Source organism: Caulobacter sp. GW821-FHT10C03, assembly GCF_059415485.1.
In genome coordinates this window covers 1-53,718 of the sequence record NZ_JBWKNI010000025.1, presented here as the reverse complement: position 1 = coordinate 53,718, position 53,718 = coordinate 1, and the positions used below count along the sequence as shown (strand labels likewise).

The 53,718-nt window shown below is 68.9% G+C and carries 57 protein-coding genes (1 of these 57 only partly in view); 37 read left to right on the top strand and 20 right to left on the bottom strand.

The annotated features are described in order from the left end of the window. Positions 1 to 242, top strand: the 3' portion of a protein-coding gene (gene moaC / locus AC07NG_RS22975) for a cyclic pyranopterin monophosphate synthase MoaC (RefSeq protein WP_494596565.1). Its footprint begins 226 nt before the window's first position; 242 of the gene's 468 nt are visible here — the last part of the coding sequence; its start codon lies beyond the left edge, outside the window; its stop codon occupies positions 240 to 242. Positions 243 to 332: 90 nt separating this feature from the next. Here the strand turns inward: moaC and AC07NG_RS22970 are convergent, their stop codons facing one another. Beyond that, a complete protein-coding gene (locus AC07NG_RS22970; protein WP_494596564.1) occupies positions 333 to 1,430 on the bottom strand; it encodes an XdhC family protein in 1,098 nt (365 codons plus the stop codon). Positions 1,431 to 1,529: 99 nt separating this feature from the next. On the opposite strand from AC07NG_RS22970, the gene AC07NG_RS22965 reads away from it, so the two are divergent. Next, positions 1,530 to 2,405, top strand: a complete 876-nt coding sequence (locus AC07NG_RS22965; RefSeq protein WP_110120936.1) for a bifunctional regulator KidO — start codon at positions 1,530 to 1,532, stop codon at positions 2,403 to 2,405. Between the two features lie 70 nt (positions 2,406 to 2,475). Beyond that, a complete protein-coding gene (locus AC07NG_RS22960) occupies positions 2,476 to 3,180 on the top strand; it encodes a glycosyltransferase family protein (protein ID WP_487290070.1) in 705 nt (234 codons plus the stop codon). A gap of 167 nt (positions 3,181 to 3,347) precedes the next feature. On the opposite strand, the gene AC07NG_RS22955 is transcribed toward AC07NG_RS22960, so the two are convergent. Both AC07NG_RS22955 and AC07NG_RS22950 read right to left on the bottom strand, forming a co-directional pair. Further along, on the bottom strand, positions 3,348 to 4,250 hold the full coding sequence (locus AC07NG_RS22955; protein WP_494596562.1) for a hydroxymethylglutaryl-CoA lyase: 903 nt from the start codon (positions 4,248 to 4,250) through the stop codon (positions 3,348 to 3,350). Beyond that, the gene (locus tag AC07NG_RS22950; protein ID WP_494596560.1) at positions 4,247 to 5,962 is read right to left on the bottom strand and encodes an ArnT family glycosyltransferase; all 1,716 of its coding nucleotides are present in this window, start codon (positions 5,960 to 5,962) and stop codon (positions 4,247 to 4,249) included. Before AC07NG_RS22950 ends, AC07NG_RS22955 begins: the two co-directional genes overlap by 4 nt. A 91-nt stretch (positions 5,963 to 6,053) precedes the next feature. On the opposite strand from AC07NG_RS22950, the gene AC07NG_RS22945 reads away from it, so the two are divergent. The 7 genes from AC07NG_RS22945 (at position 6,054) to AC07NG_RS22915 (ending at position 12,328) form a co-directional block, all read left to right on the top strand. Next, positions 6,054 to 6,794: a glycosyltransferase family 2 protein gene (locus tag AC07NG_RS22945; RefSeq protein WP_492854303.1), complete on the top strand. Its 741-nt coding sequence runs from the start codon at positions 6,054 to 6,056 to the stop codon at positions 6,792 to 6,794. Positions 6,795 to 7,115: 321 nt separating this feature from the next. Next, complete coding sequence (locus AC07NG_RS22940) at positions 7,116 to 8,204, top strand: hypothetical protein (RefSeq protein WP_494596559.1); 1,089 nt, start codon at positions 7,116 to 7,118, stop codon at positions 8,202 to 8,204. A 3-nt stretch (positions 8,205 to 8,207) separates the two neighbouring features. Next, positions 8,208 to 8,999, top strand: coding sequence for a D-alanyl-D-alanine carboxypeptidase family protein (locus AC07NG_RS22935; RefSeq protein ID WP_494596557.1), 792 nt, complete (start codon positions 8,208 to 8,210; stop codon positions 8,997 to 8,999). Between the two features lie 142 nt (positions 9,000 to 9,141). Continuing rightward, a complete protein-coding gene (locus AC07NG_RS22930) occupies positions 9,142 to 9,564 on the top strand; it encodes a hypothetical protein (RefSeq protein ID WP_110120940.1) in 423 nt (140 codons plus the stop codon). 59 nt (positions 9,565 to 9,623) lie between these two features. After that, a complete protein-coding gene (locus AC07NG_RS22925) occupies positions 9,624 to 10,280 on the top strand; it encodes a sulfite oxidase-like oxidoreductase (RefSeq protein WP_494596555.1) in 657 nt (218 codons plus the stop codon). A gap of 77 nt (positions 10,281 to 10,357) precedes the next feature. Beyond that, complete coding sequence (locus AC07NG_RS22920) at positions 10,358 to 11,626, top strand: acetyl-CoA C-acyltransferase (RefSeq protein ID WP_492854307.1); 1,269 nt, start codon at positions 10,358 to 10,360, stop codon at positions 11,624 to 11,626. Positions 11,627 to 12,016: 390 nt separating this feature from the next. After that, positions 12,017 to 12,328: a DNA-binding protein gene (locus AC07NG_RS22915; RefSeq protein WP_494596553.1), complete on the top strand. Its 312-nt coding sequence runs from the start codon at positions 12,017 to 12,019 to the stop codon at positions 12,326 to 12,328. On the opposite strand, the gene AC07NG_RS22910 is transcribed toward AC07NG_RS22915, so the two are convergent. Together AC07NG_RS22910 and phaR are read right to left on the bottom strand one after the other, a co-directional pair. Next, positions 12,325 to 12,654, bottom strand: a complete 330-nt coding sequence (locus tag AC07NG_RS22910; RefSeq protein WP_492854309.1) for a hypothetical protein — start codon at positions 12,652 to 12,654, stop codon at positions 12,325 to 12,327. The two genes, AC07NG_RS22915 and AC07NG_RS22910, sit on opposite strands and share 4 nt — an antisense overlap. Positions 12,655 to 12,722: 68 nt before the next feature. Further along, entirely contained in the window at positions 12,723 to 13,397 is a 675-nt protein-coding gene (gene phaR / locus AC07NG_RS22905) for a polyhydroxyalkanoate synthesis repressor PhaR (RefSeq protein WP_110120945.1), read from the bottom strand. A 221-nt stretch (positions 13,398 to 13,618) separates the two neighbouring features. Between phaR and AC07NG_RS22900 the strand changes: the two genes are divergently transcribed. From AC07NG_RS22900 to AC07NG_RS22880, 5 genes are all read left to right on the top strand, one after another. Next, the gene (locus AC07NG_RS22900) at positions 13,619 to 14,794 is read left to right on the top strand and encodes an acetyl-CoA C-acetyltransferase (protein WP_494596551.1); all 1,176 of its coding nucleotides are present in this window, start codon (positions 13,619 to 13,621) and stop codon (positions 14,792 to 14,794) included. Between the two features lie 96 nt (positions 14,795 to 14,890). Then, positions 14,891 to 15,613, top strand: coding sequence for an acetoacetyl-CoA reductase (phbB, locus tag AC07NG_RS22895; RefSeq protein WP_487290058.1), 723 nt, complete (start codon positions 14,891 to 14,893; stop codon positions 15,611 to 15,613). Between the two features lie 230 nt (positions 15,614 to 15,843). Further along, positions 15,844 to 16,608, top strand: coding sequence for a DUF4908 domain-containing protein (locus AC07NG_RS22890; protein ID WP_487290057.1), 765 nt, complete (start codon positions 15,844 to 15,846; stop codon positions 16,606 to 16,608). A gap of 78 nt (positions 16,609 to 16,686) precedes the next feature. After that, a complete protein-coding gene (locus AC07NG_RS22885) occupies positions 16,687 to 16,770 on the top strand; it encodes a hypothetical protein (RefSeq protein ID WP_101711352.1) in 84 nt (27 codons plus the stop codon). A gap of 110 nt (positions 16,771 to 16,880) precedes the next feature. Continuing rightward, entirely contained in the window at positions 16,881 to 17,981 is a 1,101-nt protein-coding gene (locus AC07NG_RS22880; protein WP_494596548.1) for a 3-deoxy-7-phosphoheptulonate synthase, read from the top strand. A 425-nt stretch (positions 17,982 to 18,406) separates the two neighbouring features. Here the strand turns inward: AC07NG_RS22880 and tldD are convergent, their stop codons facing one another. From tldD to AC07NG_RS22860, 4 genes are all read right to left on the bottom strand, one after another. Next, positions 18,407 to 19,837: a metalloprotease TldD gene (gene tldD / locus AC07NG_RS22875; RefSeq protein ID WP_494596546.1), complete on the bottom strand. Its 1,431-nt coding sequence runs from the start codon at positions 19,835 to 19,837 to the stop codon at positions 18,407 to 18,409. Between the two features lie 79 nt (positions 19,838 to 19,916). Continuing rightward, entirely contained in the window at positions 19,917 to 20,720 is an 804-nt protein-coding gene (locus tag AC07NG_RS22870) for a GIN domain-containing protein (protein WP_494596544.1), read from the bottom strand. Between the two features lie 9 nt (positions 20,721 to 20,729). Continuing rightward, the gene (locus tag AC07NG_RS22865) at positions 20,730 to 21,296 is read right to left on the bottom strand and encodes a DUF1700 domain-containing protein (RefSeq protein WP_492854316.1); all 567 of its coding nucleotides are present in this window, start codon (positions 21,294 to 21,296) and stop codon (positions 20,730 to 20,732) included. Further along, positions 21,293 to 21,619, bottom strand: a complete 327-nt coding sequence (locus AC07NG_RS22860; protein ID WP_110121359.1) for a PadR family transcriptional regulator — start codon at positions 21,617 to 21,619, stop codon at positions 21,293 to 21,295. Before AC07NG_RS22860 ends, AC07NG_RS22865 begins: the two co-directional genes overlap by 4 nt. 374 nt (positions 21,620 to 21,993) lie before the next feature. On the opposite strand from AC07NG_RS22860, the gene coxB reads away from it, so the two are divergent. From coxB to AC07NG_RS22800, 12 genes are all read left to right on the top strand, one after another. Continuing rightward, complete coding sequence (coxB, locus tag AC07NG_RS22855; protein ID WP_492854317.1) at positions 21,994 to 22,956, top strand: cytochrome c oxidase subunit II; 963 nt, start codon at positions 21,994 to 21,996, stop codon at positions 22,954 to 22,956. Positions 22,957 to 22,979: 23 nt separating this feature from the next. Then, positions 22,980 to 24,644 (top strand): cytochrome c oxidase subunit I, encoded by a 1,665-nt coding sequence (gene ctaD / locus AC07NG_RS22850; RefSeq protein WP_494596542.1) that lies wholly within the window; start codon positions 22,980 to 22,982, stop codon positions 24,642 to 24,644. 120 nt (positions 24,645 to 24,764) lie between these two features. Further along, positions 24,765 to 25,814, top strand: coding sequence for a heme o synthase (gene cyoE, locus AC07NG_RS22845; RefSeq protein WP_494596541.1), 1,050 nt, complete (start codon positions 24,765 to 24,767; stop codon positions 25,812 to 25,814). Between the two features lie 47 nt (positions 25,815 to 25,861). After that, complete coding sequence (locus tag AC07NG_RS22840; RefSeq protein ID WP_233245330.1) at positions 25,862 to 25,978, top strand: cytochrome c oxidase system small membrane protein; 117 nt, start codon at positions 25,862 to 25,864, stop codon at positions 25,976 to 25,978. Further along, the gene (locus AC07NG_RS22835; RefSeq protein ID WP_494596539.1) at positions 25,959 to 26,609 is read left to right on the top strand and encodes a cytochrome c oxidase assembly protein; all 651 of its coding nucleotides are present in this window, start codon (positions 25,959 to 25,961) and stop codon (positions 26,607 to 26,609) included. Before AC07NG_RS22840 ends, AC07NG_RS22835 begins: the two co-directional genes overlap by 20 nt. Positions 26,610 to 26,687: 78 nt before the next feature. Next, positions 26,688 to 27,563, top strand: a complete 876-nt coding sequence (locus AC07NG_RS22830) for a cytochrome c oxidase subunit 3 (protein WP_110121354.1) — start codon at positions 26,688 to 26,690, stop codon at positions 27,561 to 27,563. A 79-nt stretch (positions 27,564 to 27,642) separates the two neighbouring features. Beyond that, positions 27,643 to 28,005 carry a DUF983 domain-containing protein gene (locus AC07NG_RS22825; RefSeq protein ID WP_110121353.1) on the top strand — a complete coding sequence of 121 codons (363 nt, stop codon included), beginning with the start codon at positions 27,643 to 27,645 and terminating at the stop codon, positions 28,003 to 28,005. Next, positions 27,998 to 28,705, top strand: coding sequence for an SURF1 family protein (locus tag AC07NG_RS22820; RefSeq protein ID WP_494596536.1), 708 nt, complete (start codon positions 27,998 to 28,000; stop codon positions 28,703 to 28,705). Before AC07NG_RS22825 ends, AC07NG_RS22820 begins: the two co-directional genes overlap by 8 nt. After that, positions 28,705 to 30,102, top strand: coding sequence for a threonine synthase (thrC, locus tag AC07NG_RS22815; RefSeq protein ID WP_494596534.1), 1,398 nt, complete (start codon positions 28,705 to 28,707; stop codon positions 30,100 to 30,102). Before AC07NG_RS22820 ends, thrC begins: the two co-directional genes overlap by 1 nt. Before the next feature lie 185 nt (positions 30,103 to 30,287). Continuing rightward, positions 30,288 to 31,562 (top strand): M16 family metallopeptidase, encoded by a 1,275-nt coding sequence (locus tag AC07NG_RS22810; protein WP_494596533.1) that lies wholly within the window; start codon positions 30,288 to 30,290, stop codon positions 31,560 to 31,562. Positions 31,563 to 31,599: 37 nt separating this feature from the next. Continuing rightward, positions 31,600 to 32,178 carry a GNAT family N-acetyltransferase gene (locus AC07NG_RS22805; RefSeq protein ID WP_494596531.1) on the top strand — a complete coding sequence of 193 codons (579 nt, stop codon included), beginning with the start codon at positions 31,600 to 31,602 and terminating at the stop codon, positions 32,176 to 32,178. 59 nt (positions 32,179 to 32,237) lie between these two features. Then, positions 32,238 to 33,905, top strand: coding sequence for a putative bifunctional diguanylate cyclase/phosphodiesterase (locus AC07NG_RS22800; protein WP_487292558.1), 1,668 nt, complete (start codon positions 32,238 to 32,240; stop codon positions 33,903 to 33,905). 203 nt (positions 33,906 to 34,108) lie between these two features. On the opposite strand, the gene AC07NG_RS22795 is transcribed toward AC07NG_RS22800, so the two are convergent. The 5 genes from AC07NG_RS22795 to AC07NG_RS22775 all read right to left on the bottom strand — a co-directional run bounded on the left by AC07NG_RS22795 (position 34,109) and on the right by AC07NG_RS22775 (position 38,433). Continuing rightward, positions 34,109 to 34,948: an SDR family oxidoreductase gene (locus AC07NG_RS22795; RefSeq protein ID WP_494596529.1), complete on the bottom strand. Its 840-nt coding sequence runs from the start codon at positions 34,946 to 34,948 to the stop codon at positions 34,109 to 34,111. Positions 34,949 to 35,054: 106 nt separating this feature from the next. Further along, entirely contained in the window at positions 35,055 to 35,597 is a 543-nt protein-coding gene (locus tag AC07NG_RS22790) for a YkgJ family cysteine cluster protein (RefSeq protein ID WP_494596527.1), read from the bottom strand. A gap of 685 nt (positions 35,598 to 36,282) precedes the next feature. Next, positions 36,283 to 36,636 carry a VOC family protein gene (locus AC07NG_RS22785; protein ID WP_110121343.1) on the bottom strand — a complete coding sequence of 118 codons (354 nt, stop codon included), beginning with the start codon at positions 36,634 to 36,636 and terminating at the stop codon, positions 36,283 to 36,285. Positions 36,637 to 36,679: 43 nt separating this feature from the next. Further along, a complete protein-coding gene (locus tag AC07NG_RS22780; RefSeq protein ID WP_494596525.1) occupies positions 36,680 to 37,339 on the bottom strand; it encodes a class I SAM-dependent methyltransferase in 660 nt (219 codons plus the stop codon). Positions 37,340 to 37,482: 143 nt separating this feature from the next. After that, positions 37,483 to 38,433 carry a fatty acid desaturase family protein gene (locus AC07NG_RS22775; protein WP_494596598.1) on the bottom strand — a complete coding sequence of 317 codons (951 nt, stop codon included), beginning with the start codon at positions 38,431 to 38,433 and terminating at the stop codon, positions 37,483 to 37,485. Between the two features lie 74 nt (positions 38,434 to 38,507). Here AC07NG_RS22775 and AC07NG_RS22770 point away from each other — a divergent pair, with 74 nt between their 5' ends. Next, positions 38,508 to 38,849, top strand: a complete 342-nt coding sequence (locus AC07NG_RS22770; RefSeq protein WP_494596523.1) for a lysozyme inhibitor LprI family protein — start codon at positions 38,508 to 38,510, stop codon at positions 38,847 to 38,849. A gap of 127 nt (positions 38,850 to 38,976) precedes the next feature. On the opposite strand, the gene ubiA is transcribed toward AC07NG_RS22770, so the two are convergent. Continuing rightward, complete coding sequence (ubiA, locus tag AC07NG_RS22765; RefSeq protein WP_494596522.1) at positions 38,977 to 39,903, bottom strand: 4-hydroxybenzoate octaprenyltransferase; 927 nt, start codon at positions 39,901 to 39,903, stop codon at positions 38,977 to 38,979. A 172-nt stretch (positions 39,904 to 40,075) separates the two neighbouring features. Between ubiA and AC07NG_RS22760 the strand changes: the two genes are divergently transcribed. From AC07NG_RS22760 to AC07NG_RS22745, 4 genes are all read left to right on the top strand, one after another. Next, entirely contained in the window at positions 40,076 to 41,536 is a 1,461-nt protein-coding gene (locus tag AC07NG_RS22760; RefSeq protein ID WP_494596520.1) for a catalase, read from the top strand. A gap of 92 nt (positions 41,537 to 41,628) precedes the next feature. Next, a complete protein-coding gene (locus AC07NG_RS22755; protein ID WP_492854330.1) occupies positions 41,629 to 41,886 on the top strand; it encodes a hypothetical protein in 258 nt (85 codons plus the stop codon). Positions 41,887 to 42,081: 195 nt separating this feature from the next. After that, complete coding sequence (locus tag AC07NG_RS22750) at positions 42,082 to 42,891, top strand: Fic family protein (RefSeq protein WP_494596518.1); 810 nt, start codon at positions 42,082 to 42,084, stop codon at positions 42,889 to 42,891. Then, complete coding sequence (locus AC07NG_RS22745; protein WP_494596517.1) at positions 42,888 to 43,418, top strand: DUF6932 family protein; 531 nt, start codon at positions 42,888 to 42,890, stop codon at positions 43,416 to 43,418. The genes AC07NG_RS22750 and AC07NG_RS22745 overlap by 4 nt, the downstream gene beginning before the upstream one ends. An 8-nt stretch (positions 43,419 to 43,426) precedes the next feature. Here the strand turns inward: AC07NG_RS22745 and AC07NG_RS22740 are convergent, their stop codons facing one another. From AC07NG_RS22740 to AC07NG_RS22725, 4 genes are all read right to left on the bottom strand, one after another. Beyond that, entirely contained in the window at positions 43,427 to 45,550 is a 2,124-nt protein-coding gene (locus AC07NG_RS22740; RefSeq protein ID WP_494596515.1) for a peptidase domain-containing ABC transporter, read from the bottom strand. Continuing rightward, on the bottom strand, positions 45,547 to 47,376 hold the full coding sequence (locus tag AC07NG_RS22735; protein WP_494596514.1) for an alpha/beta fold hydrolase: 1,830 nt from the start codon (positions 47,374 to 47,376) through the stop codon (positions 45,547 to 45,549). Before AC07NG_RS22735 ends, AC07NG_RS22740 begins: the two co-directional genes overlap by 4 nt. A 67-nt stretch (positions 47,377 to 47,443) precedes the next feature. Then, entirely contained in the window at positions 47,444 to 47,878 is a 435-nt protein-coding gene (locus AC07NG_RS22730) for a hypothetical protein (protein ID WP_492854335.1), read from the bottom strand. Between the two features lie 194 nt (positions 47,879 to 48,072). Then, positions 48,073 to 49,275 (bottom strand): HlyD family secretion protein, encoded by a 1,203-nt coding sequence (locus AC07NG_RS22725; protein ID WP_492854336.1) that lies wholly within the window; start codon positions 49,273 to 49,275, stop codon positions 48,073 to 48,075. 206 nt (positions 49,276 to 49,481) lie between these two features. On the opposite strand from AC07NG_RS22725, the gene AC07NG_RS22720 reads away from it, so the two are divergent. Then, the gene (locus AC07NG_RS22720; protein WP_494596512.1) at positions 49,482 to 50,354 is read left to right on the top strand and encodes a Stf0 family sulfotransferase; all 873 of its coding nucleotides are present in this window, start codon (positions 49,482 to 49,484) and stop codon (positions 50,352 to 50,354) included. Then, positions 50,338 to 50,799, top strand: a complete 462-nt coding sequence (locus AC07NG_RS22715) for a hypothetical protein (protein ID WP_492854338.1) — start codon at positions 50,338 to 50,340, stop codon at positions 50,797 to 50,799. Before AC07NG_RS22720 ends, AC07NG_RS22715 begins: the two co-directional genes overlap by 17 nt. 78 nt (positions 50,800 to 50,877) lie before the next feature. Here the strand turns inward: AC07NG_RS22715 and AC07NG_RS22710 are convergent, their stop codons facing one another. Next, positions 50,878 to 51,738, bottom strand: coding sequence for an NAD-dependent epimerase/dehydratase family protein (locus AC07NG_RS22710; protein WP_494596510.1), 861 nt, complete (start codon positions 51,736 to 51,738; stop codon positions 50,878 to 50,880). A 35-nt stretch (positions 51,739 to 51,773) separates the two neighbouring features. Between AC07NG_RS22710 and AC07NG_RS22705 the strand changes: the two genes are divergently transcribed. From AC07NG_RS22705 to AC07NG_RS22695, 3 genes are read left to right on the top strand one after another with little or no spacing between them, the layout of a single operon-like run. Beyond that, positions 51,774 to 52,127, top strand: coding sequence for an MmcQ/YjbR family DNA-binding protein (locus AC07NG_RS22705; protein WP_494596508.1), 354 nt, complete (start codon positions 51,774 to 51,776; stop codon positions 52,125 to 52,127). Continuing rightward, the gene (locus tag AC07NG_RS22700) at positions 52,117 to 52,767 is read left to right on the top strand and encodes a Pr6Pr family membrane protein (protein ID WP_494596506.1); all 651 of its coding nucleotides are present in this window, start codon (positions 52,117 to 52,119) and stop codon (positions 52,765 to 52,767) included. The genes AC07NG_RS22705 and AC07NG_RS22700 overlap by 11 nt, the downstream gene beginning before the upstream one ends. A 22-nt stretch (positions 52,768 to 52,789) precedes the next feature. Then, positions 52,790 to 53,623, top strand: a complete 834-nt coding sequence (locus AC07NG_RS22695; protein WP_494596504.1) for an aldo/keto reductase — start codon at positions 52,790 to 52,792, stop codon at positions 53,621 to 53,623. Positions 53,624 to 53,718: the final 95 nt, after the last annotated feature.

The window sequence follows — 53,718 nt, the reverse complement described above, 5'->3', positions numbered from 1 at the left end:
GCCATCCGCTGGCGCTGTCGAAGGTGGCGGTCGAGGTCGAGCCGGGCGAGGGCGGGCTTTCCGTCACCGCTCGCGTCAAGACCACCGGTCCGACCGGGGTCGAGATGGAGGCCCTGACGGCGGTGTCGGTGGCCTGCCTGACGATCTACGACATGCTCAAGGCCGCCGAGAAGGGCATGGTCATCGAAGCCGTGCGGCTGGTCGAGAAGACGGGGGGCAAGTCCGGGGATTGGAAAATCTGATCCTTCTCCCCTTGCGGGAGAAGGTGGCGGCCCCCCGGGTCCGGCGAAGCCGGCCCGAGGATAAACTCCAGCCGACGGATGAGGGGTCTCTCAGACGTCTAACGCGCCGCCCTGTCGATCCGTCGTCGCGGCGGACAGGGCTTTCGACCCCTCACCCGACCCGCTGCGCGGGCCACCCTCTCCCACAAGGGGAGAGGGATCCGAATGCGCCCTTCTCTCCAGCGCCGGCTGTCCATGGCGCGCCGCGATGATCTCGCCGATGACCGCGATCGCCACCTCGAACGGGGCCTTGCCGCCGAGATCCAGGCCGATCGGCGCGCGCAGTTTGGCCAGGTCGCGCTCCGTCAAACCCTCCGCCCGCAACGCCGCGATCCGTTCGGCCAGCCGCCGCCTGGCGCCCAGCAGGCCGACATAGGAGGCGGGCGAGGGCAGGGCGGTCAGCAGGGCCTCGTGGTCCAGGGCCAGGTCGTGGCCGCACACCGCCACCGCCGTCCAGGGATCCAGGCCGATCGCGGCCAGAGCCTCGCTCGGCGCGGCGCGGCTGTACGCGACGCCGGCCAGGGGCGGCGGCTCCAGCGGTCCCTTGGGGCGGACCAGGGTGGTCTCGAACCCGGCCTGGGCGCCGAGGCTCGCCAGGGCCAGGGCGGTCGGATCGCCGCCGATCACCACCAGGCGTGGAACGGGATCGAACCCCCGGCCGAAGGCGCCGGGCCAAGGGGCCGGCGCGGCCTCTTTCGTCGCGCAGAGGCGCCGGACGCCGTCGCTGAACCAGACCGCCGGCCGCCTTTCGGTTGCGTGAGTCAAAAGGTCGCGCACGGCGACATCGTCGGCGTCGAGACGCTCGACAAGGATTTCGATGCGCGCGCCGCACAGCAGGCGGATGTCCGGCCAGGGGCTTCCCTCGCCATAGACCAGGCGCCGGGGCGCGCCGGTTTCCAGCACCGCGCGGGCGTGGATCTCGACGTCGCTCTCGATGCAGCCGCCCGACAGGAAGCCGCTCGTGAAACCTTGCGCGAAAAGCATCTGCGTGCCGACCGGGCGCGGTCCGCCGCCCTCCAGGGCGATGATGGTGGCCAGGACCGCCGGCCCTTCCGCCAGGGCCTTTTCCAGGGCCGGCCGGATGTCGTCGGCCAGGCCGTGCATGGGCCATTCGGAGCCGGAAAGGACGGCGGGATCGGTAAGGTCCATCGGCCCGATCTTAACCCCTCGGCAAGTTTCCAGAAACGCCTTCTTCAAACCTTGGCGCGTACGCTGCCCGGCATTGGTGCTCACCCGACGCGGATTTTCATGTCGCTCACCGTCTCCAAGCTCGGTCTCGCCGCCGCCCAGTTCGGACTGGACGGCATGAACGCGTCGCCGCGTTCGCGTTCCCCCGAGATCGAGGCGCGTGACATCCTGAACATCGCCGCGCGCGCCCGCCTGTCGGTGCTGGACGTCTCGGGCGTCTATGGCCGTTCGGAGTCCGTGCTCGGCGACCTGATCCCGCGTCCGGTCTCGTGCCGCGTCACCATGGCGGCCGCCCGCGCCGACCGCGGTCCCGACTTCGTCGAGGCCGAGGCCCGCGCCTCGCTGCGCCGCATGGGCCTGGAACGCGCCGACGCCATCATCGTCCAGTCGCCGTCGGAACTGTTCGGCGCCCATGGCCCGGCCATGTGGGACCGCCTGCACCGCCTGCGCGAGCAGGGCCTGTTCCGCAACATCGGCATCTCCGCCCACGCCACCGACGATCCCGTCGGCGTGGCCCGCCGCTTCAAGCCCGACATCATCCAGGCGCCGGCCAGCCTGCTCGACCAGCGCCTGCTGGCCGACGGCTCGCTGCAACGCATCGCCGGCATGGGCATCGAGGTGCAGCTGCGCTCGATCTTCCTCAACGGCCTGCTGTTCCTGCCGCCCGACCGCGTTCCGGCCCAGCTGAAGGGGGCCTCGGGCCGCCTGTCGCGCGTGCGCCGCATGATCGCCGAAGGCCGTTCCGACCCGCTTCAGGCCGCCCTGGGCTTTGCTTTGTCGCGCCCCGAGGCTTCCGCCGTGATCGTGGGCGTGACCTCGGCCGCCGAACTGTCGGCCGTCGTCGCCGCCGCTTCCAGCCCGCCGCCGGACCTCGACTGGGACGAGATGGCCATCGACGACCCGGTGGCCCTCGACCCGCGACGTTGGGTCGCCTAGCGGCGGACCCGACTCGAAGCTCAAGGTTCAAGAAAGAACCGAGAAGACGCCTCGAAGGGAGGCAAAGCCGATGATCCTCGCTGTCCTGCAGGCCCGCATGGGCTCCAGCCGTCTGCCCGGCAAGGCGATGGCCACCCTCCAGGGACAGCCGATGATCCTGCGCCAGCTGGAGCGGATCCGCGAGGCGCGCACCCTTTCCAAGATCATCGTCGCCACCAGCGACCAGGCCGCCGACGACGCGCTGGCCGGTTTCCTGGTGTCGCGCGGCGTCACCGTTTATCGCGGCGCGGGCGCCGACATTCTGGATCGCATCGCCCGCTGCGCCGAGGCCGCCGGCCCGGTCAGCCACATCGTCCGGCTGAAGGGCGACGCGCCCTTCGTCGATCCGGGCCTTATCGACCAGACGGTCCGCCTGGCCCTGAGCACCGGCGCCGACTACGCCTCCAACCGCGTGCATCGCACCTATCCGGCCGGGCTGGAGGTCGAGGTCATCGCCGCCCAGACCCTGCGCACCGCCGCCGCCGAGGAGCGCGACCCGCTGGCCCGCATCTCGCCGACCGCCGCCATCCGCAGCCAGCCGGGCCGCTTCCGCCAGGCCCACCTGCGGGCCGTGCGCGACTGGTCCAGCCTCGACTGGCGCGTGAAGACCCCGGCGGATCTCGCCTTCGCCCGCTCGATCTACGACGCCCTGCACCCGGTGGACCCGGGCTTCCGCATGGGCGACGTGCTGGACCTGGTCGAGAGCAAGCAGGACCTGGGAAGGTTCGCGGCTTAACGTCCTTCTCCCCTTGCGGGAGAAGGTGTCGGCGAAGCCGACGGATGAGGGGTCTCTCAGACGCAAAACGCCGCGACAGCCGATCGGCCGTCGCGGCGTTTCTGTTCGTGCGACCCCTCACCCGACCCCGCTCCGCGGGGCCACCCTCTCCCGCAGGGGGAGAGGGATCAGGAGGGAAACCCGCCCGCTCGCGCTAGCGAAGACGCCGGGGCCTTGCCCAGGCGTTCGCTGATGTCGCGGCCGATGGCGATCAGGGCGCTAAGGTCGTAGCTGGTCTCGAAGCCGGCCCGCTCCAGCATGTAGACCAGATCCTCGGTGCCGATGTTGCCCGTCGCCGCCGGGGCGAAGGGGCAGCCGCCGAGGCCGCCGACCGAGGCGTCGAGCACGTCGATCCCGGCCTCGACGCTGGCGAAGGCGTTGGCCAGACCCGTGTTGCGGGTGTCGTGGAAGTGCATGCGCAGGCGGGCGTCGGGCGCGGCGGCGCGGACGGCCTCGATGCGCTTGCGGACGGTCCAGGGATCCGCCACGCCGATGGTGTCGGCGATGGCGATCTCGGGCACGTTCATGGCCGCCGCCTCGCGGGCGATGGCGACCACCTGGTCTTCGGAAATCTCGCCGTCGAACGGGCAGCCGAAGGCCACCGAGATGGTGGCGGTGATCGGCGGGCCGCCGTCGATCGCCTGGCGCTCGACGATGGCCGCCAGGGTGTCGAGTTGCTGGTTGACCGTGGCGCCCTGGTTCTTCACGCCGAAGCCGTCGGACGCGCAGACCACGACATTGGCTTCGTCGCAGCCGGTCGAGACGCAGCGCTCCCAGCCGCGCATGTTGAGCACCAGGCCGATGCGCGAGCGCTTGGGATCGGGACCGCCCAGGGCGTCCATGATCTCTTCGGCGCCGGCCATCTGCGGCACGCGGTTGGGATTGACGAACGACACCACCTCGGTGCGGCGGGCGCCGGCGGCTTCGAGGCGGCGGATCAGGTCGAGCTTTTCCTCGACCGACAGTATGGCCTTCTCGTTCTGCAGGCCGTCGCGGGGACCGACCTCGACGATCTCGATGAAGCGGCTCATGGCTGGGCCTCCACTTCGGCGCCGCTCACGGCGTCTTCCGGTGCGTCATGGCGGCGCGGCTCGCCGCGATAGATGCGCAGCACCTCGTCGTCGCCGTCGGAATAGTTCAGGCCCTTGATCTCGCCGGCCGGGCGCGGGGCGTGGCCCATGGCGGCCAGGGCGGCCTTGAACTTCGCATCCTCGCGGCCCTCGACCACGGCCGGGCGGCCCTCGTCGACGGCGTCGGCCGCGCCTTCCGCATCAGTGAGTTCAGTGGTGGTGCCCAGCTGGAAGACCATGCTGGGCTCGGAGTAGCCGGTCACCGCCACCGGGCCGGGGGCGCCGGCGCGGGGGGCCAGATCGGCCTTCTCCAGGGCGCGGGCCAGGCGCTGCGACAGCCACAGCGAGTCCAGGCGCGGGGCCAGCAGGCCGGCCATGGCGCCGTGGGCCAGGATGCCCAGGGCGCCGGCCGTGACCAGGGCCAGGGCGGCCTTGCGCTCGCGCAGGATCAGCCAGCCGCCGGCGACGGCGGCCGCGACGAACAGCAGGGCCGAGAGGATGGCCAGCGGCAGGGCCGAGGGCGTGGCGTACTGCTTCCAGGCGACGACGCAGACGGCGGCGAAGGCGAGGCCGGCGATGGCCAGCAGCACCGTGCCGACGATCCGTGAGGGCAGACCGAGCGGCTTGCGCAGGGCGGCCGCCATCAGCATGGCCAGAGCCCCGAAGGCGGGCAGGGTGTAGTGGGCCAGCTTGGTCGGCAGGATCTCGAACATCAGCCAGGTCGGGATCAGCCAGCAGAGGGCGAAGCGCACGCCCGGCTCCTTGCGGCCGGTCCAGCCCAGAACCAGGGCGGCGGGGAGCAGCAGGGTGACGGGGAACAGCAGCAGGGGCGAGAGCAGGGCGTAGTAGCCGAAGATGCCGCCGTGGCGCTCGTGGCCGCCGGCCAGCTTGGGCGCCAGGTCCCCGCCCACCGCCGCGCCCCAGAAGGCGCCGTCGGTGGCGACGGTGATCATCGTCGCCCAGGGCAGGACGATGGCCGCGAACAGGATCAGGCCCCAGCTCCAGCCCAGCTGCTTGAGCCAGCCGGCCTTCCGGTCCCAGGCCCACAGGGCGAGGATGGCGAGGATGACGACCAGCAGGCCGACCGGACCCTTGATCAGGGCGGCCATGGCCATGCCGATCCAGAAGGCCAGCTTCGGACCCTTGCCGGCCTTCTCGCCGGCGAGGCCCGCGGCGTAGATCCTGGCCAGGCCCGCCATGGCCAATGTCGTAAAGCCGCACAGCGAGGCGTCGGTCTTGGCGATGAACGCCTCGGTCGACAGCAGGAAGGTCGCGCCAAGGATCGCGCCCGACAGCAGGCTCTCGCGCGGGCCGAAGAAGGCGGCCGCGCCCCAGGCGCAGGCGGCGGCGGCCAGCATGGCGCCCAGCAGCGAGGGGATGCGGTAGGCCCAGATGCCCCGGTCCTCGGGCGCGGAGACGGCCGAGACCGCCGCGGCCTGCAGCCAGTGGATGCCGACCGGCTTCTTGTTGCGCGGCTGGTCCTGCAGCCGGATGTTCACATAGTCGCCGGTCTCCAGCATCTGGGCCGTCGCCTGGGTGAAGCGGGACTCGTCGCGGTCGAGCGGCGGCATGGCGAACAGGCCCGGCAGGCCGGCGATCAGGGCCACCAGGGCGGCGAAGACCGGCGCGCGCCAGCCGCGCGACCAGGCGTCGAGGCGGGATTCAAGGCTCATGCTGGCGGTCGGGCTGGGGCTCGTATTGGCGCTCATGAGCGATGGAATAGCACGATCCTTTCCTGGCGCGAGTTTTGCGGTAAAAGCGGCCATGACGTCTTCCAATCCCGCCGCGATCCCCGATTTCTCCGTCGTCGTGCCCGTGTTCGACGAGGGCGGCGCGGCGCCGGCCCTGGCGCGCGAGATCGCGGCCGCCTTTGCCGGCGAGTCCTACGAGATGATCTTCGTCGACGACGCCAGCCGCGACGACACCAAGGCCCTGCTGACCGCCCTGAAGGCCGAGATCCCGCAGCTGCGCGTGCTGGGCCACCGCAAGAACTCCGGCCAGAGCCGGTCGATCCGCAGCGGCATCCTGGCCGCCCGCGCTCCGATCGTGGTCACCATGGACGGCGACGGCCAGAACGACCCGGCCGACGCGCCGCGCCTGGCCAAGGCTTTGCAGACGGCTCCGGCGCAGCTGGCCCTGGTGGGCGGCGAGCGGGTCAAGCGCCAGGACAGCAGCGCCAAGCGGTTCGCCAGCAAGTTCGGCAACGGGGTGCGCAAGCGCCTGCTGAAGGACACCGCCAACGACACCGGCTGCGGCCTGAAGGCCTTCCGCCGCGAGGCCTTCCTGCGCCTGCCGTACTTCGATCACATCCACCGCTACATCCCGGCGCTGATGCTGCGCGAGGGCTACGAGATCGCCTTCCAGCCGGTGAACCACCGTCACCGCGAGACCGGGGTTTCGAAATACACCAACTTCGGCCGCCTGAAGGCCTCGATCAGCGACCTGTTCGGCGTGATGTGGCTGCAGTCGCGGGCCCGCAATCCGCAGGGCGTGGACGAAGCGTAGGGCGGGGCGACGTTCGGGGCCTCGGCCATTTTCCACCGAGTATCCCCGCTAAGGCGAGGATCCAAGCCGAGGCTGAACATGGCCCACGGCCGCGCCTTCTCCCGAAAGTCAGCTTGGGTCCCCGTTTTCCGCGGGGAAAATCGAACTTGAAGAACGGCGCAGAGTCGATCCGACCTGAGCGCCGTCGGCCGTCCTTCCGCGCAAATGAATCCAGGGTTGTATTTTTATCAACCTCTCGCTTGACGACTTTCTCACTTGGAGAGAACGTTGTTATCCAAAGCTCGGCCTTGGCTGGGCGCCGGTTCATTCGCGGGGGCGGGCATGAGCGAGGGCGGGGCCGGTACGGCCAGCGAGATCTTTCGGCTGAGGCTGAACAGTCGGCGGGGCTATGTCGGCTGGGGGTTGGGATTGCTGCTCCTAGTGTCGCTGCTGCTCGGCGGGGTCATCACCTTCGTCAAGGGTCGTGACGACAGCGCCATCTGGTTCGTCGGCCTGCTGGTCATCTTCATTACCGCGATGGCGACCACGGCGGTGGTCTTCAAAGGGCTGAGGCTGGGATCGGCCCAGGAGGCTTTCGGCCTACCCTCGGGGTCGATCCGGGCGCTGTTGGCCGTCGGCATCATGGTGCTGTTCGTGGTCTTCGGCCTGAACTACGTCACCTTGAGCCAGAAGCCGGAGGTTCTGTCCTTCCTCACCGAGACCTCCGTCGCGGCGGATCAGGTCCAGGCCGAACGCGCGCGGTATGAGGCCCTGGGCTTCCGGGTGGCGATCAGGGATGTCGGCGCGGCGGCGGTTCCCGCTTCGGCAGGGGTGGCCGCAACGCCCGCCAAGCCCGCCAAGCTGGCGCTCTACAGCACCAATGGTCCGAGCACGGAGTCCCAGGAGTTGGTGCGCCAACTGCTGACCGCCATCATCACCCTTCTGACCACGGTGATCGGCTTCTACTTCGGCTCGCGCACGGCCGTCGAAAGCCGCAAGGAAGAAGGGCCGGGCGCGCCCGCAGCGCCGCCGTCGCCGCTGGTGGTCGAACGCGACGCCCTGGGCAAGGACCTAGAGGCCGTAACCGGCGAGCTCACGCCGCTCGCCCAGCGTCTCCAGCAGGTCGTCCAGGCGCCCGATTTGGCCGATCCGCTCGAGCAGGCCAAGCGCAAGGCCTTGCAGGCGACCGCCGTCGCCGACGGCAAGACCCTGGAGGACCAGTGCGCCGCAGCCGCCAAGGGGCTGGAAGACTACGACAAGGAGGCCGCCGCGCTCGCCGCCGGACCGCAGCCGGACGCTCTGGACGTCCACCGGACGGCGGCCGCCGAGGCGATCAAGGCCGCCCGGACGGCGATCGAGCAGATCCGCGCCGGCCTCGACGCCTACAAGCGTCAGGTCGAGGCGCTCGAACAGCTGACGGCGGAGGGCTGAGTCATGAGCGTCTATCGCGTCACCGCGCACGCCCTGAACCTGCGGGCCGAACCGGCCAAAAGCGCCACGCGCCTGGCGGTCATGCCGGGGGGAACCTTGGTCGACAGCGAAGGTCCCAGCAGTGATCCTGCCTGGCTGAAGGTGGCCTGGAACGGGCTCGCCGGCTATGCGGCGGGGCTGCACCTGGCGCTCGATCCCGGCCGCGTCAGCGCGCCGACGTCGCCCGCGATCACCTGGCCCTCGACCTTTCCGCCCGCGCCGTCGGTCGAGAGCCGCGATCGCCGGGACGACCATCTGCACCCCGCCGTACGGGAAGCGGTTCAAAAGGTCCTGGCGACCCTGAATGGCGAAAACATCCCATTCGCGCTGTTCGAGGGCTATCGCACGCCGGAGCGCCAGGCCTGGCTCTACGCCCAGGGGCGGACCAGTCCCGGGGACAAGGTGACGCGCGCCCAGCCCTGGAGCTCCTATCACCAGTACGGCCTGGCTTGCGACCTGGTGCTGTTCGAGAACGGCGCCTGGAGCTGGAACGACAAGGGCGAGCGAGGGGCCTGGTGGGATCGGATGACCGAGGTGGCCAGGGCCTACGGCCTGGAGACCCTGAGCTTCGAGCGACCGCACGTGCAGTGGGCCGGCGTGACCGACCTGGCCAAGGGGCACGGCTTTCCTCCCGACGGCGATGTGAGCTGGTACGAGAACCTAAGCCTGTGCGCCGCGCGCTGGAGTCGGGGCGGACGCTCGCCCGGCGCCCCGCCCCTGACCTTCGCCGAGCGGCCGCCGTTGCCCGAGCCGTAGGGCTCTGGGCGCGACCGGGGTCGGTGGCGGGCTACACCGTGGGCCTTAGGGGCGGGGGTCGCTCGCCCGACAGGCGGCCCCGGCTTCACCACGGCCCCGAAACCGGTTAACCCTGAAAGCCGTCTCGGGGGAATTCACCGCAATGTTCGCCGCCTTTCCGCTGCTGGCCCTGCCGGTGCTGATCTACAATCTGCTGGCCCTGACCGTCGGCGGCGGCTTTTCGTCCGACGCGGCCAGCTACCGGTTCGGCGAGCAGCTGTTCCGCATCCACATGGCCTCGCGGGTCGACTGGATCGTCAGCTGGGGCGACCTCTTGCTGGGCGCCTCGCTGGTGGTGCTGTTCGTCGAGCTGCTGAAGTCGACGACCAGCCGCAAGATCGCGATCATCAACCACTCGCTGTCGATGGTGCTGTTCATCGTCTGCCTGGTGCAACTGCTGCTGCTGCCGGCCTTCGCCACCTCGGTGTTCTTCCTGATCACCCTGATGGTGCTGCTCGACGTGCTGGCCGGCTTCATTGTCACCATCGTGGCCGCCCGTCGCGACGTCGATTTCGGCGACCGCTGAGGCGTTTCTTCAAGCCGTGGGCCGGCCGCGCGCGTTAGCCTCCTTCCCAGGAGGCCCCGATGGACGACGACCAGCCGCCGGAAGACAGCAAGCTCACCCGCAGCAAGGAAGCCTGGGCCAGGGCCGGCAAGTTCCTGACCGGCCACACCGCAAGGCCCGAGGCCGAGCGCCTGCCGCCCGGCCAGCACCTGACGCGCGACTGGCCGGTGCTGGACCTGGGCCTCAAGCCCGACCTGCCGACGGCTGACTGGCGGCTGCGCATCGACGGCCTGGTGGCCCGCCCCGCCACCTGGGACTTCCAGGCCCTGCTGGCCCAGCCGCAGAGCGCGCCGGTGTCGGACATCCACTGCGTCACCACCTGGTCGCGCTACGACAACCACTGGCAGGGCGTGCTGACCCGCGACCTGGCCGAGGCCGTCGCGCCCAGGGATGAGGCGCGGTTCGTGGTGCTGCATTCGTACGACGGCTACACCACCAACCTGACCCTCGAAGACTTTCTGCATGACGGCGTGCTGCTGGCCCACGGCTGGGAGGGCGCGCCGATCGCGGCTGAGCATGGCGGGCCGGTGCGGCTGGTGGCGCCGCACCTCTATTTCTGGAAAAGCGCCAAGTGGCTGAAGCGGATCGAGTTCGTCGCCGCCGACAAACCGGGCTTCTGGGAGGAGCGTGGCTATCACAATCGCGGCGATCCCTGGGCCGAGGAACGCTATTCGTGAGGGCGGCGGATTTCGACAAGCGCGGCGGTCCGCGCGCGCCTATCTATCGGTAACAGACCCTCTTACGGACGCCGTTCATGACCGCTTCCAACCTCTGGCTCGCCGCCGGCCTGCGCACCCCCTTCGCCAAGGTGGACGGCGCCCTGGCCGCCCATGACGCCATCGACCTCTCCGTGCCCGTGGTGAAGGCCATGCTGGAGAAGGGCGCTCGACCCGACTTCGCCGTCTGGGGCACGGTGATCCCCAACCTGACCTGGAGCAACATCGCCCGCGAGGTGCTGCTGGACGCCGGGGCCGATCCCACCGTCCCGGCCTTCTCGACCGTCATGGCCTGCTCGACCAGCATGGCCGGCGTGCTCGAGGCGGCCGGCATGATCGACGGGCGCGGCCGGGATCTTGCTTTGGTCGGCGGCGTCGAGGCGATGAGCCGGGTGCAGATCGGGCTGTCGGTGCGGCTGTCGGACTGGATCCGCCGCTTCCAGCAGGCCCGCGACCTGAAGGGACGGCTCAGTGTGCTGTCGGCGTTCAAGGCGGCCGATGCGCGGCTCTATGTGCCCAAGGTGGCCAATCGCACCACGGGCCTGTCCATGGGCGAGCACACCGAGATCACCGCCAAGGAATGGGGTCTGGCCCGCGCCGACCAGGACGCCATCGCCTTCGCCAGCCACCAGAACGCCGTGCGCGCCTGGGAGAGCGGGTTCTTCGACGACCTGGTGATCCCCATCGGCGAGGCCCGGCGCGACACCATTCCGCGCAAGGACAGCACGCTGGAGAAGCTGGCCAAGCTGAAGCCGGCCTTCGACAAGACCAGCGGCCAGGGCACGCTGACGGCCGGCAATTCCTCGCCCCTTACCGATGGCGCGTCCAGCATCTGGGTGGCTTCGGAGGCGGGGCTGGCCCGCCTGCCCGAGCGAACGCCACGGGTGAAGATCCTCGACTACGAGGTCACCGCCATCGACCTGCGCAACGAGGGCCTGCTGATGGCCCCGGCCTACGGCGTGCCGCGCATGCTGGCCCGCAACGGCCTGACGCTGGGCGACATCGGGCTGTGGGAGATCCACGAGGCCTTCGCCGCCCAGGTGCTGTCGCACATCGCCGCCTGGGAGAGCAGAAAGTTCCTGGCCGAGAAGGCCGGCGTCACTGCCGACCTCGGGGCCTTCCCGCGCGAGCGGATGAACCCCACCGGCGGCAGCCTGGCGATCGGCCACCCGTTCGGGGCCACCGGGGCGCGGATCCTGTCCCAGGCGACCAAGGAACTGGCCGCGCGCGGCAAGGGCGAGAAGGCCATCGTCAGCATCTGCGCCGACGGCGGCCAGGGCACGATGATGCTGCTGGAAGCGGCGTAGGCGCTTTCTGTCCGTCTGCACGATTCCCGTGAAACGGTAGCGAAAATCTGCCGATGTGCTGGAGGCTGGACGTAGAACCGGCCCGAGGACTAGGGGCAACCTCGGGCCGGCGGTACGCATGTCGCGTTGTGGGGGGTGAACGCGACGTCCTGAAATTGAACCCGCTCGCCCCTTCAATCAAGCGAATGAACGTCGCTCGGCGCTTTTGTCGCAGGGAAGCGTTGTCAGGAAAACGTTGTCAGGTCAGGGCCGTGAAGATCAGGGTGACGACGGCGACGTCGAAGGCTCGGATCAGGAGGGTCAGCATAGGTCGGCGCGCTCTGCGGAAAGATTCAGGGCTCGACCTAGCAAGACTGGCGCCAAGCCGGCCTTCGGCGCTAACAATTCCACATGACGTTGTTTTTCGACCCTGGGTGGTATGACGCGCGGCTGGCCGAGCGCGGGCTCGACCGCGCCGCCCTGGCCGCGGCGGCGGGTCTGAGCGCCGAGGCGCTGGACCTGGCGTTCAAGGACCAGCGCGAGCTGAGCACCGCCGAAGTGGCTGTTTTCGCCGAAATGCTGGGGGTTTCGCGCGAGGAGGCCGCGCAAAGGGCCGGGATCGGCGCGCATGCGGCGCCGGTCGATCCGGCCGCGCGGGGCATCGCCGAACTGGAGGCGAGGGTGGCGGCGCTGGAAGCCAGGCTAGCCGCTCTCGAGCGCTAGATTTCGGTCTTCTTGATCAGGCCCGCCTTGGGACGGCGGTCGGCCGGGCCGGAATATTCCGTGCCGAGATAGGTCGAACGGGCGTTGTCGAGCACTTCCTGCCCACCGCGCAGACCGCGCTTCTGGCCGGGCTGGCCCATCAGATGGGCGGCGAAAGTCGCGAAGGCCCCGCGCCGCGGAGGCGGCGGCGGGGCCGGCGTTTCCTCTTCCTCGCGAACATGAGTCACGTCTTCCCCGTCCGCCTCTCGGCGGTCGGAGTCCCGGGGCGCGGGCAGCGCCCGGCGTGCGTTGGCCGCACGTCGGATGGGATCGATCGGACCGTTCATGGTGAGTAACCCTAGCGGCGCGTCCGTTAAGAACGAATGCGCCGGCATGGTTGACGCCCGTTCAGGATTTACGGCTTGGTCGCCAGCTTGGCGATCTGCTCCTGCATCGCTTCCAGCTGGCGCTTGAGGTCGGCCAGGCTGTCCTCGCTGGGCGCGGAGGGGGCCGGCTGCGGCGGCGGGGCGGGCGGGGCCTCGGCGGCCGCGCCGTCTTCCGGGCGATTGTAGGCGAAGGGCGAGAACATCTTCATGGCCCGGTCGAACAGGGCCATGTTCTGGCGGATCTGCTCTTCGTAGATGGCCATGCCCGGCGCCGCGGCCTTGCCGGCCAGGCCCTGGCCGGTGAACTGCTGGCGCATGCGCTCCTGCTGCTTGGAGAAGCTTTCCAGCGACATCTCCAGGTAGCTGGGCAGGAAGGCCTGCATCGAGTTGCCGTAGAAGCCGATCAGCTGGCGCAGGAACTGGATGGGCAGCAGGTTCTGGCCGCCGCCGCGGTTCTCTTCCTCGAAGATGATCTGGGTCAGGACCGAGCGGGTGATGTCGTCGTTGGACTTGGCGTCATAGACGACGAAGTCGACGCCCTCCTTCACCATGTCCGACAGGTGCTCGAGGGTGACGTAGGAACTGGACGCGGTGTTGTAGAGCCGGCGGTTGGCGTACTTCTTGATGACGACGCGCTGGCCCGACCCTTTTTCAGCTTTGTCAGCGCCGGGGGCGGCTTCGCCTTTTTCGGGGTTCTCGGACATTTCGTTCCCTGGGACAGCGGTGTCGCCCGCCTTTTCGCATCGCACTATCGCCAATGCAAAGGCATGGCGCCAGTCCCGCGAATAGTTGGACTGCGCATCATGACGTGAAAATGTATTCGTGACGAACGCCGTTCGTTTCGGCATGGTGCTGTTGCACTGCAAAAGTGTGGGCGCCGCACCTGCGAAGGCGTCACCGAACAGTCACGGGAAAACGAAAGCCAATGACCGACATCGTCATCGTCTCCGCCGCTCGCACGCCGGTGGGCTCCTTCCTCGGCGCGCTGTCCAGCCTGCCGGCCTCCGAGCTGGGCAAGACCGCCATCGTCGCCGCGGTCGAACGGGCGGGCCTGACCCCGGCCGACGTCGATGAAGTGATCCTGGGCCAGGTGCTGCAGGCCGGCGCCGGCCAGGGTCCCGCCCGCCAGGCCTCGGTCAAGGCCGGCGTCCCGGTCGAGAGCCCGGCCTGGAGCCTCAACCAGCTGTGCGGCTCGGGCCTGCGCGCGGTGGCCCTGGGCGCCCAGCAGATCCTGTCGGGCGACGCCAAGATCGTCGTGGTCGGCGGCCAGGAGAGCATGAGCCAGGCCCCGCATGCCCAGGCCCTGCGCACCGGCCAGAAGATGGGCGACCTGGGCTTCGTCGACACCATGATCAAGGACGGCCTGTGGGACGCCTTCCACGGCTACCACATGGGCCAGACGGCCGAGAACATCGCCAACCGCTGGCAGATCACCCGCGAGGACCAGGACAAGTTCGCCGTCGCCAGCCAGAACAAGGCCGAGGCGGCCCAGAAGTCCGGCAAGTTCGCCGACGAGATCGTCGGCGTGACCATCAAGGGCCGCAAGGGCGACACCGTCGTCGACCAGGACGAATACATCCGCCACGGCGTGACCCTGGAGAGCATCTCGGGCCTGAAGCCGGCCTTCTCCAAGGACGGCTCGGTCACCGCCGCCAACGCCTCGGGCCTCAATGACGGCGCCGCGGCCCTGGTGCTGACCACGGCCGAGGAAGCCGAAAAGCGCGGTCTGAAGCCCCTGGCTCGGATCGTCTCGTGGGCCAACGCCGGCGTCGATCCGGAGATCATGGGCACCGGCCCGATCCCGGCCAGCAAGAAGGCCCTGGAAAAGGCCGGCTGGACCGTCGCCGACCTCGACCTGATCGAAAGCAACGAGGCCTTCGCCGCCCAGTCGATCTCGGTGGTGCGCGAGCTCGGCCTCGACCCGGCCAAGGTCAATGTCAACGGCGGCGCCATCGCCATCGGCCACCCGATCGGCGCCTCGGGCGCGCGGATCCTCACCACCCTGGTGCACGAGCTGAAGCGCTCGGGCGGCAAGAAGGGCCTGGCGACGCTGTGCGTCGGCGGCGGCATGGGCGTGGCCCTCTGCATCGAGGCCGTCTGACCCCGGAAGAAGTCTTCGTGACAAATCGCGTCCGGGGCTTGCGCTCCGGACGCGATGGCGTGCAACCATGACGTAACGGTAGCGGGAGACTTCTGAATGGCTAGAGTTGCATTCGTGACCGGCGGCACGCGAGGCATCGGTCGGGCGATCTGCGAGCGGCTGGTGGCCGACGGGTTGAAGGTCGCCGCGGGCTATTCCGGTAACGAGGCGGCCGCCGAGGCCTGCGCCAAGGAACTGGGCGTGACGGTGGTCAAGGGCAATGTCGGCTCGTTCGAGGACTGCCAGGCCGCCGTGGCCAAGGTCACCGCCGAGCTCGGCCCCATCGACGTGCTGGTCAACAACGCCGGCATCACCCGCGACGGCTTCCTGCACAAGATGACCTACGAGCAGTGGTCGGAAGTGATCCGGGTCAACATGGACTCGGCCTTCAACATGACCCGCCCGGTGATCGAGGGCATGCGCGAGCGCGGCTGGGGCCGGATCGTCAACATCAGCTCGATCAACGGCCAGAAGGGCCAGGTCGGCCAGACCAACTATTCGGCCGCCAAGGCCGGGCTGATCGGCTTCACCAAGGCCCTGGCGCTCGAGAACGCCAAGAAGGGCGTGACCGTCAACGTCATCTGCCCGGGCTATATCGACACCGAGATGGTGGCCGCCGTCCCCGAGACGGTGCTGGCCGGCATCATCGGCGCCATCCCCGTCGGCCGCCTGGGCAAGGGCGAGGAGATCGCCGACATGGTGTCGTTCCTGGCCGGCGAGCGGGCCGGCTTCGTGACCGGCGCCACCCTGTCGTTGAACGGCGGCCAGTACCTCGCCTGACGGTCGTTGCGCCCGGGCCGGAAGGCTTGTGGCTTGACCGCACGGTCCCGGTCGGCGTCTGTAGGCGCCGACCGGGATGTTCAGGGGGCGCGTGGCGATTGCCGGGCGCCAGGGAAGCGTTGCAGAAAAGTCGCATGGCGACGCTTGCCAGGAAGCGCCGCCTCCACGTCCAAGAATCGCCCCAGTCGGGGACCATCACCGTCGCCATGATACGACCGACGGTGGAAACGATGGGGCCGAGAGGCTGCGCGGCCGCGCTGGCGCTCACCCTGATCGGAGCAGGGTTCTGCGCCTCGCCCGCCGCCGCCCAGTCCAAGCACAGCCTGCGCGACGCCCTGTTCGGCGATCGCGCCACGGCGGAAGCCCGCAAGCCGCCGGCGCCGCCGGTGGCCCGCTACGTCTCGGAAGGCGGCGGGGCCTTCGTGCTCGACCGCGCCACGCCGACCGCCCTGCTGAAGTTCGAGAACAGCAGCGAGGTGTGGGTGCTGTCGCCCCACGCCGGACCGCGCGGCGACGTGATCTACAAGAACGAGCTGGGCGAGCCGGTGCTGCGCGCCACCAAGCTGGGCGGCATGATCCTGTTCACGCCTGACCGCCCGGCCGGCGCCGCCGCGGCCCTGATGGGCCGGGCCACGACCATCCAGCCGCCGGCCTTCATCAAGCCCAGCGCGCTCTTCCTGCGCATGGCCCAGGCCGCCGACCGCGCCAGCCGCGCGGCGCGCCACCAGGTCAGCTTCGAGACCGTGCAGGACGCCCGGCCCGAGACCTCGGTGCTGGTCGCCGAAAGCGCCAATGTCGCGGCCGAGGCCTTCGAGCGCATGGCCCGCAACGGCGACCGCAACCTGCTGAACCGCATCGGCCGCGTGCTGCTGGCCGAGGGCCGCAAGCCCGGCGCGGCGGTCAAGGACGACGCCCTGATCATCACCTACGCTTCGGGCAAGGGTCTGGCCGGCCGCCCGTCATCGGAGCGGATCATCAAGGTGGTGGACCAATAGGCCTCGCCTATCGCCGCGTTTAAAGGGCGCGAAGCCTGGGCGGTGGACTCCTGGAAAACTTGGCTCTAGGGTGCCCGGATGATCCTCGCCGCCAGCCAACAGCTGTTTTGGTATTTTAGCTATCCGACGCCTCTGGCGCCGGGAGGGGATCGTTTGGCCTGAGATCAGGCCGCCAAAAACGCCTTTCACCAGCCGCCAGGGGTTCCCCGGGCGGCTTTTTTAATGGCCGCCGGACCTCCCGATCTTCTTCTCGATCTTCCAGGAACCGCGCCATGCCTTCTTCTTCCACCGCCGCCAGCCTCGTCTCGCTGCCCGTCCCCACCGACGACCTGCGCATCTCGCGCCTGCAGACCCTCAGCCCGCCCGCCCAGGTGATCGGCGAGGCGCCGGCCTCCTCGTCGACGGCCGAGATCGTCGGCGACGCTCGCCAGGCGGTGCACGAGGTGCTGCACGGCCGCGACGACCGCCTGGTGGTGGTGATCGGCCCCTGCTCGATCCACGACCCCAAGGCCGCTCTCGACTACGCCCAGCGCCTGGCGGCCGAGCGCGAGCGGCATGCCGGCGAGCTGGAAGTGATCATGCGGGTCTATTTCGAGAAGCCGCGCACGACGGTCGGCTGGAAGGGCCTGATCAACGACCCCGACCTCGACGGCGGCTTCCGGATCAACGAGGGCCTGCGGCTGGCGCGGCGGGTGCTGCTCGACGTGTCGGCCCAGGGCCTGCCGACCGCCTGCGAGTTCCTGGACGTCACCACCCCGCAGTACATCGCCGACCTGGTGGCCTGGGGCGCGATCGGCGCCCGCACCACCGAAAGCCAGATCCACCGCGAGATGGCGTCTGGCCTGTCGTGCCCGGTCGGCTTCAAGAACGGCACCAACGGCGACGTGAAGGTGGCGATCGACGCGGTGACCGCCTCGGCCCAGCCGCACCACTTCCTGGCCGTGACCAAGGAGGGCCGCGCGGCCATCGCCACCACCACCGGCAACGCCGACAGCCACGTGGTGCTGCGCGGCGGCAAGACGCCCAACTACGACGCCGCCAGCGTCGGGGCGGTGGCTGAAGCCCTGGTCAAGGCCGGCCTGCCGCCCAGGATCATGGTCGACGCCAGCCACGCCAACAGCGGCAAGAACCACGAGAACCAGCCGGCCGTCGTCGCCGACATCGCCGCCCAGGTGGCGACCGGGACCTCGCCGATCATGGGCGTGATGATCGAGAGCAACCTCGTCGCCGGCCGCCAGGACATCGTGCCCGGCAAGCCCCTGACCTACGGCCAGTCGGTCACCGACGCCTGCATCGACTGGGACACCTCGGTGCGCGTGCTCGAGGACCTGGCCGCCGCCGTGCGGGCCGGCCGCGCCGCCAAGGCGGGCTGAGCGTTCGCCGCCAACGAAAAAGGACCCCGGCGGGCTTCGCCGGGGTCCTTCGCAGTGGCCGCTTCTGATCCGCTTGGGATTGGGGACCGGTAATCGCGGGCGGCGGCCTCGTTGACGCGCCCAGACTGGGCCGCGCCAGACTGGGCCGTGGGCGAGGCGCGGATGAAGTTACAAGCGCGACAGGTGGATTAAATCGCCGACAGGGTAGGCTAGGGTCGTCCTTCTCCCCTTGCGGGAGAAGGTGGCGCCCCCGGGTCCGGCGAAGCCGGCCCGAGGGTAAACTCCGGCCGTCGGATGAGGGGTCTCTCAAACTTTCGACGCTGGGGCCGGTCGATCCGCTCGTCGCGGCGGACAGGATTTTCAACCCCTCACCCGACCTCCCTCCGGGAGGCCACCCTCTCCCGCAAGGGGAGAGGGATCAGGTCTCAGAGGCTGGTGCCGCCCACGGTCAGGCCGGTGATCTTCAAGGACGGCTGGCCCACGCCGACGGGCACGCCCTGGCCGGCCTTGCCGCAGACGCCGATGCCGGGATCGAAGTCGAAGTCGTTGCCGATCATGGTCACGCGGGTCAGGGCGCTGGGGCCGTCGCCGATCAGGGTCGCGCCCTTGACCGGGGCGGTGATCTTGCCGTCCTCGACGAGGTAGGCCTCGGTGCACTGGAAGACGAACTTGCCGTTGGTGATGTCGACCTGGCCGCCGCCGAAATTGGCGCAGTAGAGGCCCTTCTTCATCGAGGCGATCATCTCGGCCGGGTCGTGGTCGCCCGCCAGCATGCCGGTGTTGGTCATGCGCGGCATCGGCATGTGGGCGTAGGACTGGCGGCGGCCGTTGCCGGTGGCGGCCATGCCCATCAGCCGAGCCGACATGCGGTCGTGCATGTAGCCCACCAGAATGCCGTCCTCGATCAGGATGGTGCGCTCGGTCGGGGTGCCCTCGTCGTCGATGGTCAGCGAGCCGCGGCGGCCGGGGATCGAGCCGTCGTCGAAGACGGTGACGCCCTTGGCGGCCACGCGCTCGCCGATGCGGCCCGAGAAGGCCGAGATGCCCTTGCGGTTGAAGTCGCCTTCCAGGCCGTGGCCGACGGCCTCGTGCAGCAGCACGCCGTTCCAGCCGGGGCCGAGCACCACGTCCATCTCGCCGGCCGGGCAGGCGACGGCGTCGAGGTTCACCAGCGCCTGGCGCAGGGCTTCGTCGACCTGCTCCTGCCACTTGTCGGGGCTGATCCAGGCGGCGAAGCCGGCGCGGCCGCCGGCGCCGGACGAGCCGGCCTCGCGCTTGCCGTCCTTCTCGACCGTGACCTGGACGTTGAGGCGCACCAGCGGGCGCACGTCGCGGATCAGCTTGCCGTCGGCGCGCAGGATCTCGACCACGCGGCGCTCGCCGGTCAGGCTGGCCATCACCTGGGCGACGCGGGGATCGCGCTGGCGGGCGAAGGCGTCGATCTCCTGGAGCAGGCTGACCTTCTCGGAGAAGGCGGGCGAGGAGACCGGGTCGTCCTCGCCATAGAGCTTTTCGTTGGTCGAGCGCGGGCCTTCGGCCGAGATCCCGGCGTGGCCGCGCTTGGCGAGGCTGGCCGAGGCCGCGGCCCGGCCGATGGCGGCTTCGGAGATCTCCGAGGCGTGGGCGTAGCCGGCGGTCTCGCCGGCCACCACGCGCAGGCCGAAGCCTTCGCCCGAGTCATAGGAGGCGGTCTTCAGCCGGCCGTCGTCGAAGACGAAGGCCTCGCTCTCGGACCGCTCAAGGAAGAGCTCGCCGTCGTCGGCCCCGGCCAGGGCCTCGCCCAGGATGGCGCGGGCGCGTTGCGGGTCGACGCCGGCGGCGTCCAGCAGGGAAGGGGCGGAGAGGGGAGCGGTCATCCGTACAAGTTAGGCGCTCGAAGGCCCCGCGTCATCTCCCTCCGCCCCGCGATCCTGTCGCGGGGCGGAGGGGAGGGGCTCACCAGTCCTCGTTGACCTCGCCCGAGCCGGCGATCGACTTGGACAGGCGGGCTGGGCGCTCGGTCAGGGTGACGTCGCCGCTGCCGGCGATGCTGACGTCGGCCTCGCCCGTCGGACCCAGCTTGGCCTCGCCGCTGCCGGCGATCTCGACCTTGGCGTCGGCGACGGTCAGGGCGCTCAGCTCGGCCTCGCCGGATCCGGCGATATGCAGGTCGACGGCCTTGGTCTTGCCCGAGGCGTAGACCTCGCCGCTGCCGTTCAGCGCCAGGGCCAGGCTCGGCTGGTCGTAGGACTGGATGTCCAGGTCGCCCGAGCCGTTGAGCACGAAGCTCTTCACCGACGGGGCCGAGACGCGGATGATCAGGTCGTCGGAATGGGCCAGCAGCCGCACTCCGTCGCCGGTGATCGTGAAGCCGCGGCCATTGCCGTCGCCGTCGAGGTGCAGGCGGTCGCCCGACAGCACCACGCGGCGGACCAGGCCTTGCGGACCCTCGACGGTGACGCCGGCCTTGTCGCTCTGGGTGAAGATCACCCGGGCGGGCAGGTCGATGCGCAGGGCCTCGGCGCCGGTCCAGGCGATCTGGCGGGTGGTGTTGGGACCGTGGTCCTCGATCGTCACTTCGCCGTTGCGATGGACGGAGACGCGGCCGTCGTTGTCCTCGACGTTGAAGTGGATGTTGGCGGGGATGGTCCAGCCGCCTTGCTGGATCATCTGGCGGCCGCCGATGGCGAAGGCGGTTCCAAGGCACGCCACGGCCAGGACGAAGCTGGCGACGGCGATGATGGTCAGGTTGCGGATCATGGCGCGACCTCAGGCTTGCGGTTCGATGGCCGGCTTCAGCAGCCGGTAGTGGAGGCGGCCGTACCAGACCAGCACGTTGACCAGGCCGACCGTGACCAGGCCGGTGACGGCGGTCAGGGCGGTGGCCGCGGCCATCAGGCCGATGCCGCCCAGGATGGCGACGGCGGGGCCGCCTGGCGGGTTGAAGAACGGGCCGGCCGAGAACACCAAGCCCCCGGCGATGAAGACGCCGATCCCGGCCATGAAGAAGCCGAAGATCGCGCCGATCACGCCGATCAGGAAGGGCAGCAGGATCAGGATGTCGATCGCGCCCAGGCCCAGAACCGCGAACACGGCGGCGGCGGCGGCCGACGGGTTCTTGGTCTCTTCCCAGCGCTTGAGGCCGGCTTCGGCGCGCAGCTCGCGGGCCAGGCGTTCGGGATCGCCCAGGGCGGCGGCCGTCTCGGCCTCGGTGCGGCCGGCGGCGACGGCGTCGTCGAAGTGGGCGTCGTAGTCGGCGACCGCGTCGGCGATGGTGGTGGCCGGCAGGCCGGCCAGGCCGCGCTTCAGGCGGCTGATGAATTCGGCGCGGGTCATGCGGCGGCTCCCAGGATGTCGTCCACGGCCTTGGTGAAGGCGGCCCATTCGGCCTTCTGGGCGGCGAAGCTGTCGCGGCCGGCGGTGGTCAGGCGGTAGTATTTGCGGGGCGGACCGCTGGTCGACTCGACCAGGTAGGTCTCGACCAGTCCGTCGGACTGCAGGCGTCTCATCAGCGGGTAGATGGTCCCCTCTCCCATGTCGATGTCGTGGGCCAGCTGGCTGGCGATCTCGTAGGCGTAGCTGTCGGCCTTCGACAGCAGGGCCAGCACGCACAGCGCCAGCACGCCCTTCTTCAATTGTGTTTCGATGGCTTCAGGCACGGCTCTCGGTTCCTGTTGGTAGGAACCTTGTACCGACAGGTAGTGTGTGATGCAAGGTAGCTGTTATTACAAGTTATCAATGTTCGGAGATCGGCGTGATTCGCCTGTCGGTCGTGTGGATGGATTTGGCGAAGTTATTGAGAATGCTTCGCAACTGGTGCGATTCCCCTGCTCCACATGTGGTTTCGGGTGCTTGGCAACAGGGATTGATGCGCGTATGCACGCCTGCGACCGATCGGCGCCATGGGGAGAGCTCCGACTTGTTGCAAAGTCGATTGCTTGAACCCCGGTATCCGGTCGTATTGTGCAAGTCGGCGCGGCGGGAGACGGAGTGTCACCCCGTTAGAACGCCGCCGAAACGGGCCGAGAGGGAAATGAAGCAATTCCAGGGGATGCGGCGGAAGTGGGCTGGCCTTTGCGCCGCCGCCGCCACGATGGCGTTCGCGGGGCAAGCCTTCGCCGAGGATCTATTGGGTCAGCCGACGCCTGGGGGGATCGCCCTCCAGCCCGCCGCGTCGGTGCTGAAGCATGACGCGATCTGGTTCCACAACTGGATCCTGCTGCCGATCATCACGGCCATCACCCTGCTGGTCCTGGGCCTGATCATCTGGATCGCCGTGCGCTACAACGCCAAGGCCAATCCGGTCCCCGCGAAGTTCAGCCACAACACCACGATCGAGATCATCTGGACGCTGGTGCCCGTGCTGATCCTGATGATCATCGCGATCTTCTCGTTCAAGCTGCTCTTCCGCTACAACGACATGCCCAAGCCCTACATGACCGTGAAGGCCACGGGCTATCAGTGGTACTGGGGCTACGAGTACCCCGACCAGAAGATCCCCGAGATCATCTCCAACGTGCTCACCGAGGAGCAGGTGGCCGCCAAGGGCCTGCCGCACAGCCTGTACCGGCTGGCCGCCAGCGAGGCGATGGTGGTGCCGGTCAACCAGGTGGTCCGCGTGCAGGTCACCGGCGCCGACGTGATCCACGCCTTCGCCCTGCCGGCCTTCGGCCTGAAGATCGACGCCATCCCGGGCCGCCTGAACGAGACCTGGTTCAAGGCCGAGAAGGTGGGCACCTACTATGGCCAGTGCTCGGAGCTCTGCGGCATCGACCACGCCTTCATGCCGATCGAGATCAAGGTCGTCAGCCAGGCCGAGTTCGACGCGTGGGTGAAGGCCAAGGCTCCGGCCGCGGCCCCCGCCGCCACGCCGGCCGCGACCGAAGCCGCCGCGCCCGCGGCCGCTCCCGCCACGACGACGCCCGCCGCCGCTGCTCCGGCCGCCGCTCCCGCTTCCGCTCCGGCCGCGGCTCCCGCCGCCGCGCCGGCGGCCTAAGAACGCTTTAGGATATCAGTCCGATGGCTCACGCCGCTGACATCGATCACCACGACGACGGCCATGGCGCCGACGAAAAGCCGCCCTTCTTCGCCCGCTGGTTCTTCTCGACGAACCACAAGGACATCGGCACGCTCTACATCCTGTTCGCCATCATGGCGGGCATCGTCGGCGGGGCCCTGTCGGGCCTGATCCGCTGGGAGCTGATGCACCCGGGCATCCAGGTCTTCACCGACAACGGCCTGCTGGCTCAGCTCGGCGTGTTCAAGGGCAAGCACGGCTACAACGCCGTGGTCACCGCCCACGCCCTGATCATGATCTTCTTCATGGTCATGCCCGCCATGATCGGCGGCTTCGGCAACTGGTTCGTCCCGATCATGATCGGCGCGCCGGACATGGCCTTCCCGCGGATGAACAACATCTCGTTCTGGCTGCTGGTCGCCGCCTGGGTGCTGCTGTGCACCTCGATGTTCGTCGACGGCGGTCCGGGCCACGGCTTCGGCGGCGGCTGGACGATCTATCCGCCGCTGTCGACCACCGGCCACACCGGTCCGGCCATGGATCTCGCGATCCTGTCGCTCCACCTGGCCGGCGCCTCGTCGATCCTCGGCGCGATCAACTTCATCACCACGATCTTCAACATGCGCGCGCCGGGCATGACCCTGCACCGCATGCCGCTGTTCGCCTGGTCGGTGCTGATCACCGCCTTCCTGCTGCTGCTGTCGCTGCCCGTCCTGGCCGGCGCCATCACCATGCTGCTGACCGACCGCAACTTCGGCACCCACTTCTTCGACCCGGCCGCCGGCGGCGACCCGGTGATGTTCCAGCATCTGTTCTGGTTCTTCGGTCACCCGGAAGTGTACATCCTGATCCTGCCGGGGTTCGGCATCATCAGCCACATCGTCTCGACCTTCTCCAAGAAGCCGGTCTTCGGCTACCTCGCCATGGCCTACGCCATGGTCGCCATCGGCTTCGTCGGCTTCATCGTGTGGGCCCACCACATGTACACGGTCGGCATGAGCATCAACCTGCGCGCCTACTTCGTGGCCGCGACGATGATCATCGCCGTCCCGACCGGCGTGAAGATCTTCTCGTGGATCGCCACGATGTGGGGCGGTTCGATCAGCTTCAAGACGCCCATGCTGTGGGCGATCGGCTTCATCTTCCTGTTCACGGTCGGCGGCGTCACCGGCGTCGTCCTGTCGAACGCCGGCATCGACTACAGCCTGCACGACACCTACTACGTGGTGGCCCACTTCCATTACGTGCTGTCGCTGGGCGCCGTCTTCGCCATCTTCGCGGGCTTCTACTACTGGTTCGAGAAGATGTGGGGCGTGAAGTACAACGAGTTCCTCGGCGCTCTGCACTTCTGGATCATGTTCGTGGGCGTGAACCTGGTGTTCTTCCCGCAGCACTTCCTGGGCCTGGACGGCATGCCCCGCCGCTATGTCGACTATCCGGACGCGTTCGCGAAATGGAACTACGTCTCGTCGGTCGGCTACATGATCACCGTGGCGGGCGTCGGCGTCTTCCTGCTGGTGCTCATCGAGGCCGCCATCCGTCGCCGCAAGGCCGAGGCCAACCCGTGGGGCGAAGGCGCCACCACGCTGGAATGGACCCTGTCCTCGCCGCCGCCGTTCCACCAGTTCAGCGAGCCGCCGGTCATCAAGGCCGACGATCATCATTGATCACTGGCATCACTGATCTCTGGTAAGATAGCAGTATAAGCGCGGGGGGCGCGGATCCGGCGACAGCCGGGCCCGCGCCCTTCGCCCATCAAGACCCAGCTTTCCAAGATACCGTATCCCATGGCCAAGCCCGCCGTTCTCCCGTCAGACACGCACCGGACCGAGCCGGTCCGCGCCGCGCGCTGGCAGGACTATTTCCAGCTGATGAAGCCGCGCGTGATGTCGCTGGTGGTGTTCACGGGCCTTACCGGCTTGGTAGCCGCCCGCACCCACATCCACCCGCTGCTGGGCGCGGTGGCGGTGCTGTGCATCGCCGTCGGGGCCGGGGCCTCGGGCGCGCTGAACATGTGGTACGACGCCGACATCGACGCCAAGATGCGCCGCACCCGCGGCCGTCCGGTGCCGGCCGGCCTGGTCGAGGGCTCCGAAGCCGCCGCCCTGGGCGTGGTGCTGAGCCTGCTGTCGGTCATGCTGCTGGGCATGGCGATCAACTGGCTGGCGGCGGGCCTGCTGGCCTTCACCATCGTCTTCTACGCCGTGGTCTACACCATGTGGCTGAAGCGCTGGACGGCCCAGAACATCGTCATCGGCGGCCTCGCGGGCGCGCTGCCGCCGGCGATCGGCTGGGCGGCGGCCACCGGTTCGGCGCCGCTGAACGCCTGGCTGATGGTGCTGATCATCTTCCTGTGGACCCCGCCGCACTTCTGGGCCCTGTCGCTCTACATCAGCACCGACTACGCCAAGGCCGGCGTGCCGATGCTGCCGGTGGTCAAGGGCGCCAAGGCGACCCGCCAGCAGATCCTGATCTACAGCCTGATCTTCATTCCCGTCTGCCTGGCGCCGGCCTTCACCGGCCTGGGCGGTCCGCTGTATCTGGCCGTCTCGGGCCTGGGCGGCCTGGTGTTCCTCACCTTGGCCTGGCGGGTGTTCCGCAGCGACGCCGGCGACGCGGCCGACCCGCGCGCCGCCGACCGCGCCCTCTACGAGGTGGACGCCGCGCCCGCTCCCGCCGCCGAACCGGCCGTCGAGGGCAAGCGCCCGCCGCCGGTGGGCGGGGCCAAGGACGCCCGCAACCTGTTCGCCTTCTCGATCCTCTATCTCTTCGCCCTGTTCGCCGCCCTGCTGGCCGAGGCCATGATCGGCGTGAAGGCTCTGGAGCTCATCTCTTGACCGACCCGAAGAAGACCGTCTCCGTCCAGCCGGACAAGGCGGACGCCATCAAGGCCCGCAACGGCCGCAACATCGCGCTGGCCGTGGGCCTGGTCGCCTTCGTCGTGCTGGTGTTCGTGGTCACCCTGGTGAGGCTGGGCGCCAATGTCGGAAACCGGTTCTGATCCCACGCCGGGCGGGGCCGGCGCCGACAAGACCACGCTGCAGGCCCGCCGCAACAAGCGGGTGGCGCTGATCTGCGCCGTCGCCTTCGTCGGCATGGTCGGCGCGGCCTATGCGGCGGTGCCGCTGTACAAGCTGTTCTGCCAGGCCACGGGCTTCGACGGCACGGTGCGCCGCGCGCAGGCCGCCCCGACCAAGGTGCTCGACCGCACCGTCCAGATCCGCTTCGACGCCAACATCCGCAACCTGCCCTGGACCTTCACCACCGAGCAGGTCAGCCAGGACATCAAGCTGGGCGCCTCGGGGCTGGCCTTCTTCAAGGTCACCAACACCAGCGACAAGCCCCAGACCGGGCGGGCGATCTACAACGTGGTGCCCGAGCAGGCCGGCCCGTACTTCCAGAAGATCGAGTGCTTCTGCTTCTCGAACCAGACGATCCAGCCCGGCCAGACGGTCGAGTTCCCGGTCGTCTACTTCGTCGATCCGCGCTTCGCCGAGGATCCGGAGACCAAGGGCAAGTCCGAGATCACCCTGTCCTACACCTTCTTCCCGGCCGTCGAAGGCCAGGAAGGCAAGACGGACGTGCCTCGCATCGTCGAGCCTCTTGGCGGAACAGCGTCCAGCAGACTATAGCTTTCGGCAAGGGAGAGGCGCGGGCCGGGGGGACCCAAGCGACGCGCCATCAATAAGATTAAAGAGGGTTCGCGACACATGGCCCACGGCGCCGTCAAACACGACTACCACATCCTGCCGCCCAGCCCGTGGCCGTTCGTCGGCTCGGCCGCCGCCACGGTCATGGCGCTCGGCCTGATCGCCTGGATCAAGGGCGGGGTGTTCGGCATCGAGAAGGGCCAGTGGTGGCTGTTCGCGACCGGTCTGGCCGGCGTGCTCTACACGATGTTCGGCTGGTGGCGCGACGTCATCAAGGAAGCCAACGCCGGCGATCACACCCCCGTCGTCTCGATCGGCCTGCGCTACGGCATGGTGCTGTTCATCGCCTCGGAAGTGATGTTCTTCGTGGCGTGGTTCTGGATCTTCTTCGAGATGGCCCTGTTCCACCATCACCGCACCCTTTCGGGCATCGAGGAAGTGCGCACCGCCTGGGCCGCCTGGCCGCCGGCCGGCGTCGAGACCGTCTCGCCCTGGCACCTGCCGCTGGTCAACACCCTGACCCTGCTGCTGTCGGGCACGACCATCACATGGTCGCACCACGCTCTGCAGCAAGGCGACCGCAAGGGCGCCCAGTGGGGCCTGATCCTGACCATCCTGCTGGGCGCGCTGTTCACGACCATCCAGGTCTACGAATACGCCCACATCAATCACGAGCAGCTGTTCTACAACGAAGCCGCCGCCAATTCGGGCCTCTACGGCTCGACCTTCTTCCTGGCCACCGGCTTCCACGGCTTCCACGTCTTCGTGGGCACGCTGTTCCTGATCGTCTGCCTGATCCGCCTGATGAACGGCGCCTTCACGCCCAAGCAGCACTTCGGCTTCGAAGCCGCCGCCTGGTACTGGCACTTCGTCGACGTGGTCTGGCTGTTCCTGTTCGCCTTCATCTACGTGATCTTCGGCGCCTCGACGCACTAAGGTCATAGCCGTTCTAGGGGGCCCGGAGCGCAGACCAGCGTTCCGGGCCTTTTTCGTTTTCAGCGTCTGCGGGGATCGCATGCCCAAGACCAACCCCTACGCCGCCGGCGCCGCCGGGCGATGCCCCGTCTGCGGCGAGGGCTTCCTGTTCGAGGGCTTCCTCAAGATCGCGCCGCGCTGCGAGGCCTGCGGCTACGACCTTGCCAAGCTCGAGACCGGCGACGGGGCGTCGACCTTCGTCATCCTGATCGCCGGCTTCCTCTGCGCGTTCGGGGCGCTGTTCTCGATGTTCGCCTGGAACTGGCCGGTATGGCTGCTGCTGGTGGTCTGGCTGCCGCTGACGGGCCTGGCGTGCCTGTTCCTGATGCGGCCGGCCAAGGGGCTGATGGTCGCCGCCCAGATCGCCAACAAGGCCTCGCAAGCGGGGCGCGACGATGTCTGAGACCGCTCCGAAGAAGCCCGGCTTCCCGATCGGCCTGACGATCGCCACCCTGATCGCCTTCGCCATCCTCTGCGGCCTGGGGACCTGGCAGGTGAAGCGCCTGGCCTGGAAGGAAGACCTGCTGGCGCGGATCGAGAAGCTGAAGACGGCGCCGGCCCGGCCGCTGGACGAGGTGCTCGATCAAAGCGCGCCCAAGGCGCTGGAGTGGAACCGCGTCACCGTCACCTGCAAGTGGCAGGAGACACCCCGCAAGGAGCAGCCGCGCTATGCCTTGCGCGACGGCCAGATCGCCTGGCGGGCGATGGCCTTCTGTCAGTCGACCGGCAACCCCGATCACGTCGTGGCGATCGACCGGGGATACATAGAGGCGGCCGCTGGGTCGCTCTCCACACCGGACTATGAAGGACCCCAACCCGAACAGGTCACGGGGATCCTGCGTTTCGCGCCGACGGTCGAGCAGACGGAGACGCAGACCGACAACGGGCAGCGGGTGAGCTCAATCATCGTGACCCCGCATCCGAAGCCCGCGCTGATGGTGGTCGCCGAAAAGGAGGCGCCCGCCGTCCCTGGCGTCACGCCCGCGCCGTTGCCGGCAGAAATTTCCAACCGGCACCTGGAATACGCGCTTACGTGGTTTGGTCTTGCCGTCACCCTGCTCTTTATCTATGCCGCCATGCTCTGGCGGAGGATGAGGCCCTGATGCGTTACGTCTCGACCCGGGGCGAGTCCCCCTCGATCGGTTTCCTGGACGCGGTGCTGGCCGGCCTGGCCCCCGACGGCGGCCTGTACGTGCCCGAGACCTGGCCGACCTTCACGCCCGAAGAGATCGCCGCCTTCGCCGGCAAGACCTACGCCCAGGTGGCCGCCGCCGTGCTGGGCCGCTTCGTCGGCGACGACATCCCGGCCGACGACCTGCAGACCATGTGCGACGAGGCCTATGCCAGCTTCACCCACGCGGCGGTGACGCCGCTGAAGCAGCTGGCCGCCAACCGCTACCTGCTGGAGCTGTTCCACGGTCCGACCCTGGCCTTCAAGGACGTTGCGATGCAGCTCCTGGGCCGGCTCTACGACTACGTGCTGTCGCGCCAGTCGCGGACCATGACCATCATCTGCGCCACCTCGGGCGACACCGGCGGCGCGGCCGTCGAGGCCTTCCGCGGCCGCAGCAACGCCCGCATCGTCGCGCTCTTCCCGGAAGGCCGGATCAGCGAGGTCCAGCGCCGGTTCATGACCACGGCGGCCGACGCCAACGTGTCGTGCGTGTCGGTGCAGGGCTCGTTCGACGACTGCCAGGCCATCGTCAAGCAGGCCTTCCAGGACGACCAGTTCCGCCACGCGGTGGACCTGTCGGGCGTCAACTCGATCAACTGGGCGCGGATCGCGGCCCAGAGCGTCTATTACTTCACCGCCGCCGTCAGCCTGGGCGCGCCTGCCCGCGAGATCGCCTTCGTCGTGCCGACGGGGAATTTCGGCGACGCCTACGCCGCCTTCGTCGCCAAGCAGCTGGGCCTGCCGATCGCCAAGGTCGTGGCCGCCACCAACAGCAACGACATTCTCGCGCGCGCCTTCGAGGACGGCCGCTATTCGCGCGGCGCCGTGGCCGCCACCCAGAGCCCGGCCATGGACATCCAGGTCGCCTCCAACTTCGAGCGCCTCTATTTCGAGGCCGTGCGCCGTGACGGCATCGAGACCGGCCGGGCCTTCCGTGGCTTCGCCACCACCGGCGTGCTCGACATCCCGCCCAGCGCTCACACGATGATGCGCGAGCTGTTCGTCGGGGCCTCGGTCAGCGAGGCCGACACCGCCAAGACCATGCTGGCCACGCTGAACGAGACCGGCGAGGTCGTCGATCCGCACACCGCCGTCGGCCTGGCCGCCGCCGCCCGCCTGCGCCTCGAAGACCCCACGACCCCGGTCGTGGTGCTGTCGACCGCCCACCCCGCCAAGTTCCCCGAAGCCGTGCTGGCCGCCACCGGCGTCGTCCAGGGCGTGCCGCGCGGCGCGCCCGACCTGTCGGCCAAGCCCGAACGCTTCGACCGCCTGCCGGCCGATCCGGCGGCCGTGAAGGCCCACGTGCGGGCGTTCGCGGGGAAGTGACTTGAGAGAACCTCCCCCTGTGGGGGAGGCGATCGCGCAAGCGATCGGTGGGGGGAGCGGGCGATTGACGGCTTCGCAAAGCGGAAGCTGAAAACGTCCCCCCTCCGGCCTTCGGCCGCCTCCCCCACAGGGGGAGGTTCCCGGATCTGTGGCTTTCGGGCGCTTACGCGTCTACACGGAGGGAAATGACCCTTCCGACCCTCCACACCCTGCCCAATGGCGTCCGCGTCGTCTGCGATCCGATGCCGGGACTCGAGACCCTGGCGCTTTCCGTCGTCGCCGGGCGCGGGGCGGCCTATGAGGATCCGGCGCGGTCGGGCTGGTCGCACCTGCTCGAGCACATGGTGTTCAAGGGCGCGGGCGGGCGCAGCGCGCGCGACATCGTCGAGGTGGTCGAGGCCCAGGGCGGCCAGATCAACGCCGCCACCGGCTATGAGCGCACCAGCTTCCAGATCCGCGCCCTCAAGGGCGGTCTGCCGCTGGGCGTCGAGGTGATCGCCGACCTCGTGCGCCGGCCCACGCTCGACGCCGCCGATCTGGCCCGCGAGAAGCAGGTGGTCGCCCAGGAGATCGCCGAGGCCGCCGACGCGCCTGACGACTACGTCTTCGACCTGCTGCAGAAGGGCGCCTGGGGCGACCATCCGGTCGGCCGGCCGATCCTGGGCACGGTCGACACGGTCGAGGCCGCCACGCCGGAAGCTCTGTCGGACTGGCGCGCCAGCCTCTACGCCGCCGACCGGCTGGTGGTCAGCGCCACCGGCGCGGTGGAAGAAGCCGAGCTGCTGGACCTGGCGCGGAAGGCCTTCGGCGACCTGCCGGCCACGCCCGGCGCGCCTGTGCCCGAGCCCGCCCCCTTCGTCGGTGCATCCTTCGCCGAGACCCGCAAGCTGGAGCAGGCGCATCTCGTTCTGATGCTGCCGGCCGCCGGTTCGCGCGACGACGACTATTTCGCCCTGCGGGTCTTCGCCGAGGCCCTGGGCGGGGGCATGTCGTCGCGCCTGTTCCAGGAGGCCCGCGAGAAGCGCGGTCTGGCCTACAACATCGACGCCTATGCCGACACCTATGCCGACATCGGGGCGCTTGGCATCTACGCCGGCTGCGCGGCCAAGGACGCAGGCCAGACCGCCCAGGTCTGCGCCGAGCAGCTGCTGGCCCTGGTCGAGCGCATCGACGAGGCCGAGCTCGCCCGCTGCAAGGCCCAGCTGAAGGCGCACATGTTCATGGCCCGCGAGCAGCCGCTCGCCCGCGCCGAGCAGGCCGCCGGCCAGGCCCTGACCTTCGACCGATTGTTCTCGCCCGCCGAACTGGCGGCCGGGGTCGACGCGGTCGGCGCGGCCGACATCGCCCGCCTTGGCGGGCGGATTCTGGCGCCCGCCAAGGCCGCCACGGCGGTGCTGGGGGCCAAGGGCGCGCTGGGCGCCGGGGAAATCTTCCGGCGGACGTTGTTCGGCGGACAATAAGCCGCAATTGTGCGGCCCTGCTGTTCGAGACCCGTCCTTGTCCGCCATTCTCCGTCTTCTCCGCATCGACCAGGGCCCGCGCATCGAGGGCGATCGGGTCTATCTGCGCCTGCCGCGCCTGGGCGATCACAAGCCGTGGGCGGAGCTGCGCGGCGGCTCGCGCGCCTTCCTGACGCCGTGGGAGCCGACCTGGCCGGCCGACGACCTGACACGGGCCGCCTTCCGCCAGCGGCTGGCCGCCTACGCCCGCGAACTCGAACTGGGAGAAGCCCTTCCGTTCTTCGTGTTCCGCAAGTCGGACGACGCCATCGTCGGCGGTGTGCGCCTGTTCAACATCCGCCGGGGCGTGGCCCAGACCGGGGTGGTCGGCTACTGGGCCGGCGAGGCGCATGCGGGGCAGGGCTACACCACCGAGGCCGTGCGGGCGGTGATCGATTTCGCCTTCGGTCCGCTGGGCCTTCACCGGCTGGAAGCGGCCTGCATGCCGCATAACGCGCGCTCGGCCGGCCTGCTCACGAGATGCGGGTTTTCCGAGGAGGGATATGCGCGCGCTTATCTTAAAATTAACGGCGAGTGGCGAGATCATCGTCTGTTCGGGTTGATTGCTCCGTCGTGAGTTTCGCCCCGGACCGCACGCCGTCCATCCATGGGGGATCGGGCGGCGCGGGAACGGGCATGTCTTTCAAGGTAGCCGAGCGTAGGATCTGGGACGCGACGACCACGCTGGAAGCGTTGGGCGCCGCGGAGGTCGCGCTGTGGCACTGGGACCCCGAGACCGACCGGCTGCGCATCAACGGCGCGGCCCGGGCCCTGGGCCTCTCGCCCCTGGCTCCCGAATGCGCCTCGGCCGCCTTCCGCGCCCTGGCTTTGCCGCAGGACCGCGCCCAGGCCGAAGAACTGCTGCGGGTGCGCGAGGCCGGCTCCGAGATCGTCGTGCGCATGCGCATGCGCGGCGGCGAGACCTGCATCTGGCGCGGCGTCTGGCTGGAAGAGGGCCTGCGCGCCGCCGGCGTCATCGCCCCGGAAGTGAAATTCGCCGCCTCGGGCAAGGACGACCTCACGGGGCTCCTCGACCGCCGCAGCTTCATCGCTCGCGCCCGCGAGCGCCTGACCCATACCGGCGTGCATGAACTGGTGGTCGCCGACCTCGACCGCCTGCGCCGCCTGAACGAGGCCCTGGGCCACGAGCGCGCCGACCTCGTCCTGGCCGCTCTCGGCTCGCGCCTGGCCGCCGCCTTTCCCGAGGGCTCGATCCTGGGCCGCATCGGCGAGGACGAGTTCGCCGTGCTGTGCGAGCCGCACGGCTACGAGCCGGCCGAGCTGCTGCGCTCGGCGCTGGAACAGCCGCTGCGCATCGCCGGCTTTGACATCCACCCGACCCTGACCATCGGCGCGGTTTCGGCCGAGGGCGGCGAGGACGCGCCGGAGGCCGCCGAGCTGGTCCGCCGGGCCGAGCTGGCCGTCGAGGCCGCCGCCGCCAACGGGCGCGGCTCCGCCGCCGCCTACGGCCGCTCGATGGAGACCGACGGCCTGTCGCGCCTGGCGCTGGAAGCCGACCTGCGCGGCGCCATCGGCCGCGGCGAGATCATCCCCTATTTCCAGCCGGTCGTGCGCCTGTCGACCGGCGCCCTGTCGGGCTTCGAGGCCCTGGCGCGCTGGATCCACCCGCGTCGCGGCCTGCTGCCGCCCGACGAGTTCCTGCCGCTGATCGAAGAAATGGGCCTGATGGCCGAGCTCGGCGAGCACATGATGCGCAGCGCCGGCAAGCAACTGGCCGCCTGGCGTCACACCCACCCGGCCGTCGGCGCCCTGACCGTCAGCGTCAACCTGTCGACCGGCGAGATCGACCGTCCGGGCCTGGTGCACGACGTGGCCCAGGTGCTGCGCGAGAACGGCCTGCCGCGCGGCGCGCTGAAGCTGGAAGTCACCGAAAGCGACATCATGCGCGATCCCGAGCGGGCCGCGGTGATCCTGCGCAGCCTGCGCGAGGCGGGGGCTGGCCTGGCGCTGGACGACTTCGGCACCGGCTTCTCGTCGCTGTCGTACCTGACGCGCCTGCCGTTCGACACGCTGAAGATCGACCGCTACTTCGTGCGAACCATGGGCGGCAACGCCGGCTCGGCCAAGATCGTCCGCTCGGTGGTGAAGCTGGGCCAGGATCTCGACCTGGAAGTCGTCGCCGAGGGCGTCGAGAACGCCGAGATGGCCCACGCGCTGCAGAAGCTGGGCTGCGACTACGGCCAGGGCTTCGGCTATGCGCCGGCCCTGTCGCCGCAGGAGGCCGAGGTCTATCTCAACGAGGCCTATGTCGACGGCGCCGCGCCGGTGAAGGCGCGGGGCTGAGGCTCCGCACCTCCGCCCACTAACTTCCCGTCATTCCCGCCCTTGTGGCGGGAACCCCTCTGTCAGCCGCAAGGGCGGATGGGGCGGCGTGCTGAGCACGCCGCTTGTGTCTCAGGTGTCAGCGGAACCAGGGTTTCCCGCCACAAGGGCGGGAATGACGGGAGAAAAGGGAAGGGCCGTTGCGCCTGTATCCCTGCAGCCCCTCACCCCTTGGCTAAGTCCCCGTAGAGCCAAGCGGCCGTCACTCCGCCGTCCATCAGGATGTCGCTGCCGGTGATGAAGCCGCCGTCGGGGCCCATCAGCAGGGCGCCCACCGCCCCGACCTCGTCGGGCGTTCCGGCGCGCCCCGCCGCCGATCCCTCGATCATCCGGCGGTAGCCTGCGCCGCGCGGGCCGGTGAGTTCGTCGCGGGCCAGGGGCGTCATGACGATGCCCGGGCTGATGGCGTTGATCCGTGCTCCACGCGCGCCCCAGCGCACGGCCTGGGCGGCCACCCGCAGGGAATTGCCGCGCTTGGAGAGCTGGTAGGCGTTCAGCGGATCGGTGACCACTTCCGGAGCCAGGAAGGGCAGGGCCAGCAGCGCTTCGGTCGGGGTGGTCGCCAGGGCGTGGCTCTGCTCTTCGGGCAGCGGCGGCAGGCGGTGGCCCGACTGCGAGGCGATGACGACGCCCGATCCGCCCCTGGCGATCACCTCGCCGAACAGGTCGAGCACCAGCGCCGTCCCGTAAAGATCGACCCTGAGGATCACGCTTGCCGGCGCCTGGCTGGGCGAGACGCCGGCGGCGTGGATCAGGCCGGTGACCGCGCCCAGGGCCGTGGCGGTCGCGACCAGGGCCTGGACGCTTTCTCGCGAGGCGACGTCGACCACGGCGACGTGGGTCTCGTAGCCGGCGTCGGCCAGCACCTCGGCGGCGGCCTGGGCGTTCTCGCGCTTCATGTCGGCCAGCAGCACGCGCTTGCCGACGCTTACACGTCGAGCGATCGCCTGGCCGATCTGGCCGGCCCCGATGACCACGATGACGTCGCGCTCGGCTTTGCTCATGGGAGCCTCTCCTTGGTTCAGGAGGCTCAGATAGCGCCCTTCAGGCGGCGGGATTAGCCACGGGCTCGTCCACGGCCTGCTGAGCCCGCTTCAGCAGTCCGGGCGCTCAGCCCTCGGCGTCGCTCAGCACCATGGCGAAGGGGACCTGCGCGCCGTCGCGGTTCACATAGCCGCTGACCAGCTTGTGGCCGGGGTTCAGCACGCCCAGCTCGACGTCCTCGGTGGGGAAGACCACGGTGCGGCGGTCGCCGACGCAGACCACCAGCTCGTAGCCGTCATAGGCCCGTTGCGACATGGCCTTGATGCGGCGGTAATAGGGCTCGCGCTTCCAGGCCGCCGGCTTGCCGGGATCGACCACCACGTTCAGCCGCTTGCCGTCGCGGTCGGAATACATGAGGAAGCCGGCCTTGTCGGGCCGCCAGGTCTCGTCGAGTTTTTCCGAGGTCAGCCACAGGCAGTGGAAGCTGCGGCAGGCGCCCGGACGGGTCTCGTAGGAGCCGCAGCCGCCGCCCTTCTTGAAGTGGCCGCACCAGACGCCGTCGGGCTTGTTCAGCTCGTCGATGGCCAGCACCTTGCAGCACATGCCGCAGGAGCCGCAGGCCTTGCCTGGGGCGGGGCCCGGAACCGGCGAAAGCGCGACGTCGCTCATTGGGGGCTCCCGCGAAGGGCTTGGCGGCCATGTCGCGGACGATGCCGAGGTCGACATCGCCGTCGGCGCGGATCTCGAAGGCGCGCGGGCCGACCAGCACGTTGAGGGTCAGGCCGCCGGCCGCGCCGCGCCGGGCCCAGTCGCGAAAGGTGGCGTGGTAGGGGGCCTTGCGCCAGGCCTGGGGCTGGGCCGGATCGACCTCGACGATCAGCCGTCGGCCGCCGTCTTCCCGGTGCAGGACGAAGCGGGCGCGGTCGGGCCGCCAGTCGTCGCCCAGGCCCTCGGCGTTCAGCCAGTAGCAGGAGAAGTCGGCGCAGGCCGTGGGACGGTCGGCATAGATCGCGCAGCCGGCGCCCTTGCGGAAGTGGCCGCACCAGGCGTGCGGCGCCTTGCCGATGGCCTCGACGCCCATCAGCTTGCAGCACATCCCGCAGTCGCCGCAGCTCCGCTGGCCCACCTGGATTCCCCAATCGTCAGGGTGCGGAACTTAGCCAGGGTTTGTGACGGTTTTTCAGGTTCCCTCTCCCCTTGCGGGAGAGGGTGGCCCCGCGGAGCGGGGTCGGGTGAGGGGTCTCTCAGAACTGAAAGCTGCGTGGGGCCGGCCAGGCCGGGTGAGGGGTCTCCCATCTGAGAGACCCCTCATCCGTCGGCTTCGCCGCCACCTTCTCCCGCAAGGGGAGAAGGATCACTCGAATCCCGTCGCGCTCCACACGGCCAGTTCGTTCCCCGCCGGATCCAGGAAGTGGAACCGCCGGCCGCCGGGGAATTCGAAGATCGGCTTCACGACCACGCCGCCGGCGGCCGTGACCTTGGCTTCCATGGCCTCCAGATCGACGGCGTAGAGCACCACCAGCGGCTTGGCCGGTTCCTCGGTGACGTCGCCGACGAAGCCGCCGTCGGCGCCCTGGCCCTCGAAGGCCGCGTAGTCGGGGCCGTAGTCGGTGAAGGTCCAGCCGAAGGCGGCCGAATAGAAGGCCTTGGTGGCCGGCAGCTCGCCGCCCGCCCACTCGATATAGTCGATCTTGCCGTCCTCGCGCATGGGCGGGTCTCCACTGATGTTCTGCAAATGTTCTAGTTTGGCGTCAGGGCAGAGTCCAGACGCTGGTGCGCTTGACGGCCAGGTCTTCCAGCTCGCGGGTGGTGGGCACCTGGTATTCGGCCAGCTTCACCAGGCCCTCCTTGGGGAAGTAGGTGCGGCCCGGATCGCCGACCAGCACCGCCGCCCCGGCCGCGCGGCCCTGGGCCAGCCAGGCCATGACCGCCTTGGCCATCGGGCCCTCGTAGCAGATGTCGCCGGCCAGCAGCACGTCGGCGGCCGGCGGCGGGGCGTCCAGCAGGTTGACGTCGGTGAAGCCGATCTCGACCCCGTTGGCCTGCGCGTTCATCGCCACGGCGGCCTCGCAGAACACGTCGATATCGGCCGCCAGTACGCTCTTCGCGCCCGCCTTCATGGCCGCGACGGCGACGATGCCCGAGCCGGTGGCGAAGTCGATCACGTGCTTGCCGCGCACGATCTCGGGGTGGTCCAGCACGTAGCGCGCCAGGGCCTGGCCGCCCGCCCAGGCGAAGGCCCAGAACGGCGGCGGCAGGCCGATCTCTTCCAGGGCTTCCTCGGTCAACTTCCAGATCGGCGTGATTTCGTCGGCCAGGTGCAACAGGAGTTCAGGCGCATGCGGCGTGGGCAGCAGGCGGGTGTTGTCGGCGATGAAGGCCCGACGGCCTTCCAGGGTCTGGACGATCATGGGCGGGTTATAGGCGTTTCGCGCTCACGCGAGACCCCCTCAGTCGCTCCGCGACAGCTCCCCCAGAGGGGGAGCATCTTGATGGCGGGGCGTCGCTAGATCCTCCCCCTCTGGGGGAGGTGGCCCGGAGGGCCGGAGGGGGCTTAGGCCGCCACCTTGCTCGACGCCGCCTTCAGCACCGTCAGATAGCCCGGCGCGTTCAGCATGCCCTCGGTCAGCCCCTTCTCCCGCAGCAGTCGATGCGCCCGGGGCAGGTTCCAGCAGGGCACGTGCATGAAGAGGTGGTGCTCGGCGTGGAAGTTGACGTGGTAGGGCGCGACCAGGGCGCGCTCGAGCCAGTTGGCCTTCGTCGTGCGGGCGTGGCGGAAGGGGTCGGGCTCGTCCTTGGCGACCAGGGCGTGCTCGGCGATGTTGCGCAGGCGGGTGACCAGCGGGAACCAGGTGGCCATCGGCACGATCCACAGCGCCAGCCACGCCCACCACAGGCCGGCGGCGCTGAGCGCGACCAGCATGGCCAGGTTGATCAGCAGGAACCGCTTCTGGCCCGCCGCCGCGCGGGCGAAGATCGCGCCCGGGGCCTGGCCGTGTCCACGCTTCTTCAGGCCGGAGATGATCGGCCCGAACCGCTGCTTGAAGAAGGTCTGGCCCGTCAGGTCGCGGACGATCTTGCGGCGCAGGGACGCCCGCGTGGTCGGGAACGGGGCCGACAAAACGAGATCCGGGTCCTCGGCCTGCTGGGCGAACTTGTGGTGGGTCAGGTGGTAGGGGCGGTAGGCGTTCAGCGACGCCCCCAGCGGCGCCGCGCACAGCCACTCGCCCAGCCAGTCGTTGACCTTGAGGTTCGGGTGCAGCCCGCCATGAGCAGCTTCGTGCATCAGGATCGCCAGGCCCAACTGCCGGGCGCCGATCAGCATGACGGCGACGATGTAGGTCAGCGGGTTGGGCCAGATCACGAAGACGGCCCCGGTCAGCAGGATCACGCCCCAGGCGTGGGCGACCATGGCGATCCCGCGCCAGGACGAGCGGCGCGACAGGCGGGCCCAGTCCTCCGACGAGAACAACTCCTGCGGCTTGATGCGAGCGGCGACGGCCATGGAACGGATCATCGCACATTCAGGTTCCAGCCGACAGAATGCCGTTAGGTCAGGTCCTTTTCCGGAGGTTTTTCATGCGCTTGCCTGTTGTCGTCGCCCTTGTTTCGCTTGGCCTCGCGGGGGCTGCTCACGCCGCCAGCTTCGACTGCGCCAAGGCCAGGCGGCCCGACGAGCGGGCGATCTGCGCCGACCGCGGCCTGGACAACAAGGACGTGCGGATGGCCGTGCTCTACGACATCAACAAGCGCACCATGGGCATGGGCGCGCGCGGGGCGCTGATGGACAGCCAGCAGGCCTGGCTGAACGAGCGGGCGGGCTGCAAGGCCAACCGGGCCTGCCTGGCGCGGGCTTATGACCGGCGGCTGGGCGAGTTGGAGCGGTCGATGGAGCGGATCTACCGCGCTGGGCCGTTCTGACCGGGGAAGCCCCCTCCGGCCCTCCGGGCCACCTCCCCCAGAGGGGGAGGATTTAGTAGCGCCGAGCCAAGGAGATGCTCCCCCTCTGGGGGAGCTGTCGCGGAGCGACTGAGGGGGTCTTGCGGCCTCAGAACCCCGCCGGCGTCCACGCTCCCGCCACCAGCGCCAGCACCAGGATCGCGCCGGCCTGGGCGTTGGACTTGAAGAGCTTCAGCGCGCCCGGCCCGTCGTCGAGCTTCACGGCCACGGCCTGGCGCGACAGGTGCAGGCCGTAGAGGCCCAGCAGCGGCAGGAACAGCGGTCCCAGACCGCCGGCCCAGGCGGCCGCCAGTGCCAGCACGAAGGCCAGGACGTAGAAGATCGCCACGCCCTGGCGGACCTTGGAGCCCAGCCGGCGGGTCGATGACTTCACCCCGGCCAGGGCGTCGTCCTCGATGTCCTGGATGGCGTAGATGGTGTCGTAGCCGAGGGTCCAGAAGATGCCCGAGGCGTAGAGCAGGGCGGCAGACCAGCTCAGCGAATGGGTGGCGGCGGCGTAGCCCAGCAGGGCGCCCCAGTTGAAGGTCAGGCCCAGCCACGCCTGCGGCCACCAGGTGATCCGCTTCATGAACGGATAGCCGGCCACCAGCAGCAGCGAGGCCACGCCCAGGCCGATCGCCAGCCAGCCCAGGCAGATCAGGATGAGGAAGCTGGTCAGGCTGCATCCCACCAGGAACAGCCAGGCCTGCTTGACGGTGATCAGGCCGGCCGGGATCGGGCGCAGGGCCGTGCGGGCCACCTGGGCGTCGAAGTCGCGGTCGACGATGTCGTTGAAGGCGCAGCCGGCCGCCCGCATCAGGGCCGCCCCGACGAAGAAGGCGATCAGCAGCCAGGGATTGGGCAGCTGGCCCTTCTCGGCCGCGGCCAGGGCGATGCCCTGCCAGCCGGGCAGCATCAGCAGCCAGATGCCGGCCGGACGGTCGAACCGTCCCAGCTTCAGCCAGGGGCGCAAGGCGGCCGGGGCGTAGCGGTCGACCCAGTTGGCGGCGGCGGCGTCGGGCAGGATGGCGGTCATGGCCCTGGATTAGACCGCCGGACGCTCCGGGTCGAGGCGTGGCCGTTCAAGACCCGCCCTATGGTCCTCCCTAGAGTCTGATAGATCGAGCCGATGCTGTCGGCAAAAACGATCAATTGGATTTATCGGACGCCGCCTGGGACAGTGGCGCTACGAGATGACGAGGGCCGAGATGACCAAGATCACCATGACGACGAGCGCCGGGGCGCCGATCGCGGACAACCAGAACAGCCTGTCGGCCGGCCCGCGCGGGCCCCTGCTGATGCAGGACTATCAGCTGATGGAAAAGCTGGCCCACCAGAACCGCGAGCGGGTGCCCGAGCGCGCCGTCCACGCCAAGGGCTCGGCCGCCTATGGCGTGCTGAAGATCACCCACGACATCAGCGGCTGGACCAAGGCCGCCGCCCTGCAACCGGGCGCGGAGAGCGAAGTGCTGCTGCGCTTCTCGACCGTGGCCGGCGAGCGCGGCGCGGCCGACGCCGAGCGCGACGTGCGCGGCTTCGCCCTGAAGGTCTACACCGAGCAGGGCAACTGGGACCTGGTGGGCAACAACACCCCGGTGTTCTTCCTGCGCGATCCGCTGAAGTTCCCCGACTTCATCCGCACCCAGAAGCGCCACCCGGTGTCGAACCTGCGCTCGCCGACGGCGATGTGGGACTTCTGGAGCCTGTCGCCGGAAAGCCTGCACCAGGTGACGACCCTGTTCTCGGACCGGGGCCTGCCGCAGAGCTATCGCCACGTCCACGGCTTCGGCAGCCACACCTACAGCTTCATCAACGCCGCCAATGAGCGCGTGTGGGTGAAGTTCCACTTCAAGACCCAGCAGGGCATCAAGAACTGGACCAATGCCGAGGGTAACGCGGTCATCGCCAACGACCGCGAGAGCGCCCAGCGCGACCTGTTCGAGTCGATCGAGAAGGGCGATTTCCCGCGCTGGACCTTCTACGTGCAGATCATGACCGAGGCCCAGGCCGCGAGCTTCCGCTGGAACCCGTTCGACCTGACCAAGGTCTGGCCGCACGCGGACTATCCGTTGATCGAGGTCGGGGTGCTGGAGCTGAACCGTAATCCGGACAACTACCACGCCGAGGTGGAGCAGAGCTCGTTCTCGCCGTCCAACATCGTGCCGGGCATCGGCTTCTCGCCCGACAAGATGCTGCAGGCGCGGATCTTCGCCTACGCCGACGCGCATAGGTACCGGATCGGCACGCACTACGAGGCGCTGCCGGTGAACCGTCCGCGCTGCCCGGTGCACCACTACCACGCCGACGGCGCCATGCGGTTCGACAGCCCGCCGCGCACCGAGGCCTGGTACGAGCCCAACAGCTTCGGCGGTCCGGTCGAGGATCCGTCGGTCGCCGAGCCGCCGCTGCCGATCCACGGCGACGCCGATCGCTACAGCCACCGCGACGGCAATGACGACTACACCCAGCCGGGGGATCTCTTCCGGCTGATGAGCCCCGACCAGCAGCGCCAGCTGTTCGACAACATCGCTGCGGCCATGCACGGCGTGCCGGTCGAGATCCAGAAGCGCCAGTTGGTGCACTTCCATCGCGCCGATCCGGCCTACGGGGCCGGCGTCGCCTACCGACTGGGGATCTCCGCCGACGAGATCGCCATCGCCGCCGAATAGCCTGGAAAGGACTGTTCGGCGGCCCGAGGAGGACCGCCATACCGCCCAGCCCCCGGCGGTCCTCCTCGACCCCATCAGAAAGGAGCACGACCATGACCCGTCCTGATCGCATCACCGCCCGCGCCGCCGGCTGGAGCCTGCTGGCCCTCGGCCTCGCCGCCGGCGTCGTCGCGCCGCATCCGGCGACCACGGCGCTGTGGTCGGCCGCCGCCCGGGCGTTCCGCCGGGCGGGGGACGAGGTCATGGTCGCGCGCCTGCTGTCGGCGACGAAGTTCGGGCCGCGTATCCGCCGCGGGCTCGCCCAGCCGATGGCGGGGACGCTGTATTACGGTCGGGCGGGGCTGGCTTAGGCCGGTCCGCCTCCACGGCGGACGGCTCACCCTTGGCCGCGGTCCCGCGTGGCGGTTCTCGGGCGTGTGGATGCGGGAGCGGGAAATCTTTCGAAACTCGACGAGGCGGGGGCGGCGCGGCAGTCTCGCGTCAAGCCAAGTGCTGACGGGTCCGGCATCCAGAAGCGCTCAAGGCGAAATCGAGAGCAGAGGCCGATGCGCTCGCCCATCGTCAATTCCGAAGTGCGCGTGAGCGAGGCCAACGACGCGGTGGCCGCGCTCGCTCGCCGGCTGGCCGACCTTCCCCCGCCCGGTGGCGATGGCTCGCGCGAGCGCGCCCTGGCGGTCTGGTTGCCGCCGCCCTGGCGGCAACGCATCCGGGACAACACCCGCGACCCGCTTTCCCCCTTCCTCACTGGCGAGGAACGCTCGCTTTCCACCTTCCTGGATCGCCGTCCGCTGGATCCCGTAGGGCGCACGCTCTGCGCCAACGCCGCCTTTCCGATGACGATCGACCGGCTGCGACGGATCGCCGGCGGGTGCGTCGGCCGACGAGGACAGCAGATCCGGGCAAGCCAGCATCGAACCCAACCGGACAAGGATGGGCGCGCGGTGGATTTCATTGCGCCGGAGGAGGTGAAGCCGGCCTTGGAGCGCATTTGCGCGCGTTGGGACGCCTTGTCGGATGAGACGCAAGAGGCGGCGGTCGCCTCGGCGGTGTGGATCCTGGTGGCCGTGCTGAACACCCACGCCTTTCCGAACGGCAACGGTCGGCTGGCGCGCGTGCTGTTCAGCGGCGCGCTGGCCCGCGCCGGCGCGTGCCGCCATGGCTACATCCCGCTTGGCCCGCTGATCTACGCGACCCAAGGCAATTTCGAGGTCAGCGTGCGCCGCGCCGAATTGCACGATGATTGGGGCTCGATCGTGCGGACGGTCGATCGAATGATCACGGACTATGGAGCCCTGCTGCCCGACTTCGAACAGCATCTGGCGACGCTCGCGCCCCGGACCGGTGATCCCACGTGAACGACAATCGGAGCGCCGCGGTGGCGCTGGGCTTTCCAGTCTACGTGGCCGCCGAGGCCGAAAGTTTCCCGGGCAATTCCAGTCCCTACGTATTCGAGCGCGACGATCTCTTCCGGCAGTTCGGGGGCGACGCGGTCCGCCTCGAACTGCTCAGGAGGCTGGAGGGCTTTCTGTTGCGGCTGGAGGCGCGCGGAGTCATCGCCGATGCGGTGTTGATCGGCGGCGGCTTTGTCCGGCGCATCCCCGACCCGCCCAGCGATCTCGATGGACTCGTGCTCTATCGTCTGGCGGACGAGGCGCCCGCCGCGGCGATCCAGGTTCTGACGGACGCGCGTCGGCAGGCCCGGCGAAAGGGGCTGGACCTGCGATTCTGCGCCGTCGACGCCGATGCGGTGACCATGACGCGGTCCATCGCTTTCTTCACCATGCTCTACGCCAAGGCGGCGGGCAGCCTGGAACTGCGCAACGGGCTGCTGCTGTACGACCGGCGGAGCGACCAGGGCGCTCGGGTGTTCAACGAGGCTTGAAGCCGCGCCTAGGCCTCGATCGATTGCGGGGCCGCGGGAGAGATGGGCGGGGTCCGCCGGATGGCGAACTCGGCTCCGGTGCCCACGAAGGCGCCCCGCTCGAGGTCGAAGACGCGATCGGCCGTTCGGATGGTCTCGATCCGGTGCGCTATGACGACCCGCGTCGTCTTCAGCCCCTTGAGGCTGCGGTTCACGTGACCTTCGCGACGGACGTCAAGGTGAGAGGTCGCCTCGTCCAGGAAGAGCAGCGACGGCTGCTTGTACAGCGCCCGGGCGATCAGCAGGCGTTGCTTCTGGCCGCCCGACAGCGCCCCGCCCATGTCGCCGACGAAGGTCTCGATCTGCATGGGCATGGCCGTGATCTCCTCGCGCAGGCCCGCAGCCTCCAAGGCGTCCCAGATGCGGTCGTGGTCGATGGTCTCGTCGAAGAACGCGACGTTCTCGGCGATCGTCCCCGATAGCAGTTCGTCATCCTGCAAGACCACGCCGCAGGTCGAGCGGAACGCCCGCGGTCCCCAGGCCGAGACGCTCTTGCCGTCGACCCGGACCTCGCCGGCCGACGGCGTATAGAGCCCGCACATGATCTTCAGCAGCGTGCTCTTGCCCGACCCGGACCGGCCGACGATGGCGACGTACTCGCCCGCCTCGATAGTGAAGTTCAGGTTCTTGAAGATGTAGCCGTCCTGGGTGGAGTAGCGGAAGGCCAGGTTCTCCACCTCGATGCGACCCTGGAAGCGGATATCGCTGGTCTCGACGCGATCGATGCCTTCCTCGCGCGGCGTCAGTACGATGTCGGCCAGGCGGAAGGAGTAGATGTCGGTCAGCCGCACCTGGATCACCTGCTCGATGACGTTGGTGACCGCCGACGAGAACTGCGAGCGATAGGACAGGAAGGCGTAGAGAACGCCCACGGTCATCTGCTTCTCGATGATCTCGTGCACGCCGATGAACACGACGGAGGTCGCTGTGAGGACCTCCAGCACCTGGAACGCGGCCTTGATCGCCGCCTGGGTGCGGTTGTTGATGAAGTCGCGCCGGACGTAGTTCGAGAACTTGTTGGCCCATTGGGCCTCCTGCTCGTTTTCCGCCCCCATCACCTTGATGGTCTGGATCGCCTTGATCGTCTCGATCCGCTTGCTGTTCTCGGCGATCTGGGCCCCGAGGGTCTCGGCGCTCATCCGCATCGACAGCGGCAGGGTGGACAGCCGCAGGATCGCGTACAGCGCCACGCCCGCCGCGACCACGGTCGCCAGCCGCCACGAGACGTAGAACATCAGGCACAGCGTGGTGATCGCCAGCAGGCCGTCGATCAGGGCGGTGATCAGGGCGCCCGACAGCAGGTCGCGAATGGGTTTGACGGAGTCGAAGCGCGAGATGGTGTCGGCCAGGCGTCGCCGCTGGAACCAGCCCAGCGGCAGCCGCACCAGGTGCCGAAACAGCCTGAGGCTCATGTTCCAGGACAGGGTGGCGCCGATCTGCTGTATCGCGAAGCTGCGCAGCACCGAGGCGCCGGCGTTGAACAGGCCGAACAGGCCGAAGCCGATCGCCAGGGTCGTCAGCATCTGCAGGTCGCCGCGCAGCGCCGCCTGATCGACCGCCAGCTGGATGTAGAAGGGGCTGGCCACGATGTAGGCCTGCATCATCAGCGACAGCAGCAGCACCTGGCCCAGGCCCGCCATCATCTGCGGTTCGAAGCTCACCCACGACCAGATGGTCAGGGGGCTGCGCTCCTTGCGGCGGCGGAACTGTTCGGAGCGGTGAATCTCCAGGGCGACGCCGGAGAACAGCCGGCCGGCTTCCTCCAGGCTGAAGGTCAACCGTCCCTTCGCGGGATCGTGGACGACGACGCTGTTCTTGCGCACCCGATCGAGCACGACGAAATGGTTCATCCGCCAGTGCAGTATGGCCGGCAGCTTCAGTCCGGCCAGCTCGTCGAGTTCGCAGCGCACGGCCCTGGCTTCGAGATTCAGCGCTCCGGCGATGTCCGCCATCTGCTTGAAGGACAAGCCGCGCGACGAGCCGCCGTACTTGCGGCGCAGCTCCGCCACGTCGAGGTCGGCGCCCAGGCGCGACGAGGCGTAGGCCAGGCAGATCAGGCCGCACTCGGCGTTTTCGGTCTGATGGTATTTCACCGCGGGGGTTCCGATGCTTGCTGCGGCGGCGCGCCGCCCAGTTCCCGGGCCAGGAGCAGGATGACCGAGTGCTGTCGTCCTCCGATGACCAGGAGCGGGTTTTCCATGTGGTCGTAGGGGTGCTCGACGAACCTGGCCTGGCTCGGCCCGCACAGGCGGTAGTCCTCGCGCGGATGGACCGTGGCGTCGTCGCGGCCGACGATGATCGTCGTCGGCGCCTTGAGCGGGCAGGCGGTCAGGCCGGCGAAGAAGCGGTTTTCCCGCTCCATCGTGCCACGCCCCCAGCCCTGCTCGTTGATCGCCTTCCAGATCGGCTCTTCGCGCATGTCGACCGAGCCGCTGGGCGCGTCGAGGACGCGGCGGTCCAGCCGCGCCAGGAAGGCCGCGCTGAAGTGGCGATAGAACAGCCCGCCGAAGCTGTTTGCGTAGAGCGAAACCTTCTGGTCGTCGCGATAGGTCGCGGCGACATAGGCCTCGATGGTCGCCGCGTCGCGGTCGATCGAAGTCGGCCCTTCGAGCAGCAGGCGGTTGGACAGGTCGAAGGTGTAGCTCGAACCGCCATAGTGGACGACATCCACGTTCAGGCCGCTGTCGAGAAAGGTCAGGATGCGGTCGGGCAGTCCGGCGGCGAGGTTCACGTAGCGCGACGGGCCGCCGTAGAGGAACAGCGCCGTGGCGGTCGCGCCGGGCCGCCGATAGCGGTCGACGAACAGGAAACTCCCGGGTCCGCCGATCCGCACCACGTCGTGCTGCGCCGGCGCGCCGCCGCCACAGTCGATCTCGCGGCGAACCCCGTCGCGGACATAGAGGTGGCGGTAGGTCGCGCCGCGGCCGGCCGTGGTCTCGGCGAGCAGGGGGCCGGTGCTGATGACGAAGGCGGCGGAACGGTTGTTGACGCTGATCCCGGAAACGTCGGCCAGGGATGATGCGGCCAGGCTGGCCCTGAGCGGGCCCAGCGTAGCCGACGCGACGCCTTTGAGTTCCGCGCCCTCGGCGCTCCAATAGCCGTAGTAGCCGGCGGGGTCGTCGCCCAGGACCAGGGCGGCGCGCGAGCGCCCCTTGGTCAGGTCACGCGGCGCTCCCTGCCCGATCCTCAGCACCCCGCCCTGGGCCAGAACCACGACGTCGTCGCCGTCGAAGCGGAAATCCAGGTTGCGCGTGCGCTCCTCGAAGGCATGGCCGTTCGGCCACAGGGCGCGTTCCTGGCCGCCGCGGCCGTACATGACCGAGAAGTCCCCGTCGCGACGATAGAGATAGACGAACGACTTTCCGGAGATCCGTCCGTACAGGTTGCGGATATTGTAGGTCTGTTTCGACTGCCGCGAGGCGGCGAGGTCGAGCCGCGCCTGCACCGACTTCCAGTAGTCGCCGCCGTCTCGCCCGTCGGGCGGCGAGACGTCGATGGCGTCCAGGACGTCCTGGTCGGTGGGCAGTGGAAATTGCGCGACCTGGGCGGGCGCCAGGCCTTTCGACGCCTGCTGGGCGTCGATCTCGTACACCGTGTTGCCGCTGGTGGCCCGACCGCTCTGCGAAACCCCGGCGCCATAGGCGAAGAGGCGCCTGTCGTCGGCGTCGAATTGGATGTCGCCGCGGGCCAGGGGCGCCGGATTCCAGACCTCGGTGACGTCGCAATCGGCCGCTGGCGAGGCCAGGCAATCGGCGCGGGCCACCAGGATGCGCGAGGGCTTGCGGGCGAAGACATAGGTTCCGCCCGGCGATATCTCCAGGCGTTCGGCCTTGCAGAAGTCCTGAAGAGTCTCCGCAAGCGAAGGCGCATGCAGGATCGTCGCCAACACGGCGCCGAGGAAAATACCGTTACGCGACATCCGCTGCTCCGGTGTGACCTTGCGCGCTTGCGCGCGCAAGGTCGGTTTTACGCTTACTGATCGGGTCTTACGGCTTCAGGTCGGCGATGACCTGATCGCCGGTGCCGTTGGCGTCCCAGTCGGCCGAGACGATGCCGGTATCCGAGTTGTAGAGGATGCCGGTGTCGATCACGCCGTCGCCGTCGCGGTCGGCATACAGATTGCCGCTGTCGCTTTCGTAGATGGTCACGTCGTCGACCTTACCGAGGGTGTCCATCTTGTTGGTGTCGACGCTCTCGTTGTCGTAGCCGCCGGCGATCTTCAAGAAGAGCTCGTTGGCGTCGACCCCGACGGCGTTCCAGTCGATATCGCTGAGCGCCTTGGCGATCGCGGCGGCCGCCTCGGCGAGTTCGGCGGCCTCGGAAGCGCCGGAGCCGCCGCCGCCGCCACCGCCGCCGCTGTCGATCGTGTCGATGTAGGTGTAGGAGGTGTACCAGCTCGTGGTGCCGGAGCCGGGGGTCACGACGATCGAGGAAACCTCGTTCGAAGAATCGTAACCGCCGCAGATAACTTCAAGTTCTGCTTTCGTAAGACTACGCATATTTGCCCCTTTTGAGATAAACTTAAGCGTACAACTTGATGGTTCTGGTTGATGCTGAGTTTTTATTGCTTGGCTGGCGTTCTCCCGGGCTGTGGAATGAATGCTGAACGGCGGGATCAGAGCGCTGAGCGCTCTCGCGTCGCCGCGATGGGGTCGAGAAGCCATTCCAGCAGCGACTTCTCGGACAGCACGAGATCGGCGGTCAGCCGCATCCCCGGCGTCAGCGGCCAGTCCTTGCCGTAGGCGCGCAGGCTGCTGCGCTCTAGGCGGGCCGTGATCTTGTACATCTGCTCCTTCGTCTCGATCGGGACGGGGAGGTCGCCGGGCATGATCGGGGCGCGCGAGATTTCCGAGACCCGGGCCCAGACCACGCCGAAGGTCTGGTAGGGAAAGGCGTCGAACATCAGTCGCACCTTGTCGCCGGGCCGGACGAAACCGACGGCGCGCGAGGGCGCCCACAGGGTCACTTCCAGGTCGCCGCCGCTGTCCGGCGCCAGCAGGGCCAGGGGCGCGCCGGCTTCCACCGCGTCGCCAGCCCTAACCTGGAGGTTGGTGATGCGACCGGCCTTGGGGGCCACGATCCGCACGCCCCTGGCGGCCTCGTCCTGCAGGCGCTTCTCGGTGAGTTGAGCCTGGGCCAGGTTCAGGTTCGCCAGGGCCTCTTCCCGCGAATAGAGCAGGTTGGCCCGCTGCGCCTTGCCCTGGGCGATCTGGCTCGAAGCCTCGCTGATCGAGCGGTCGAGGTCGGTCAGGCCTTGCCGGGCCGAAAGCAGGGAGTCCTCGCGCTGGCGCAGGACCACCGACGACATCAGGTTCTGCGCGGCCAGGGCCTGGGAGGCGGTCACGGTCTTCTCGAGCAGGACGATCCGGTCCAGCTGGATCCGGCGCTGCTCGCGATAGGCGCCGACCGCCTGGGTCAGGCTGTCGGTCTTGGCGTCGAGTTCGGCGATCGCCGCGCTCACCTGGCCGCTCCTGGCCTGGCCCTGCATGCGGCTGGCTTCCAGCTGGTCGCGGCCGACCGCCTCCATCCGGCCGCCCAGTCTGGCGCCGTTTTCCAGGACCGTGTCGTAGGACAGCATGAAGAGGGTCTGGCCGGCGCCGACCTGGCTGCCGCTGGGCGTCAGCACCGTCCGCACCACGCCGGCCTTGGGGGCGAAGATCCGCGCGACCCCCGCCGAAGGCGTGACCTCGCCGAGCGCCGTCTCGGTCTTGGCGTAGCGCGCCAGGCAGAGGAACGCGACGGCGACGCTCAGGGTCGCGGCCATGAAGAGCGTGAGGGCCCAGCCCGCCACGCCGGTCATCTCGACGGGGCGCCCCATGCGGGAGCGGGCCGACTCCACGGCCGAAGTGCGAAAAAGTTCAACGCTCACTGACATCGCAACACCTACTCGTGCTTGTGAAGGCAGCACGCTGCAGCGCAGGTTTGCAAATAGAATTTTAGATCAAAAAAGTTCTGTATAATTCAAATTTGAAAAACTAAAGCATAAAATAGAAGATTGACAGTCGCATTAAGTGAATATCTGAGTTGCTCACCTCGAAACGCTATCGCTATTCGGCAGCATTTTGGGATCTGCGGCGTCTATTTTTGCAGTTTTGTAAAAAGGGTGAGGTGTTGCTTAACGTAGATCAACTGTATCGGCGGGAGCACGACCTCCCCGTCGTTCCTGGAGGCGCGCGTCAGACCTACATGGTCGCCTCCGTTCCGCGAAGCGGAAGCACCTATTTCGTTCTGAGGCTTTGGGCGGCCGGCGCATTCGGCGCGCCGCTCGAATACCTGAACATGAACACCAACCGGCCGGTCTTCAATCGGCTGCCGCACAATACTCTGGATGAATATTGGCTGGCGCTTCAGAGGATCAGAAGCGGCGGCAATGGCGTCTTCGGCTACAAGATGTTCATCCCGAATTACCGGGAAGTATCAGATCGAGAGGACGCTTTCCTCCAGCGGATAGCGCCCGATCACGTGCTCTACTTCACGCGCGAGAACAAGGCGGCGCAGGCCGTCTCCTATGCGCGGGCCATCCAGACCAAGCGCTGGTTCGCCATCGCCAAGGAGATCAACGAGCCGACCTACGACTATGCGCTCATTCGCCGGCAGGAGCTCTCCGTCGCCAAGCAGGAGGCGGCCTGGGAGAAGATCTTCGCCCTCACCGAAACCGCGCCCTTGCGCATCGGATACGGCGAGGTGCTGGACGACGAGGAGGGGGTCCTCGACCGGATCGCCGCCTTCATGGGGGTTGAATACGACCGGAGCCGGCGGGTCGAGATCGGCCGTCTGGATCGTCAGTCCGACAGCCTCAACGACGAATGGATCGAGAGATACGTCGCGGACAAGAAGGAACGCGGCGACGACCAAATTCCCAATGCACGGAGCGTGGAACATGCGGAATCTGTCTAAGGAAGAAGTCGCTCTGGTGACCGGAGGCTACGACAGCGAGGTCGTCTCCACCATTTCGCCGACGACGTTCTACACGACGACCTCGTATCCGATCTCGACCCCCTATACCTACAGCGCCGGACCGGGAGGCTCGTCCCCGGCCAACGACCTGCAGACGATCGCCGATGCGCTGGCGGCCCTGCCCCAGAACGGCGCCGCCGTGAACGCCGCCGAAGCTTCCCTTGCCGCGAACGGCCTCTACAACGGCCTGACCACGGCGAACGCGTCGCTGACCGCCGTCGCCGTCAGCGGCGGCGCGGTCGTCTACGCCGACGACAACGGCGCCCTCTATGGCGACCGCGACGGCGACGGGGCGGTCGATACCGGCATCCTGGTCGCAGACGGCGTCGCCTCGCTCGACCTGAACTGCGATGGCGTGGCCGACCAGGCGCTGACCTCGCTCTGAGGTCTGCCAATCAAATACGAGGGGGCGCAACATCCGCTCGCGCCCCCTCGACGACCCCTTCCCGCAAGGGGACAGGGATCAGAAGCGGGGATGAAAATCCCTCGGCGCCCAACCGAAATCTCTCACCGCATCGGCGGCGTCGAAGGTCAGGTCCTGGCTCATCCGCGCGCCCATGGCCGCCGTCGCGCCGGGGAAGAACGGCCGGGCCAGGGTCAGCAGCAAGCTGAACAGCCACGGCGGCAAGGGCGCGATCAGCGGCCTGCGGCCGAGGCCCTCGTAGATCCGGCGGACCATGCCGCGATAGGCCAGGGTCTCTCCGCCGACCAGGGCGTAGGCCCGGCCGGCCGCCGCCGGGGCGGTCGCCGCCGCGATGGCGCCGGCCGCCAGGTCGTCGGCATGGACCGGCTGGCGCAGGCCCTCGCCCGAACCCGACAGCGGCAGCACCTTGAAGCGGCGGATCAGGCCGGCCAGGCGGCTGACGTTGCCGTCGCGGCCCTCGGCGTAGATTAGGGTCGGGCGCAGGATGGTCCAGGCCACGCCATGTTCCGAACAGAAGGCCTCGACGGCGGCTTCCGCGTCGGCCAGGGCCTTGGCCACGGCGCGCTCGGCGGGCTCGGGCGAGGCCTCCTTGGTGAAGCGGCTGGTCGAGGAGAAGGCGACGAGACGTGTCATGCCGCGGGCCTTCAGCAGCGGCAGCACGTCGGGCAGCAGCCAGACCGGCGACAGGGCGAAGACGGTGGCCGCGCCGGGCAGCTGTTCGGCCAGGTCGTCGGCGCGCAGGTCGGCGTCGATCCAGCAGGCGTCGCCTCCGGGAGGACGCCGCGACAGGCCCATGGGCTCGTGGCCGGCGGCCTGCAGCCGCGCCATCAGGAAGGTCCCGATCAGGCTGGTGGCGCCCAGCACCAAGATCGGCGTCTTCAGAGTGTTTTCCGCGCTCATACTGCATCTATAGTCGCGGTACGGGAGCTTCGCCCATGGCCATGACGTATGAAGAGGTCCGCGCCTTCGCCTTTTCCCTGCCGCTGGTCGCGGACGGGACGTCCTATGGCTATGCCTGCCTCAAGGCGAACGGCAAGTTCCTGACGAGGCTGAAGGAGGACGGCGATACGCTCGTCCTGACCGGCGTGCCGTTCGACGAGCGCGAGATGCTGATCGAGGCCGCGCCCGAGGTCTTCTATTTCACCGACCACTACCGCAACTATCCGATGGTGCTGGCCCGGCTGTCGGCGGTGGAGCCGGGGACGGTGAAGCGCATTCTCGAACGGCAATGGCGCGCCAGCGTCCCCAAGAAGGTGAGCAAGGCCCATGACGAGCCCAATGGCCAATAGGGCTGAGCGCGCCTGGCGCCTGGTCGCGGCGGCGATCGTCTGGTTCGGCGTCGTGCTGCAATACGGCCTGACGATCGAGGGCCGGGACCTCGGGGTCCAGACGGTGAAGTTCTTCAGCTACTTCACCGTGCTCAGCAACATCCTGGTCGGGACGGCGCTGGTCGCCTCGGCCCTAGCCCCGGAAAGCCGCCTCGGCGTCTGGGCGCGGCGGGCGGGCACGCGGGTGGCGGTCGGCGTCTATATCGGCGTGACGGCGCTGGTTTATCACGTGCTGCTGGCCGGTCTGTGGGATCCGAAGGGCTGGCAGCTGCTGGCCGACACCCTGCTGCACACGGTGACGCCGCTGCTGTTCCTGGTCGACCTGCTGGTCCTGCCGCCGCGCGAGGCCGCCCGCTGGGGCCAGGCCTGGAAGGCGCTCGCTTTGCCGTTCGCCTTCGGGGTCTGGACCCTGATCCACGGGGCGCTGTCGGGCTGGTACCCCTATCCGTTCCTCAACGTCGCCAAGCGGGGTTATCCGTCGGTGCTGATGACGATGGTGGTGATGGCGGCGGGGTTCTTCGCCCTGACCCTGGTGCTCACTGGCGTGCAGCATCTGCAACTACGGCTGGCGAAGCGGGACCGGGCGCCTATATCCGCCTGAGCGTTTTCCCAGGAGTTTCCCCATGGCCCAGCCTACCGTTCGCTCCGGCGACATCGACATCCCGGCCATCGGCCTGGGCACCTACCAGCTGGAGAACGGCCTGGCCCAGACCGTGACCGAGAAGGCGCTGGAGGTCGGCTATCGCCATGTCGACACCGCCCAGATCTACGGCAACGAGCAGGACGTCGGCGCGGCCCTTGCGGCCACGGGCGTGCCGCGGAGCGAGATCTTCGTCACCACCAAGGTGTGGATCGACAAGTTCACCGACGGCGACCTGCAGCGCTCGGTCGACGAGAGCCTGAAGAAGCTGCGGGTCGATCAGGTGGACCTCTTGCTGCTGCACTGGCCCAAGCCCAAGCCGGCGCTGTCGGAGACCATTGCGGCGCTGAACGCCGTGAAGGCCGACGGCCGCACGCGGGGCATCGGCCTGTCGAACTTCCCGTCGGCGCTCTGGGAAGAGGCGGCGGCCCTGTCGGAGGCCCCGCTGGCCACCAACCAGGTCGAGTACCACCCCTACCTGTCGCAGAAGACCCTGCGCGCCACGGCTGAGAAGCTGGGCGCCTCGATCACCGCCTGGTCGCCGCTGGCCCAGGGCAAGGTCGGCGACGACCCGGTGCTGAAGGCGATCGGCGCCAAGTACGGCAAGACGCCGGGGCAGGTGACCCTGCGCTGGCAGGTGCAGCAGGGCGTGGTGACCATTCCGCGCACCAAGAACCCGGCGCGGCTGGCGGAGAACTTCGCGATCTTCGATTTTACGCTGACGGATGAAGAGATGGCGCAGGTGTTTGCGCTGGCCCGTCCGGACGGCCGCATCGGCGACTGGATCGACGCGGCGTTCCGCTGGGATGTCGACTAGTTTCTAAAGATGCTCCCCCTTTGGGGGAGCTGTCGCGGAGCGACTGAGGGGGCCTTACGCGCCGCGTCTGCCCCCTCCGGCCCTCTGGGCCACCT

Bases quoted from the DNA above. Each gene is read 5' to 3' on its own strand.
- AC07NG_RS22925 (WP_494596555.1), top strand. From the start codon at position 9,624: ATGGACGACGACCAGCCGCCGGAAGACAGCAAGCTCACCCGCAGCAAG.
- AC07NG_RS22935 (WP_494596557.1), top strand. From the start codon at position 8,208: ATGAGCGTCTATCGCGTCACCGCGCACGCCCTGAACCTGCGGGCCGAA.
- AC07NG_RS22955 (WP_494596562.1), bottom strand. From the start codon at position 4,250: ATGAGCCGCTTCATCGAGATCGTCGAGGTCGGTCCCCGCGACGGCCTG.
- phaR (WP_110120945.1), bottom strand. From the start codon at position 13,397: ATGTCCGAGAACCCCGAAAAAGGCGAAGCCGCCCCCGGCGCTGACAAA.
- cyoE (WP_494596541.1), top strand. From the start codon at position 24,765: ATGGCCAAGCCCGCCGTTCTCCCGTCAGACACGCACCGGACCGAGCCG.
- AC07NG_RS22865 (WP_492854316.1), bottom strand. From the start codon at position 21,296: ATGACCCGCGCCGAATTCATCAGCCGCCTGAAGCGCGGCCTGGCCGGC.
- AC07NG_RS22780 (WP_494596525.1), bottom strand. From the start codon at position 37,339: ATGATCGTCCAGACCCTGGAAGGCCGTCGGGCCTTCATCGCCGACAAC.
- AC07NG_RS22810 (WP_494596533.1), top strand. From the start codon at position 30,288: ATGACCCTTCCGACCCTCCACACCCTGCCCAATGGCGTCCGCGTCGTC.
- AC07NG_RS22945 (WP_492854303.1), top strand. From the start codon at position 6,054: ATGACGTCTTCCAATCCCGCCGCGATCCCCGATTTCTCCGTCGTCGTG.
- thrC (WP_494596534.1), top strand. From the start codon at position 28,705: ATGCGTTACGTCTCGACCCGGGGCGAGTCCCCCTCGATCGGTTTCCTG.
- AC07NG_RS22790 (WP_494596527.1), bottom strand. From the start codon at position 35,597: ATGAGCGACGTCGCGCTTTCGCCGGTTCCGGGCCCCGCCCCAGGCAAG.
- AC07NG_RS22705 (WP_494596508.1), top strand. From the start codon at position 51,774: ATGGCCATGACGTATGAAGAGGTCCGCGCCTTCGCCTTTTCCCTGCCG.
- AC07NG_RS22900 (WP_494596551.1), top strand. From the start codon at position 13,619: ATGACCGACATCGTCATCGTCTCCGCCGCTCGCACGCCGGTGGGCTCC.
- AC07NG_RS22960 (WP_487290070.1), top strand. From the start codon at position 2,476: ATGATCCTCGCTGTCCTGCAGGCCCGCATGGGCTCCAGCCGTCTGCCC.
- AC07NG_RS22930 (WP_110120940.1), top strand. From the start codon at position 9,142: ATGTTCGCCGCCTTTCCGCTGCTGGCCCTGCCGGTGCTGATCTACAAT.
- ctaD (WP_494596542.1), top strand. From the start codon at position 22,980: ATGGCTCACGCCGCTGACATCGATCACCACGACGACGGCCATGGCGCC.
- tldD (WP_494596546.1), bottom strand. From the start codon at position 19,837: ATGACCGCTCCCCTCTCCGCCCCTTCCCTGCTGGACGCCGCCGGCGTC.
- AC07NG_RS22970 (WP_494596564.1), bottom strand. From the start codon at position 1,430: ATGGACCTTACCGATCCCGCCGTCCTTTCCGGCTCCGAATGGCCCATG.
- AC07NG_RS22830 (WP_110121354.1), top strand. From the start codon at position 26,688: ATGGCCCACGGCGCCGTCAAACACGACTACCACATCCTGCCGCCCAGC.
- AC07NG_RS22940 (WP_494596559.1), top strand. From the start codon at position 7,116: ATGAGCGAGGGCGGGGCCGGTACGGCCAGCGAGATCTTTCGGCTGAGG.
- ubiA (WP_494596522.1), bottom strand. From the start codon at position 39,903: ATGACCGCCATCCTGCCCGACGCCGCCGCCGCCAACTGGGTCGACCGC.
- AC07NG_RS22800 (WP_487292558.1), top strand. From the start codon at position 32,238: ATGTCTTTCAAGGTAGCCGAGCGTAGGATCTGGGACGCGACGACCACG.
- AC07NG_RS22760 (WP_494596520.1), top strand. From the start codon at position 40,076: ATGACCAAGATCACCATGACGACGAGCGCCGGGGCGCCGATCGCGGAC.
- AC07NG_RS22910 (WP_492854309.1), bottom strand. From the start codon at position 12,654: ATGAACGGTCCGATCGATCCCATCCGACGTGCGGCCAACGCACGCCGG.
- phbB (WP_487290058.1), top strand. From the start codon at position 14,891: ATGGCTAGAGTTGCATTCGTGACCGGCGGCACGCGAGGCATCGGTCGG.
- AC07NG_RS22880 (WP_494596548.1), top strand. From the start codon at position 16,881: ATGCCTTCTTCTTCCACCGCCGCCAGCCTCGTCTCGCTGCCCGTCCCC.
- AC07NG_RS22775 (WP_494596598.1), bottom strand. From the start codon at position 38,433: ATGGCCGTCGCCGCTCGCATCAAGCCGCAGGAGTTGTTCTCGTCGGAG.
- AC07NG_RS22785 (WP_110121343.1), bottom strand. From the start codon at position 36,636: ATGCGCGAGGACGGCAAGATCGACTATATCGAGTGGGCGGGCGGCGAG.
- AC07NG_RS22795 (WP_494596529.1), bottom strand. From the start codon at position 34,948: ATGAGCAAAGCCGAGCGCGACGTCATCGTGGTCATCGGGGCCGGCCAG.
- AC07NG_RS22725 (WP_492854336.1), bottom strand. From the start codon at position 49,275: ATGGGGCGCCCCGTCGAGATGACCGGCGTGGCGGGCTGGGCCCTCACG.
- AC07NG_RS22890 (WP_487290057.1), top strand. From the start codon at position 15,844: ATGGGGCCGAGAGGCTGCGCGGCCGCGCTGGCGCTCACCCTGATCGGA.
- AC07NG_RS22870 (WP_494596544.1), bottom strand. From the start codon at position 20,720: ATGATCCGCAACCTGACCATCATCGCCGTCGCCAGCTTCGTCCTGGCC.
- AC07NG_RS22700 (WP_494596506.1), top strand. From the start codon at position 52,117: ATGGCCAATAGGGCTGAGCGCGCCTGGCGCCTGGTCGCGGCGGCGATC.
- AC07NG_RS22825 (WP_110121353.1), top strand. From the start codon at position 27,643: ATGCCCAAGACCAACCCCTACGCCGCCGGCGCCGCCGGGCGATGCCCC.
- AC07NG_RS22755 (WP_492854330.1), top strand. From the start codon at position 41,629: ATGACCCGTCCTGATCGCATCACCGCCCGCGCCGCCGGCTGGAGCCTG.
- coxB (WP_492854317.1), top strand. From the start codon at position 21,994: ATGAAGCAATTCCAGGGGATGCGGCGGAAGTGGGCTGGCCTTTGCGCC.
- AC07NG_RS22835 (WP_494596539.1), top strand. From the start codon at position 25,959: ATGTCGGAAACCGGTTCTGATCCCACGCCGGGCGGGGCCGGCGCCGAC.
- AC07NG_RS22885 (WP_101711352.1), top strand. From the start codon at position 16,687: ATGATCCTCGCCGCCAGCCAACAGCTGTTTTGGTATTTTAGCTATCCG.
- AC07NG_RS22965 (WP_110120936.1), top strand. From the start codon at position 1,530: ATGTCGCTCACCGTCTCCAAGCTCGGTCTCGCCGCCGCCCAGTTCGGA.
- AC07NG_RS22950 (WP_494596560.1), bottom strand. From the start codon at position 5,962: ATGAGCCTTGAATCCCGCCTCGACGCCTGGTCGCGCGGCTGGCGCGCG.
- AC07NG_RS22735 (WP_494596514.1), bottom strand. From the start codon at position 47,376: ATGTCGCGTAACGGTATTTTCCTCGGCGCCGTGTTGGCGACGATCCTG.
- AC07NG_RS22915 (WP_494596553.1), top strand. From the start codon at position 12,017: ATGACGTTGTTTTTCGACCCTGGGTGGTATGACGCGCGGCTGGCCGAG.
- AC07NG_RS22715 (WP_492854338.1), top strand. From the start codon at position 50,338: ATGCGGAATCTGTCTAAGGAAGAAGTCGCTCTGGTGACCGGAGGCTAC.
- AC07NG_RS22750 (WP_494596518.1), top strand. From the start codon at position 42,082: ATGCGCTCGCCCATCGTCAATTCCGAAGTGCGCGTGAGCGAGGCCAAC.
- AC07NG_RS22710 (WP_494596510.1), bottom strand. From the start codon at position 51,738: ATGAGCGCGGAAAACACTCTGAAGACGCCGATCTTGGTGCTGGGCGCC.
- AC07NG_RS22770 (WP_494596523.1), top strand. From the start codon at position 38,508: ATGCGCTTGCCTGTTGTCGTCGCCCTTGTTTCGCTTGGCCTCGCGGGG.
- AC07NG_RS22820 (WP_494596536.1), top strand. From the start codon at position 27,998: ATGTCTGAGACCGCTCCGAAGAAGCCCGGCTTCCCGATCGGCCTGACG.
- AC07NG_RS22920 (WP_492854307.1), top strand. From the start codon at position 10,358: ATGACCGCTTCCAACCTCTGGCTCGCCGCCGGCCTGCGCACCCCCTTC.
- AC07NG_RS22695 (WP_494596504.1), top strand. From the start codon at position 52,790: ATGGCCCAGCCTACCGTTCGCTCCGGCGACATCGACATCCCGGCCATC.